We start from the raw sequence: 48,855 nt of genomic DNA, 5'->3' as shown, positions 1-48,855 counted from the left end.
CATGGGGGTGGGCCACCCCGCCCCCCTTGTGTCGAGGGTCGCCAAGAGAGCCCGGCGGGGGGGGTGCACCCGTCGCGTGGTGGGTCCGGCCTCCTCCCCCGCCGCTCGCTGTGCGCGGCTCGTCGCCTCAGCCGGTCCGGCCGCCCTGTGCCGCCCGGGCGCGGGCCTCGCGCAGCGCCCGCAGCCGGGGCGGCCACTTGCGGGTGTCCCGCGGCTCGACGTAGGGCTCCTCGGTGGGCGGCTGCCCGCCGGTGATGGCCCGCTGCCGGGCCAGCTCCGCGTCGAACTCCAGGCCCAGCAGGATCGCCAGATTGGTCAGCCAGAGCCAGACCAGGAAGACGATGGCGCCCGCGAGAGCGCCGTAGGTCTTGTTGTACGAACCGAAGTTGGCGGCGTAGAGGGCGAAACCGGCGGACGCGGCCAGCCAGACGAGCGTGGCGAGGACACTGCCGGGACTCACCCAACGGAAGCCGCGGCCACGGACGTTGGGGGCGGCCCAGTACAGCAGGGCGATCATCAGGATCACCAGCACCAGCAGCACGGGCCACTTCGCGATGGACCAGGCGGTGATCGCCGCGTCGCCCAGGCCGACGGCCGTGCCCGCGCGCTCGGCCAGCGGACCGGTGAACACGACGATCGTCGCGCTCGCCGCGAGCATCACCATCAGGGCGATGGTCAGGATCAGCCGCAGCGGGGTGACCTTCCAGACCGGGCGGCCCTCCGGAAGGTCGTACACCGCGTTCGAGGCGCGGATGAAGGCGGCGACGTACCCCGAGGCGGACCAGAGGGCGAACAGCAGGCCGACGACGGCGAGCACGCTCCCCGTGCCGCCGCTGTCGCCCAGCTGGACCACCGCGTCGTGCAGGATGTCGCGGGCCGGTCCCGGCGCCAGGTCGCCCACGTTGTCGAGGAGTTTGTCCGTGGTGCGCTGTCCGGCCACGCCCAGCAGGGACACCAGTACCAGCAGCGCCGGGAACATCGACAGCACGCCGTAGTACGTCAAGGCGGCCGCGCGGTCGGAGAGTTCGTCGTCCATGAACTCCTTCGCCGTGCGCCGCACCACCGCCCACCAGGAGCCCGCGGGCAACTCGGAAGGACTGTCCTTCGCGGTCAGTCCCTCCGTCTCCGATTCCGGTCGTCTCTCGTCCATGACCTGACGTCTCTCCCGAATCGGCGGGGTGAAGCCGCCGCCCGAAACTGAATCTTGGTCGAGGCCGAGGAGGGGCGGGGTGCGCGAAGGGGCGGGGGAGGCCCGGGGCCTCCCTCCACGACCACCACCGACAAGGCGAGTCGCCTGGACAAATAAATTGTTCGGTGAGACGGTGGGGTCATGTGGGACGTGACCGTGATCGAGGACGCAGAGGCAGCCGCCGTTTCGCTGGACCCCACGCGGGCCCGGCTGCTGGCCGAGCTGGCCGCCGGACCGGCGTCGGCCGCCATGCTCGCGGGCCGGATCGGGCTGCCGCGCCAGAAGGTGAACTACCACCTGAAGGCGCTGGAGCGGCACGGCCTGGTCGAGCTGGCGGGCGAACGCCGCAAGGGCAACGTCACCGAGCGGCTGATGCGTGCGACCGCCGCGTCGTACGTGATCTCGCCGCTCGCGCTGGCCGCCGTGCAGCCCGACCCGGACCGCTTCCGGGACCAGCTGTCCGCCCGCTGGCTGCTCGCGCTCGGCGCCCGGCTCGTCCGGGACGTCGGCTCGCTGATCACCGGCGCGGCGAAGGCCCGCAAGCGGCTGGCCACCTACGCCCTCGACGGCGAGGTCACCTTCGCCTCCGCGGCCGACCGTGCCGCGTTCATCGAGGAGCTGACGCAGGGCGTCGGCGCCCTCATCCGCAAGTACCACGACGCCGACGGGGAGGGCGGACGGGACCACCGGATCGTCCTCGCCGTCCACCCCACGGTCAAACCCGGTCCCGGCGCCGCCGAGCCGCCGCGGATCGAGGGGCCGTCGTGAGCCGCCGGCCACCGGCATCCACTACACCGTCCACGCGCCCGCCCCGGGCCGAACCGCAGGAGTGACCGTCATGTCCAAGGAATTCGAGATCGAGCGGGAGTTCGAGGTCGACGCCACGCCGCAGGAGGTGTGGGAGGCGATCACCACCGGCACGGGCGGCTGGCTGTGGCCGATGGAGTACGAGGCCCGTGAGGGCGGCACGGGACCCTACGGGGCCACCATCACCGCCTGGGATCCGCCGCACCGCCTGACCAGCCGTGTCGAGAACGTGGACGGCATCGACGTCCAGACGCTCAACCAGCTCGACCACACCGTCGAGCCGCGCGACGGCGGCAGCCGCTCCTGGGTCCGCTACGTGCACAGCGGCATCTTCGTCGACGACTGGGACAACCAGTACGACGGCGCCTCGAAGCACACCGACTTCTACCTGCACACCCTGCGCGAGTACGTCACGCACTTCGCGGGCCGCCCGGTCGCCTTCACCACCTTCGACGGGCCCGGCGCGTCCGTGACCCCCGACGCCCTCGCCGCCGTCGGACAGGCGCTCGGCCTCGCCGAGGACACCGCCGAGGGCGCCCGGGTGCGGGCCAGGGGGCCAGAGAACCAGGTCCTGGACGCCGTGGTCGACTTCCGCAACCCGTACTTCATCGGTCTGCGCACGGAGCACGCCCTGTACCGGTTCTTCGGGCGCAACCACTGGGGCGCACCGGTCGGTGTCAGCGTCCACGACTTCGCACCGGGCGCCGACGCCAAGGGCACCGAAACCGCCTGGCGGGCCTGGCTCGACGGGGTGTTCGCCGCCTAGAAGCCGACCCGGACGGCACTCCCTTCCCTTGGCACCTCCGGCTCGCGCGACGGGCCCGGCGTGCCCGCGAGGGGCCCGACATGCGCGAGGAGCCCGGCCCCCTGACGTGGGGCCGGGCTCCGGCGCGGGACGACCGCGGCGGCGACGGGAACCGCCGCCGCTCGCCGATGCTACGGCTCGAACCGCAGCACCTGCGGGTCGTGGTCGCTGATCTGGTCCGAGAACTCCGAGTTGATGTGCACGCTGTCGTACTCGAGGTCGCAGTTCTTGCGGATCGACGGGCTGACCAGGATCTGGTCGAGGACCTGGCTGTTGCCCTGGTAGTCGTACGTGTAACGCTCGCTCCTGGGCAGCGACTTGATCGCCGACCAGAGCTCGCCGTCGCCCTCCAGCAGCTCGGCGGTCCGCGAGAACTCGAAGTCGTTGATGTCGCCCAGTGCCACCACGTCGGCGTTCTTCTGCGTGGCGAGGATGTCCTTGACGAAGGAGTTGACCGCTGTCGCCTGGAGGTGACGCTGGGTCTCCGAGCTGCGCACCGGCGGCTGGAACTGCCCGTGCAGCGACTGGTCCCCGCCCTTCGAGGCGAAGTGGTTGGCGATCACGAAGACCGTCCTGCCACGGAACACGAACTCGCCCGCGAGCGGCTTGCGGCTGTTCTTCCAGGCCTCGGCGGCCGGGTCGATGCGGCCGGGGGAGACCGTCAGCGCCGCCTTGCCGCGCTGCTTGACGACACCGACGGCGGTCGTCGCGTCGCCGCCGGCACGGTCGGTGAACGAGACCCGCTCCGGGTTGAAGAGGAACGCCTGACGGATGTTGCCGCCCGGCTCGCCGCCGTCCGCGAGGTCGACCGGGTCGATGGAGCGCCACTCGTAGGCCGGTCCGCCGGCCGCCACGACGGCGTCGGCCAGCTTCTGCAGCGTCACCTCGGCCGAGACCGTGCCGTCGTTCGTCGCGCCGTTGTTGTCCTGGATCTCCTCCAGCGACACGATGTCGGGCGACTGGAGGTTGTTCACGATCGCGGACGCGTGCTCCGCGAAGGTCGCGTCGCCCGGGTCCAGGTTCTCGACGTTGTACGTGGCGACGGCCAGTTCCTTGCGGCCCTGCGCATCGGTGGTCTCGCGCTCCAGGCCGCCCTTCTCCAGGGTGCCCAGCCGGCCGGCGACGAGGGTGTAGCCGCCGTACTGGTTGTAGTCGAGCGGGCCGGCGGTGGTGCCCGTCAGCTCGTCGCCCACGTTCGCGACGGGGAAGTCGGCTGCGGCGCCGAGGGACTGTATCTGCAGGCGCCCGGTGTTCTGCGAGTCGTACGAGCCGTACACCGTGCCGCCGCGGCGGTTGGCGTGCTCGCGCGGCTTCACCGTGACCCAGAGCTCGGCGTACGGGTCGCTGGCGGTGACCACCCGGGTGTCGGAGACCTGGATGCTCATGCCCTCCAGTGACTCGTAGTAGTCCAGGGCGTACTTCGCGGGCTGGAGCGCCAGGCCGTTGACGGAGCCGCCCGCCGCGGTGTCACCGGCGGCGGTGTACGCGTCCGGGACGGAGTGGGCGTCGACGACCGTGGCGGCCGGAACCGCGTTGCCGGCGGACACCACGGTCACCGTCGGCTTGGTGATCTCCGTCAGCGACTGGTTGCCGGTGGAGGCGCCGCCCGGCACGTACTCGGAGACGGTGCCGGTGACCGTGACCGCGTCGCCGACGGCGACCTTCGGGGCGGAGCTGGTGAAGACGAACACGCCCTCACTGGTGGCCGGGTTGTCGTCCGCGTCCGGATCCTGGATCCAGAAGCCCTTCGACGAACCGTAGGTCCGTACGCCCGTGACGATGCCGGTCACGTCCGTGACCTTCTGGCCCGCGAACGGGGACACGCGGGTGGTGCCCTGGATGTCGTGGATGTGGACGGTGTCCGCGTGGGCGGGTGCGGTGAGCACCACGGCGGAGACGGTGGAACAGACCGCGGCGACGGTCAGCGCGGCGATGCGCGCGGTTCTCCTGCTCGGCAAGGAAATCCCTCCGGGGACGTACGTGAGCGCCGGGACGAGGGCGGAAAGGTGACGGGAGCGCGACCTGCGTACGGGCCGGTGACGCGCGTAGAGGCGGGTGGGCGGACGCCCGTTCAACTTCTACGCGCGTCAATCTCGTGTGTGGCCGGGGGAGTTGTCAAGGTTTCAGGGGTGTACGACTCCTGACAGGGACATGAACCGGGCGGCATGGGGCGAAATCCGTCTAGGCTGAGCCGCGGTGGCTGTGCGGTGCGGACGGCGCGGGATCACGCGCCCGTTCGCGTGTACCGGCGCACCGCCGTGTCCGCCCCGTCCGCCCGCTCTGCCCGTCCCATCCGTCCCGTCCCGTGTGCCAGTCCGTCCCGTCCCGAGGGCCCGTCCCGCGGTGCCCGCCGGTGCCGCCGGTCGTCCGTCCTGCCGACCCGCTCACCGCACCCCCCCGCCTGTCCTGCCTGTCCGGAGGAGAACCAGCCGATGTCAGACAGCTCCCCCCTGCCGCCCGTGCGGCTGATGTCCGAAGCGGAGCTGGCGCGGGACGCGCTCGCCACCCCGCTGCTCTCCCGCGCCGCGCGGCTCGCCCGCTGGGCCGGGCCGGACACGCGCGTGGGCGCGGGCGGCGAACTCGTCGAGGAGCAGCTCCCGCAGGCGGCCGGCGAACTCGGTCTCACCGGGGACGAGGCGGTGGCCTTCGCCAGCGAGGCCTGGCGGGTCGCCGTGGACGCCGGTCTGGTCGAGATCGTGGACGAGGAGGAGGGCACCGTCGCCGCGGGGGCCGACCTCGGTCAGCTCACCGCCGGAGCGCCGCACGACGTGCTCGGGGTCTGGCTCGCCGCCCTGGAGACGGTGCTGGCCGACGCGAGCGTGCCGGATCTCGACGACCTCGTCGGCGCGATGGACGAGGGCGGCACGATCGACTTCTCCCAGCTCGACTGGGACCCCGAGGCCGAGGCCGAGTTCCTCGACGGGGTGCTCGGCAACCTGTACCTGCTCACCGTCAGCGAGGACGGTCCCGGCGAGGGGCCGGTGCCGCTGCCGGCCCTCGCCGCGTCGATGATCGTCCCCGCCGACATGGGGGAGCCCACCAACGACGTGCTGGAGCAGGTGTCGGACGCGATGATGCGGCTCGACGACCAGTTCCGGCTCCTCGAACCGATCGGGCTCGTGGAGTTCCAGCCCGTCGACGAGGCGCTGATGGCGGACGCCGACGAGGAACCCGCCGCCGTCGACGAGACGGACGTCTCGCGCTACGGGATGGTGCGGCTGACCCCGCTCGGCCTGTACGGGCTCCGCGCGCGGCTGCTGGAGTCCGGTGTCGAGGCGCCGGCGGTGGGCGACCTGTCGGACAAGGGCGCCGACGCGCTGCTGGACGGCACGTCCTCGTTCCCGCCGGCTGCCGCCCAGGCCGAGACCGAGCAGTGGCTGGCCCGGCGGGAGGCCCTCCCGGCGGCCAGGGAACTGCTGGCCGCGGCACGGGGCACCGACACGGGCGCGCCACTGCGCCGGCTGCGCTGTCAGCAGGCGCTGTCGCTCGTCGGGCCCGAGGCGGAGCCCGCCCTGCGGGACGTGCTCGACGACGCGGAGCTGGGCGGGCTCGCGCGGGTCTGGCTCACGGAGCGGGGTGCCGCCGACGTGCCCGCGCCGTCGGAGTCGATGGTCTTCTGGCTGACCATCGACACGCTGGCCGCGCAGCTCGCGGCCGAGGGCAACTCCGACGAGCTGCAGGGCCTCGTGGAGGGGCTGGCCCAGCAGCACGGCGGCTTCTTCGCGACGGCCTGGCGGGTCGATCACCCGGCCACGCCGGACGTCCTGGAGGCGATGGGCCGGCTGCACCCGGACCGCAAGGTGGCCAAGGAGGCGCGCAAGGCCGCGTTCAAGGCGCGCTCGCAGCAGGGGAGTTGAGTTCGCACCCGCGCCGGTGGCCCGCGGGATGGACGGTGCTGTCCGTCGGAGGTTGATTCCGGGTGCGGGTGCGGGTGCGGGTGCGGGGCCGAGGGCGGGTTCTGGGTTCGGGTTCGGATCGCCGGGGCGGGCTGGAGGGCGGTGGGGGCGGGGTTCGGTTCGGGTGAGCCGGAGTGAGGTGGGCCGCCAGGGTTGATGCGCGCGCGGGAGCCGTGATCGCCGGATTTGACGCCGAGGCGCCGGGGCGGGGGCCGCCGGTGGCGGTCGTGGCGGCGCTGCGGGAGGCCGCGGGAAGGGCCTCGCTCCGCTCGGCGGGGCGGGGCCCCCTTCGTGGGCCGGTGTCGCTCTCGACGACGGGCCGCGTGGCCGGGGGCCGGGGACCGTGACGCCCGGCGAGCCCCGGGGGCCCTCAGCCGGTGGATTCACGCAAGGGGGACCCCTGACGTCGGGCCGTGTTCAACTCCCGTTCAGGCGCGGGCGGGACGGTGACGCCGCAAAGAGGTCCGCCACCCCCCCCTCACGACAGTCCCACTCCACCGTCACAGGAGACCGCATGTCGCTCACCCGCAGGGACTTCGCCAGACGATCCGCGCTCACCGGCGCCGGAGTCGCCCTGGCCGGCAGCGTCGGCGCCCTCGCCACCGCGCCGAACGCCCTCGCGTCCACCGACACCGAGAACACGGGTGACGAGTCGGCGGACCGGCACGGGGGTGTCGGCTACGGTCCGCTGATCCCCGACCCCGACGGTCTGCTCGCGCTGCCCGCCGGCTTCAAGTACCGCGTCATCACCTACAGCGGCCGGACCAAGCTGGAATCCGGCGAGTTCACCCCCTCCAACCACGACGGCACGGCCACCTTCGACGGACCGCGTGGCGCCACCCTCCTGGTCAACAACCACGAGCTGGGCGGCCCCCGGTCCAAGTGGAAGTACCCCGTCCCGCTCACCGAGGGCCTCGTCTACGACCCGGCGGCGTCCGGCGGCTGCACGGTCGTCGAGGTCCGCCACGACCGCGTCGCCGAGTGGGTCGGCATCGCGGGCACCGCGACCAACTGCGCCGGCGGCAGCACTCCTTGGGGCACCTGGCTCACCTGTGAGGAGACCGAGGACAAGGCCGGCCAGAACGGCATGACGAAGGACCACGGGTACGTCTTCGAGGTCGACCCCGAGGACCGCCGCCGCAACCGGAACCCCAAGCCCGTCAAGGCGCTCGGCCGGTACGCCCACGAAGCCGTCGTCGTCGACCCCCGGCGCGGACGGCTCTACCTCACCGAGGACGCCTCGGGCCCCAACGGCCTCCTGTACCGCTGGACCCCGCCGCAGGGCTTCGAGCACGGCCACGGCCGGCTGGCCACCCTCGCCGACGACGCGGGCGTGCTCCAGGCGTTCAAGTGCTTCGACTCCGGCGGCCAGTTCGTCGACGACCTCTCCCGCGCCACCAGGATCGGCACCGTGTACGGCGTCGACTGGGTGGACGTCCCGGACCGGGACGCCAAGACGGTGTCCGTGCGCAAGCAGTTCGGCGCCGGCCAGGTCACCCGGGCCCGCAAGCTCGAAGGCATGTGGTGGAGCGACGGCGGCGCCTACATCGTGTCCTCCTTCGCCCGCGCCGAGAGCCCCGTCCAGCACGACGGCCAGGTCTGGTTCTACGACCCCAAGCGCCGAACGCTGACCCTGAAGGTCCTCCTCGGCGTGAACCCCGACCCCGCCCGGGACGGAGCCTTCGACGGTCCCGACAACATCACCGTCTCCCCGTACGGCGGACTCGTCATCGCCGAGGACGGCGAGGGCGTCCAGCACCTCTTCGGCGCCACCGACAGCGGCCGTACGTACCCGATCGCGCGCAACGAGCTGAACATCGGCACCGAAGAGGAGCCCGCCTACAGCGAATTCACCGGCGTCACCTTCTCCCCCGACGGCCGGACCCTGTTCGCCAACATCCAGGACCCCGGCATCATGCTGGCCGTCACCGGACCCTGGAAGCGCCAGAAGCGCGGATGAAATCCCGCCCGTGGACGGGAATTTAATTCACTGGCTCCGCCCGCGGCCGCCCTCCTAGAGTGATGCCTGTCCAGGTGCGAAGGCAGGACCTACTTCCACTCATAATGGGGCGGCCACGGGTTCGAGTCCCGTCACCGGTACCACGCGCCGGTGTAGCTCAGGGGCAGAGCACCTACGTCGGTTCCGCCGACCTGAACTCTGGACACCACAACTTCATGCACCTCCCGGTGCGCAGGCTGCGGCTACTTCTTTGCAACAGAATCCCCGCCGCCGCCGACTTGATCTCGGGAGGCGCAGCTCATGGTGGGTGCCCGGTGCGCAGGCAACGGTTACTTCATTCGGATCGGAGTGTTGCGGGTTCGATTCCCGTCATCGGCCCGGGGTCGATGTAGCTCAATGGGTAGAGCATTCGGTAAAGTCCGTCGCCGACCCCTGATCTCGGGCACCCTCCATTTGCTGCGCCTCCCACCGAAAACGCGACGTCACCGTCGCCGACGAATTCGGGGGAATTCATCATGGCGCGATTCAACATCAAGACCGCGAAGCCCAAGAGCACTTCGCGGGTGACTTCCACCGGCCGCGTCCTGCGTACCTTCGAGGGCGGCCGGGGCCGCGAGCGCGACGCGCGCTCCGAGCTCTTCCTGCTCGCGATCGCCAACTTCGTCTCGCAGGACACCTTCTACGAGACCGGCGCCGACCGCGACGACCGGTTCGCGGCGCTCGTGCGGCGGCTCGCCGTCGAGGACCCGTCCTGGACGGCGGGGCTGCTCGGCTGGCTGCGTGGGGAGGGCAACCTGCGGACGGCCTCGATCGTGGGCGCCGCCGAGTACGTGAAGGCGCGTCTCGACGCTGGCGCCACCGACGGTCCCGCCAACCGCGGGGTCGTCGCCTCCGTGCTGCGGCGCCCGGACGAGCCGGGCGAGCTGCTCGCGTACTGGACCTCGCGCTACGGCCGCAACGTGCCCAAGCCCGTCAAGCGCGGTGTCGCCGACGCCGTACGGCGGCTGTACCACGGCAAGTCGCTGCTGAAGTACGACACCGCCTCCAAGGGCTACCGCTTCGGCGACATCCTCAACCTGGTGCACGCGGCGCCGGACCCGGACAAGCCGTGGCAGGGCGACCTGTTCCGGTACGCGCTGGACCGGCGCCACAACCCGGACACCGCCGTCCCGCCCGCCTCGAACGGCGTGCTCGTCGCGCACCGCGAGCTGATGGCGATCCCGGTCGGCGAGCGGCGTGCCGTGGTGACGGCTCCCGACGGCCCCGAGCGGCTCGCGGCGGCCGGGCTCACCTGGGAGGCGCTCGCCGGGTGGCTGCAGGGCCCGATGGACCGGGCGGCCTGGGAGGCCGTGATCCCGTCCATGGGCGCGATGGCCCTCGTGCGCAACCTGCGCAACTTCGACGAGGCCGGCCTGAGCGACGAGGTGGCGGCCCGGGTCGCCGCGAAGATCAGTGACCCGGCCGAGGTGGCACGCTCCCGGCAGTTCCCGTTCCGCTACCTCGCCGCGTACCAGCACGCGCCGTCGCTGCGCTGGGCGTACCCGCTGGAGCAGGCGCTCGCCCACTCGCTGGCCAACGTGCCGGCGCTGGGCGGCAGGACGCTCGTGCTCGTCGACCGGTCCGGGTCGATGTTCTACTCGCGTCTCTCGGAGCGGTCCGAGCTCAACCGGGCCGACGCGGCCGCGATCTTCGGTACGGCGCTCGCGCTGCGGGCGGCGGACGCGGACCTGGTCGAGTTCGGCACGAGCAGCAACCGCGTGGGCTTCCGCAAGGGCGAGTCGGTGCTCAAGGTGCTCGAGCGCTTCGGCGACCTCGGCGGCACCGACACGAGCGAGGCGGTGCGGCGGCACTACAGGAAGCACGACCGGGTCCTGATCGTCACCGACGAGCAGGCCATGTACAGCCACCACGGCGACCCGACCGAACAGGTTCCGGCCGACGTCCCGGTGTACACGTGGAACCTGGCGGGATACCGCCCGGGCCACGGTCCGTCGGGGCAGCCGAACCGGCACACCTTCGGCGGACTCTCCGACGCGGCCTTCCGGATGGTCCCGCTCCTGGAGGGGGCGCGGGACGCCGACTGGCCGTGGGTGGCCTGATCGCGGCGTGAGGCCGGTCCGTACCGGTGTGCCTTCGCGTGAGGGCGGCTTGCACCGGTGCGGACCGCCCTTCCGTGCGTCCGGTCTCGTAGGATTCGGAGAGAGTCCCCGGTCGGCGAGGAGTGGCTGGATGGCACGAGTGGGCGCGGGTGCGGCCCGGCCGATGCGGGCCGACGCACGGCGGAACTACGAGCGGCTGCTCAAGGAGGCCGCGTTCGCTTTCGCCGCGCACGGGGAGAACGCGTCACTGGACGACATCGCCAAACGGGCGGGGGTGGGGTCCGGCACGCTGTACCGGCATTTCCCCACGCGACAGGCGCTGTTGGAGGCCGTGTACATCGACAGCGTCGAAGCGCTGGCGGTGCGGGCGGACCAGATCGCGAGGGAGCTGCCTCCTGGCGAGGCCCTGGTGGAGTGGCTGAACGAACTCGGCGCGGGGATGGTCCAGGTCCGGGGGCTGCGGGCGCTGCTCGGGTCGGCTGTCGCGGACGGCGGCCCGGCGGCTCCGAGCGGCTGCGGGGACTCCGTCAAGGGCGCCGCCGCACGGCTGGTCGAGGCGGCTCAGCGGGAGGGATCGGTACGGGGGGATCTGGACTCGATGGAAGTACTGCGGCTGACGCACGGAGTGGTGGTGGCGTCGGAGCTGACGGGGGGCGGAGGGCAGTGCATCCGGCGGTATCTGGGGTTGCTGACGGAGGGGTTGCGTACTTAGGACGGCAGTTCGCCCCAGAGATCCGTGGCACTGTCGGTGGCCGCTTCCGGAGCGGCCGCGGGCGAGCTGAGCGGTTCCTGCAGCACCCGTACGGAAGGGGGTAGCGTCTCCCTTCTCCCCGGGTGCTCCAGACTCTCCCGAAGCTCGAAGAAGATGGTGCTGAGGTGGGGAAAGGCACCCAGCCACTCCCAGGTGCAGTCGAGGTCGACCTCCACCCAGAGGTCGCGGAGGCTGTCTCGGTCGCACGCGTTCCGGAACTCCTCGGGCGTGATCGCCCCCGAGATCTTGATCTGGGCCCGGCCGCCGAAACGGCGCAATGCCCGGAGTTCCGCGGGGCTGGAAACCGGGAAGTACAAATACTCGTCGGCCAGGTGCGCGATGACCTCGTCGCCGAAGCGGTCGCAGTCGAACCGGCTCCAGACCCGCGCGAGTTCGGCCCGTACCCGGATGTCCTGAAGATCCCGGTACTTGGCCAGAACGGGAATCGCCGCATCGGTGGCGATGCGGGTTGCTGTCAGCACCGTGAAGTAGGCCTCGTCCTTGGTGAGCTCCTGGGGTCCGGGAAGCAGATCCAGGACGACCGGGCCGACGTCGGCCAGCGCGCGGGCCTGTTCCGTCGACTGGGGCGGGATCAGGGCTGCGGCGCGCAGCTGCACCTCGGCTCTCACTTCGGGGTCCAGCTCGGTGGCGTGCTCCAGGCAGGCGGCCGCCAGGAGATGGAGGCGCCGGCTCTCCTTGTCGGAGCGGTCTCCCCGCTCGATGAGGCCGGTGAGCAGCCGGGTGCGTTCCGTCGTTCTGGCGTGGGCGACCGACATCCGGATGACGTCTTCCCACTGGTCGAGATGGGCGTGCGCGATGAGGAAGTCGAAGTCGAGGCCCTCCACCGCCGCCTTGGCGCCGAGATAGTCCTGGAACGTGCGGTGGATGAAATCCATCGAGCCCGCGGTCGGCTCCCGCAGAAGGCCGCTGCGGACCAGCAGATGCTGGTAGATCTGGTCGGCGCCACCCTGCTCGGCGACCTGGGGCATGGTGGGCAGGGCGCTCGCCAGGAGGCCGACGGCATCGGCCCGGTCCATCTCCGAACGGCCGTTCCGGATCATCCAGTACGCGAGTTTCTGGATCAGCTGCACATGATGGGCCTCGCCGATGCGAATCGTGCCCGGCTTGTAGATGCCCCGTTCGCGGTCGCGCCGGGACAGGAGCATGGAGAGCGCAGCGTCGTAGATCTCCTTGCGGCCGTCGGGCAGGTAGCCGCGCCGGTCCTGGTGCAACGCGCAGATCAGGGCGCACATGAGGGGATTGGTGGCCAGCCGCCCAAGATCCTGTTTCGTCCGGATCGCCCGCAGGAGATCCCCTGCGTACTGGTCTCCGACACCGGCGGCCTTGTGCCAGCGCTTGACGAACTCGGTCACGTTGTCCCGGCTCATGGGGGCCAGGTCGAGCTCCGCGAAGTCGTCATCGACCAGCCAGTCCTCCCGGACTGCCGACGGGCGTGACGTGACCAGCCACCGGTTGTGGGGATAGGACGCGACCAGGTCCTGAAGCCAGGTGCGCGCTTGCTGGCGTTCGCTCTCCGGGATCTCGTCGATGCCATCCACCAGGAGGAGCCCGCGCCCCGACCGCAGTACTCGGTCGAACCAGCCCGTCGGTTGCAGAACCGCGATCGGGCAGCCCACCTCGGACAGGAACTCGTCGGGTGTGGGCAGCTTCGCGCCGCCCCGCGTCAGCGTACGCAAGGGAAGAACGAACGGCACGAGACCGTAGAGATACAGCAGACGTTCGTCCAGAGCCTTCTGCGCGGTGGACACCGCCAGCCACTGCACCAGCGTCGTCTTCCCGGAACCGGCTACACCGCGCAGCAGTACCCGCTTGCGTCCCGCCAGTACCTGATCTGCCGGAAACAGCAGCGGATTCGCCGTGTCACCCACCGCGTCCAGGCTCAGGTAGGCCGCGTCGAGCGGCCAGGCGCCCGGCGACTCGGACAGGTCGAGTCTTCTTCGACAGTTCTTCGATCCGGCGACTCTGTTCGACCAGCGTGCGCGCGACGAACGACGACCTCTGGGTGAAGAAGTGCACGACATGCAGGCACGCGGTGTCCAGCACGCTGACGTAGAGGTGTACCGCGTCGTTCGACAGACCGAGCGTCGCCGACCGGCTCTGTGCCCGCAGATGCTGCGCCAGCCCCATGTGACCGAGCTGGACGGCCTGTACGTCGTCCATGTCGATGCTGTCCATGGCACGCAGGGAATCGGCAACCGCATGGGCCACCGCTCGCAGTTCGTACGACGGCAGCTGTTCCGCCATGCCCATCGACTGCGCCGCACGACTGACCAGTTCCCCGGCGATCTTGTGCAGGTCGAGCTCGGACAGGAAGCGCTTCTCACCGGTAAACGACAGGAGACTCGAGACGCGTACCGGCTTGTCGACCAGACCCGCTCCCGGGCCGTCGATGACGAAGAGTTTCTTCACCAACGGCGCGACCACGCTGGACGCGAGCCGGGCGCCAATGGCAGCGGGTTCCATCTGCCCCCTGTCGAGTGGGGCGCGGACAGCGGTCACGTCGGTGTGAGCCGTGGCCGGCGCCCGGACTGAAGCAGAGTACGGCAGGCGAGCTCGATGTGCCGGGGAATGCTGCGCGATACGAAGCACGCGGTGGTGGCGTCCTCAACACGCCACCACCGCACTTCTCTTGTGCTCCTTCGCGCGCTCCCCTGCGCCCTCGGCACGAGCTTCTAGAGGATCTGAGCCGCCGGCTTGACCATGCCGCGGACCGTGCGGGACTTGACGAAGTCGCCCAGCGCCGTCATCTCCCACTCGCCGGAGAACTGCTTGATCAGCTTGGCCATCATCACGCCGGTCTGGGCCTCGGCGCTGGTCAGGTCGAAGCGGACCAGCTCCTCGCCGGTGGCGGCGTCGAGGAGGCGGCAGTAGGCCTTGGCGACCTCGGTGAACTTCTGGCCCGAGAAGGAGTTGACCGTGAAGACCAGGCCGGTGACCTCCTGGGGGAGACGCCCGAGGTCGACGACGATCACCTCGTCGTCGCCGCCGCCCTCGCCCGTGAGGTTGTCGCCGGAGTGCTTGATCGCGCCGTTCACGATCGAGAGCTTGCCGAAGTAGCAGCTGTCGATGTGGTTGCGCTGCGGCCCGTACGCGATGACCGACGCGTCCAGGTCGATGTCCTTGCCGCGGAACGCGGGCTCCCAGCCGAGACCCATCTTGACCTGGGAGAGCAGCGGACGGCCGCCCTTGACCAGGGACACCGTCTGGTTCTTCTGCAGGCTCACCCGGCCCTTGTCGAGGTTGATCTTTCCGGAGGCCGGGGCGGGGGGCGCGGCGGCGGGCGGCGCGGGCGGGGCCGGCGGCGCGGACAGACGCGGGTCCTGCGCCGGGGCGGCCGGGGGCTGCGCCGGAGCTGCGGCCGGGGCTGCCGGGGCGGCGGCGGGGGCGGGCTCCTCGACCGTCACGCCGAAGTCCGTGGCGATGCCGGCGAGGCCGTTCGCATAGCCCTGGCCGACCGCGCGGGCCTTCCAGGCGCCGTTGCGCAGGTAGATCTCGACGATCACCAGGGCCGTCTCCGCGCCCAGCCGGGGCGGGGTGAAGGAGGCGAGCACGGAGTTGTCGTCCGCGTTGCGGATGGTGGCCGTGGGTTCGATGCCCTGGAAGCTCTGGCCCGCGGCGTCGGGGCTCGCGGTGACGACGATCTTCTCGATGCCCGGGGGGACCGCGGCCGTGTCGACGGTGATCGCGTCCGGTGCCGAACCACCGCCGGAGCGGTAGGTCACGCCCGGGCCCGCGGGCTGGTTGTAGAAGATGAAGTCGTCGTCGGAGCGCACCTTGCCGTCGGCGGTGAGCAGCAGGCCCGACACGTCGAGCCGCACGGGAGCGGCGACGTCCACCGTCACGCGGGTGACGGGGAGAGGGATGTTCGAGCCTGGGGTCATAGCTGTCATGCCGGGTGAACGACCGGGACCGCTTTACCGTTCCCTTACCCGGCGGCCAATCGGGTCATCGTCGGTTGCGCGGGTGGTCGCGGGCGGTGCGTTCGTTGCCGTGCTTGTAGTTCCCGGTCCAGCGGGCCATCACGAGCTGCGGGTCGCCGGCCGCGGTCTCGGCCAGGAACTGCTCGGCCCGGCCGCCCCGCAGCGTGCCCGCGGGGCGGCCGCGATGGGTGATCACGACCGTGCCGTCCGCGTGCTCCTCGTACCGGAATCCCTGGGGTGAAGGCATGGCCGGATGCTAAGCGCCCGGCCGTGCCCGGCGACAGCGGATTACGGGGTCACCACGATCTTGCGGCCCACGCCCGCCGCGAACTGCTCCAGCGCCTGCGGGTAGCTCGTCAGGGGCAGCCGGTCGCTGATGAACACGTCCGGGTCGAGGACACCGTTCGCGAACAGTTCGGCCGCGCGTTCGAAGCTGTGCAGGACCGCCATCGATCCGGTGATGGTGATCTCCTGGTTGTAGATGCGGTACGGGTCGATGGTGACGCGGGTCGCGTAGTCGGCGACGCCGAACTGCAGGAAGGTGCCGGCCTTCGCTACCCGGTCGAGGCCGTCCTGGATCGCCGCGCCGTTGCCCGTCGCGTCGACGACCACGTCCCAGCCCTGGGGTCGGTCCAGCTCGTCGGCGTTCGTGGCCGACGCGGAGACGCCGAGCAGCTGGGCGGTGGACAGCCGCTGCTGGTTGAGGTCCACCACGTCCACGCTCGCCGCGCCCGTGCGCTTGGCCAGCTCCAGCATCATCAGGCCCATGGTGCCCGAGCCGTAGATGAGGACGTGTGCGCCGAGGCGGGAGTTGAGGACGTCGTAGCCGCGGACGGCGCAGGAGAGCGGTTCGACGAGGGCGGCGTCCTGGGTGCGGACGTGGTCGGGGAGCTTGACGCAGTTGGCCACCGGGGCGACCGCGTACTGGGCGGCGCCGCCCGCGGTGGTGACGCCGATGGCGGCCCAGCGTTCGCAGAGGTTGTTGTGGCCGTTGCGGCACTGGCGGCACTCGTAGCAGTACAGGGACGGGTCGACGGCGACCCGGTCGCCGACCGAGACCTCGGTGACGGCGGTGCCGGTCGCGACCACCTCGCCCGCGAACTCGTGCCCGGGCACGATCGGCAGCTTCGGGGCGAACTCGCCCTGGAGGATGTGCAGATCGGTGCCGCACAGACCGCAGGCCGCCACCTCGACCACGACCTCGCGGGCCCCCGGCGTCGGGTCCGGGACCTCGCTGACGACGGCCCTGCCCACGGACTCGATGACGGCGGCCTTCATTTCACGGCTCCCAACGACAGGCCCTGGACCAGTTTGTCCTGGGCGGCGAACCCCGCGGCGAGCACCGGCAGGGAGATCACGAGCGACGCGGCGCACACCTTCGCCAGGAACAGCCCCTGGCTGGTGATGAAACCGGTCAGGAAGACAGGCGCCGTTCCGGCCACCACCCCGGTGAGCACCCGGGCGAACAGCAGCTCGTTCCAGCTGAAGATGAAGCAGATCAGGGCGGTGGCCGCGATGCCGGGGGCGGAGATCGGGGCCACGATGCGGGCGAGGACGGTGGGCAGGCGCGCGCCGTCGATCTGCGCGGCCTCGATGACCGCGACCGGGACCTCGGCGAGGAAGGACTGCATCATCCACACCGCGATCGGCAGGTTCATGGAGGTGTAGAGGACGACCAGGAGCCAGATGTTGTCGAGCAGTCCCGTGTTCTTCGCGAACAGGTAGATCGGCAGGAGGCCCGCGACGACCGGCAGCATCTTGGTGGAGAGGAAGAAGAACAGGACGTCCGTCCACTTCTTCACCGGCCGGATCGACAGCGCGTACGCCGCGGGCAGGGCCAGCAGCAGCACGCAGAGGGTGGAGACCACGGACGCCACAGCGGAGTTGATCAGGGACGGCCAGGGGCTGGCGCCGCCGCCGGAGCCGAAGAACTCGCGGTAGCCGTCGAGGGTCAGGGAGGCCGCGAAGGACGGCGGGTTGGTCGCCGCGTCCGACTCGGAGTGGAAGGAGGTCAGGGCCATCCAGGCGATGGGCAGGAAGAAGACGAGTCCGGCCAGCCAGGCGATCAGGCCGAGGCCCGTTCCGCGGGCACGGCGGCTGCGTACGGGTGCGGCGGTGGCGCTCATGCGCGGGACGCCTCCTCGCTGAACAGGGACGACACCACGCGCAGGGCGAAGGTCGCGATGATGATCGAGCCGATGACGACCAGGACGCCGGCGGCGGACGCCAGCCCGTTCTCGTGGGCCTGGTAGAAGCTCTGGTAGACGGTGTAGGGAAGGTTCGCGGTGCCGAGGCCGCCCGAGGTGATGGTGAAGACGGCGTCGAAGTTCTGCACGATGTAGATCGAGCCCAGCAGAGCGCCGAGCTCCAGGTAGCGGCGCAGGTGGGGCAGGGTCAGATGGCGGAAGACCTGCCAGTCGCTCGCCCCGTCGACGCGGGCCGCCTCGATCTGCTCGGGTGAGCGGCTCTGGAGCCCGGCCAGCAGGATCAGCATCATGAACGGCGTCCACTGCCAGATCAGCGAGGCCTCGACCGCCAGCAGCGGGGTACTGGAGATCCAGTCGGGCTGGGGTCCGCCCACCGCGTGCAGCAGCCCGTTGAAGAGGCCGTACTCCGGGTTGTAGAGCACATGTTTCCAGAGGAGCGCGGCCGCCACCGGGACCACCAGGAACGGTGCGATCAGCAGCGTGCGGACCAGGCCCCGGCCCCGGAACCTGCGGTCCATGAGCAGGGCGAGGCCGAGGCCCACGAGCAGGCTGACCAGGACCACGGCGGCGGTCAGCAGGATGGTCGTGAGCACCGACTTGCGCAGGTCCGGATCGGTGAGCACGTCCGCGTAGTTGGCGAAACCGGTGAAGTGGCGGGCCTTCGGATAGAGGGAGTTCCAGTCGAAGAAGGAGATCACCAGCGTCGCCACGAAGGGGAGTTGAGTCACGGCGATCATGAAGATCAGGGCGGGGAGCAGCGGGGCGCGGGTGGTCCAGGCGCGCAGTCGGCCGGAGGGCCTGGGCGCGGTGCTCGCGGGAGCGGTGGCGATCGGGGCTGTCGTCGTGGCGGTCATCGTCCCTCGTACTCCTCGGAGATCTGCTCGGCCAGCCGCTGGGACTTCTTCAGGGCCGACTCGACGGACTGGCGTCCGGCGACGGCCGCGCTGATCTCCTGGGAGACCTTGGTGCCGAGGTCGGTGAACTCGGGGATGCCGACGAACTGGATGCCGGGTGCGGGGCGCGGCTGCACTCCCGGGTCGTTCGGCCGGGCGCCCTCGATGGCGGCCCGGGTCATGTCCTGGAAGGCCGAGGCCTCCTCGCGGTACGCGGGATTGGTGTACGTCGAGGCCCGCTTGCCGGCCGGGACGTCGGACCAGCCGACCTTGTCCCCGACGAGCTGCTCGTACTCCTTGCCGGAGGCCCAGGACACGAACTTCCAGGCCTTGTCCGGGTTGTGGGAGGCCTTCTGCATGCCCCAGGCCCAGGTGTAGAGCCAGCCGGAGCTCTTCGTCCGTTCCACCGGCGCCGGCGCGTAGCCGATCTTTCCCCTGACCGGGGACTTGGCCGACTCCAGCGAGCCGGCGGCGGAGGTGGCGTCGTACCACATGGCCGTCTTGCCCTGGGTGAGGTTGTTCAGGCACTCGGCGAAACCGGACTGGGCGGCGCCGGACTCGCCGTGGGCGCGGACCAGGTCGACATAGAACTTCGTCGCCTCGACGAACTCGGGGGAGTCCAGGCGTGCCGTCCAGTCCTTGTCGAACCAGGTGCCGCCGAAGGTGTTCACGACCGTCGTGAGCGGTGCCATGATCTCGCCCCAGCCGGGCAGTCCGCGCAGGCAGATGCCGCGCATGCCGGACTCGGCGCCGTCCACCTGCGCGGCGAGGTCCGCCACCTGCCGCCAGGTGGGACGCGCGGGCATCTTCAGGCCCTTCGCGGCGAACACGTCCTTGCGGTACATCAGGAAGGAGGACTCGCCGTAGAAGGGCTGCCCGTAGAGCTTGCCGTCGTCGGCGGTCAGGGACTGCCGCATCGGCTTCAGGACGTCCTGCTCGTCGTACGCGGGGTCCTCGGCGACGTACGAGTCCATCTCGTGCAGCCAGCCGTTCCTGGCGTAGATCGGTATCTCGTAGTTGCTCAGGGTGGCGACGTCGTACTGCCCGGCCTGGTTGGCGAAGTCCTGGCTGATCTTGTCGCGGACGTCGTTCTCCGGCAGGACGGTGAAGTTCACCTTGATGCCGGTCTCCTTGGTGAAGTGCGCGGCGGTGAGCTTCTGCAGTTCGACCATCTGCGGGTTGTTGACCATCAGGACGTTGATGGAGTTGCCGCCGGAACCGGCTCCGCCCGCCCCGGCCCAGCAGCCGGAGAGCAGCGGGGCGAGCAGCGTCCCTGCGGCGACCGCGGCAAGCGTGCGCGGCCTCCGTCGGCTCTGGGTTCGCATGGATCGCTCCTGGACGTATGGGGAGATAAGGGATGGAAAAGGGTGGGGGATGCCCGGGGGAGGGCGGGGCCGCGCCGGCGCGCCGAGCGGTCGGCGGGTGGTCAGACGCGGATGACCTGCGGGCCCTGGAGCGAGTAGCGCTGGGCCTCGGAGGAGGGGAGCAGCGTGCTGGTGACGATCGCCTCCAGCGCGCTGATGTCGGCGAACCGGCAGAAGCTGACCGCTCCGAACTTGGTGTGCACGCCGGCGAAGACGGTGCGCCGGGCGGCCCGGATGGCCTGTGCCTTGACCTCGCTGACCGCCGGGTCGGGGGTGGTGAGGCCGTGTTCGCGGGAGATGCCGTTGGCCCCGATGAAGGCGAGGTCGATGACGAAGCCGGCGAGCATCTTCGTCGTCCAGTGGTCGACGGTGGCGAGGGTGCCGGGCCGGACCCTGCCGCCGAGCAGCAGGACGCCGGTGTTGTCGGCCTCGGCCAGGGCGCCGGCCGTGGCCAGTGAGGCGGTGACCACGGTCAGCGGCCGGTCCTTGGGCAGTGCCTCGGCGATGAGCTGCGGGGTGAATCCCTCGTCGATGAAGACCGTCTCGGCGTCCCCGAGCAACCCGGCCGCGGCCGAGGCGATCCGGCGCTTCTCGGGGACGTGGCTGGTGGTGCGGAAGGCGAGCGTCGTCTCGAAGCCGGCGCTCTCCACCGGATAGGCGCCGCCGTGGGTGCGCCGCACCAGACCGTGATCCTCCAGGGTCCGCAGGTCGCGCCGGACGGTTTCCTTGGCGACGCCCAGTTCGGCGGCGAGTACGGTGACGTCCACCGCGCCGGCGCGGCGCGCTGCCCGGACGATCTCGCGCTGCCGTTCCTCCGCGGTCATCACCGTCACCTGCTCCCTGTGCGCCCTGCTGCACTGCCCGTTCGGGCCCCGTTCGGCCCACGTGGGAAGTTCTACAGCGGGTTCCGGTCACTGACCAGGCCTGTTGCCTGCCCGATGCTGCCCGGCTGTGCCCGTTTCGCAGGCCGGTTGACCGTGCCGGACCTGCGGCGGAGCCCGGGAGGGAGTGTGATCGGGCAGTCCCCGTGCCCGGACAGCGCGGCGGGCGGGCCCGTTCGGTGCCCGCCCGCCCCTCGGTGCGCTTCCGCCCGCCGTGTCAGTGCGGCCAGATCGGCGGGTTCGTGACGAAGTGGCCGCCGAGGCGCGCGTGGTCCGGGTTGTCCGGGTCGAGCTCGCCCTGTTCGGCGACGAGCTTCGCGGCGTACGGCTCGGAGTCGTCCTGCGGCTCGTAGCCCAGCGCCCGGGCGGTCGTGAGGTCCCACCACAGACGGGTGTTGGCGGACGAGCCGTAGACGACGGTGTGCCCGACGTCCCCGGCGGTCAGGGCGGCGTGGAAGAGCCGGGCGCCGTCCTCGGGGCTCATCCAGACGGACAGCATGCGGACGCTGGTGGGCTCGGTGAAGCAGGAGCCGATGCGCACGGAGACCGTCTCCAGGCCGTGCTTGTCCCAGTAGAACTGGGCGAGGTCCTCGCCGAAGGACTTGGACAGGCCGTAGAAGGTGTCCGGGCGGCGCGGGGTGTCGACGGGGATCAGCGCCTCGGGTGCGAAGGGGGCGTCGCCCCGGGGTCGCGGTGTGAAGCCGACGGCGTGGTTGGAGGAGGCGAAGACGATCCGGCCGACGCCTTCCTCCAGGGCCGCCTCGTAGAGGTTGTACGTGCCCTCGATGTTCGCCTTGAGGATCTTGTCGAAGGAGGCTTCCAGGGAGATGCCCGCCAGGTGGATGATCGCGTCGACGCCCCGGACCGCCTCGCGCAGGGCCACCCGGTCGGAGAGGTCCGCGGTGATCGCGTCGGGCTCGCCGGCCACGGGGAGCAGGTCGAGGAGGCGCAGTTCGTACCCGTACCGCGGAAGCAGCCCGCGCATCAGGGTGCCGAGTCCGCCGGCGGCGCCGGTGAGCAGAACGGTGCGGGGAGCGGGCATCCTCGGGTCTCCTTGCATCGGCAGCCGCAGGGCATGCGTATGCGTGTACGGCATTCACATTCGTGGACACGCTAGGGATCTCCGGCGCCCCGCGTCAAGTGTCGCGCGGAGGCGCGCAATCCGCCTCTGTGTTGCGGGTTTGCGTGCTTGACCGGCCCCGAGGTCGCGCTTTAGCGTGGGTGTGTTCAGAAATATAGACGTGGATCAGAGACGTGCACTGTGTGGTGTGTGCCTGAGCGCCGGAGACGGCGCGGCGCGCCGGGCGCCGTGCCTGTTCAGGGAGAGCCCGTGACGCCAGCCCCGCTCGCCGCCCGACTGCGTGCCCCCAGCGGCCCGTTGTTCTTCCCCGTCACCGCGTACGGCCCCGACGGCTCCGTCGACCTAGGGGTCTACCGCGAGCACGTGCGCCACGGTGTCCAGGCGGGTGCCGCGGCGGTCTTCGCGTGCTGCGGCACGGGGGAGTTCCACGCGCTCGCGCCCGAGGAGTTCGAGCAGTGCGTGCGGGCGGCCGTGGAGGCGGCGGAAGGGCGGGTGCCGGTGATCGCGGGCGCCGGGTACGGCACCGCCCTCGCCGTCCGCTTCGCGCGGCTCGCCGAGGAGGCCGGCGCGGACGGACTGCTCGCCATGCCGCCGTACCTCGTCGTCGCGGGACAGGAGGGCCTGCTGCGGCACTACCGCGAACTCGCCGCCGCGACCCCGCTCGGCATCGTCGTCTACCAGCGCGACAACGCCGTGTTCACCCCCGAGACGGTCGTCGAGCTGGCCCGCACCGACGGGATCATCGGCTTCAAGGACGGCCTGGGCGATCTGGACCTGATGCAGCGCATCGTGAGCGCGGTGCGCAGCGAGATCCCGGACGACTTCCTGTACTTCAACGGGCTGCCGACCGCCGAACTCACCGGCCTCGCCTACCGCGGGATCGGCATCACCCTCTACTCCTCCGCCGTCTTCTGCTTCGCCCCGGAGATCGCGCTCGCGTTCCACACCGCGCTGAACACCGGCGACGACGTCACCGCGAACCGCCTGGTCGACGGCTTCTACCGGCCGTTCGTCGATCTCCGTGCCCTGGGCCGCGGGTACGCCGTCTCCCTGGTCAAGGCGGGGGTACGGCTGCGCGGGCTCGACGTGGGCGAGGTGCGGCCGCCGCTGCACGAGCCGGCCGAGGAGCACGTCAAGCAGCTCGCCCGGCTGATCGAACGCGGTCACGCCCTGATCGAGGAGGGCTCGTGACCGCGCCGGGCGGCCGGACGCGGCTGCGGGCGTCGGCGTTCGTCTACCCGTGGGACGTCAACGGGGACCCCGAGGCCCCGGCCCGCATCGCGGGCCTCGGAGTGCAGCAGGCGACGCTCGCCTCCGCCTACCACTCCACCCGCGCCCTGACCCCGCGGCACCCCCGCCACCGCATCGTCACCGCCTCGCACGCCGCCGTGCTGTACCCGCCGGACGCCGCGCGGTGGGAGGGGCGTCGGCTGCGGCCGTACCCGGCCGGGGACTGGGCGCCCGGGGATGCCTGGGGGGAGGCCGCGGGGACCCTGGCCGGGGCAGGGCTCGACGTGCACACCTGGGTCGTCCTCGCGCACAACTCCCGTCTGGGCGAGGAGTTCCCGGACACCTCCGTGGTCAACGCCTACGGGGACCGCTATCCGTGGGCCCCCTGCGTCGCCCGGGCCGACGTCCGCGAACACCTCACCGACCTCGCCGTGGAGGCGGCGGTGCGGCCGGGCGCCGCCGGCACCGAGCTGGAGTCCCTCGGCTGGTACGGGCTCGCCCACCTCCACGCCCACGACAAGACGGCGGGAGTGGGTCTCGGCGAGGCCGGGCAGTACCTGATGTCGCTGTGCTTCTGCCCCACGTGCCGTGCGGGGTACGCGGAGCAGGGGCTGGACCCGGACGGAACCGCCGCCGCGGTACGGCGCGCCCTGGAGCCGGTGTGGCGGGGCGAGGCACCCGGCGGGGGCTGGGAAGCGGTGGAGAAGCTCCTCGGCGGCGAACCTGCCGCGGCGACGCGGTCGTGGCGGGACTCCGTCGCACGGTCGCTCCAGTCCGGGACCGTCGCGGCCGTGCGCGCCGCCGCCCCCGCGGGCTTCCGGATCCTGCTCCACGCGGATCCGGTGCCGTACCACTGCGGAGCGAACGCGGGAGTGGACCCGGGGCACATCCTGTCGGTCGCCGACGGCGTGGTCGTCCCCTGCACCGGAGGGCCCGGGCTGCTGACCCCGTTCGCCGAGCGGCGCGTCGCGGACCGCGTCCTGGCGGCCAACCTCACCGTGGTGAGCGGCATGGGGGGAAGTCCCGCCACGCTCGGCGCGGACGTGGAACGGGCGGCCGGGCTCGGGGCCACCGAAGTGCGCCTGTACCACGCGGGGCTGGCGTCCGACGAGGACCTGGGGCTCGTGCGGGAGGCGCTCGCCCGGCCCGCGTGAGCCCGCGGCGGGACCCGGGGGTCCGCCGGGGCGCCCGGGGCGGACGACGGCCCTACGCGGCCGGCGGGACGGTGACGACGAGCTTGCCCCGGGGATGACCGTCCGTCAGATGGCGTACGGCGTCGGCGGCTTCCGGCAGGGGGTACGTGCGGTCGACGGCCGGAGTGATCCGGCCGCTCTCGGCCAGTTCCCTCAGGACGAGCAGGTCCTCGCGTCGGGAGACCGACATCAGGTTGCGGAGGTTCTGGCGGACGAAGGGCGACAGCAGGACGGCGCGCAGCTGGCGGTCGAGCCCGCCGAGCCACGGGCCACCGCCCTCGCCGCCGGCGATCACCAGGGTGCCGCGCGGGGCCAGGATGCGGCGCAGGTGCGGCAGCGGGCGGTTGCCGGCCACGTCGAGGATGACGTCGTAGCGTGTGCGGCGCTCGGTGACGTCCTCGCGGGTGTAGTCGACGACCTCGGTGGCCCCCAGCGAGCGGACGAGGTCGGCGCCTCTGGGGCCGCAGACCCCGGTGACCTCGGCCCCGTACACCCCCGCGGCGAGCTGCACGGCGAAACTCCCCACCCCGCCGGAGGCGCCGATGACGAGCACCTTCGCACCCGGCTGCGGGCGGGCCGTGCCGCGCAGCGCCTGCAGGGCGGTCTGGCCCGAGACGGGCAGCGCGGCGGCCTGCTCGAAGGTGAGGTTCGGCGGCTTGAGGACCAGCCGGTCGGCTCTGGCGCGGGTGTATTCGGCGAAGGCGCCCTCGCAGGTGCCGAAGACCTCGTCGCCCGGTTTCAGGCCGGTCACCTGCGCGCCGACCGACGCGACGCGCCCTGCGCCGTCCCAGCCCCGGACCGGGTTCTTCGGCCGGCGCAGCCCGAGGGCGACACGGGCCACGTAGGGGCGGCCCGTCATCAGGTGCCACACGCTCGGGTCGACTCCGGCGGCCCGCACCTCGACCAGTACCTCGTCGTCGCCGGGTACGGGACGGTCGATGTCCCGCAGTTCCAGGACGTCGACGGGGCCGTAGACATCCTGAACGATCGCTTTCATGGGGATCCCCTCTCGCGGGCCGGTGCACGGAGCACCCCGGCGGCGATGACTTTCGCAGCCGCCGCCGGTCTACCTCAGGAGTGGAGACGCCTTCGGAGGAGATGTGGATGACCGACACCATGTTCGACCTGGGACCGCAGGCCGGGATCGTGGCCCGTCTGGCGGCGGAGGTGCGCGACGAGCAGCTCGCCGGCGGCACACCCTGTCCGGAGTACGCGGTGCACCATCTCCTGGGCCATCTGCTCGGGCTGTCCGTCGCCTTCCGGGACGCCGCGCGCAAGGACTTCGGGGCCACCACGGACACCAGCCCGGACTCCGCCGTGCCCGACATCGGGCCCGACTGGCGCGAGGCGCTGCCGAAGGCCCTGGACGAACTCGCCGAGGCCTGGCGCGACCCGGCCGCCTGGACCGGCGCCACCCGGGCGGGCGGGGTGGACCTGTCCGGCCCGGTCGCCGCCGCCGTCCTGGCCGACGAACTCGTCGTGCACGGCTGGGACCTGGCGCGGGCCACCGGACAGGAGTACGAGCCCGACGGGGCGGCCCTGCGAGCGGCGCACGGATTCGTCGCCGCGGCGGCGGACCCGGAAGGCGGGGACGGCATCTTCGGGCCCGTCGTGGCCGTACCGGACGACGCGCCGCTGCTCGCCCGGACGCTCGGCCTGACCGGCCGCGACCCCGCCTGGAAGCCGTAGGAACCCCGCCCACCGGCCGGTGGGCCTCCCTCCGCGGCGGGGAGTCCGGCGACCTGCCCGTCCCAGGCGCCTGTGCCCGCAACGCCCCTTCACGGGCACGGCGCTGCAGACGTGGGCGTCCCGTCGGAAGTGCCGCTGCCGGGGCCCGGCGCTCGCCCTCGCACGCCTCCGACACGGTGTTCCGTACGCTCGCCGTATGGCGCTCACCCTCACCGTCCTCGGCACCGCCTCCCCGCATCCGGGGCCCGGGCGACCCTGCTCCGGGTATCTGCTTCGCGGCGGCGGCGCCGAGGTGTGGGTGGACGCGGGACCCGGCACGTTCGCGGAGTTGCAGAGGCACACCGATCCGGCGCGGCTGAGCGCGATCTGGATCTCGCACCTGCACGCGGACCACTGCGCCGACCTGCTCTCCGCCGTGTACGGCCTCGCCCACGGCGGGCTCACCCCGCGGCGGCCCGTTCCCGTCCTCGCGCCCGAGCCGTGCGCGCGGCGGCTCGCCGGACTCCTCGGGCGGCCCGACACCGGCTTCCTGGACGGGATCCTCGACTTCGGAGTGCTCACGGACGGGCACGAGGCGCGTTTCGGGGGGCTCCGGCTGACCAGTCGCGCGGTCGTGCACGACACCGAGGCGTACGGGCTGCGCGCGGAGTGCGGGGGAAGCGTCCTCGCGTACTCGGGGGACAGCGGCCCCTGCGCGGCGCTCGCCCGACTCGCCGACGGAGCCGACGTGTTCCTCTGCGAGGCCGACCTCGACCGGCATCGCGAAGGCGAACAGGGGCCGCGGGTCCACCTCACGCCGGAGGACGCCGGAGCGGCCGCCCGGCACGCGGGTGCGGGCGAGCTGCTGATCACCCACGTCGGCCCCGCCCTCACCCGCGAGCGCGCCACCGAGCGGGCCGCGGCCGCGTTCGGGGGCCGCACCGGCACGGCTCGCGAAGGCGACGTCCGGACCCTGTGAGAGAGCCGGGCGGCACCGGGGCAATCCCAACTTCTTTTGCCGGAAGCGTTGACGAAACAGGGGCGCGCTTCTAGCTTCAACGCGTCGTACTTCGTACGTCATATATGAGACGCGATACGCGAGATCAGATGTACGCGATCCGCATGTGAGATCCGAGAGGCGCGCATGACCTCTGTGCCCATACCGATCCCGTCCCGCACGCAGTACGTGCTGGAGGGGATCAAACACCGCATCCTGACCGGGCAGTTGACCCCGGGCCAGGCTCTGGTCGAGACCGAACTCGCCGCACGGTTCGGGGTGTCGAAGACCCCCGTGCGCGAGGCGCTCAAGACCCTGGCCGGCACCGGGCTCGTCGTGATGAACCAGTACAAGGGCGTCACGGTGCGCATGGTGGACGCGGACATGGCGCGCGAGGTGTACGACGTGCGGCTGCTGCTGGAGCCGGAGGCGCTGCGGCGGGCGGTGCGGCGCGGGGCCTCCCTGGACGCGGCCCGCGACGCCCTCGGCCGCTCCGACGACGCCTCCGACACCGCCGAACGCTCCCTGGCCAACCGGGAGTTCCACCGCGCCCTGTACGTCTCCTGCGGCAACCCGCTGCTCGGCCGGATGCTGGACGAGGTCCGGGACCAGGCCGCCCTGGTCTCCGCCGTGGCCTGGGCCGCCGACCCGTCCTGGGAGCGCGAGGCGCACGAGCACCGCGAGATCCTGCGGCTCGCCCTCGACGGTGACGCCGACGGCGCGGCGAGCGCCCTCCACGCGCACATCGCGTCGTTCGTGCAACGGGCCTTTCCCGGGGCCCAGGGAGAGGACGGTCAGGAATGACGGCGACGTACGAGACCCAGCGGGCGGCCCTCGCCGAGGTCGTGGCGATCCCGGTGACCCCGTTCGCCGAGGACGGCACGATCGACCGCGACACCCACCGGGTCCTGCTGCGCCGGCTGCTCGACGGCGGCGTCCGCACCTTGACCCCGAACGGCAACACCGGCGAGTTCTACGCCCTCACTCCCGAAGAACGGGCGCTGGTGACAGAGTTGACGGTCGAGGAGGCGGGGGAGCGCGCCGCCGTCCTGGTGGGCGTCGGCCACGACGTGCCGACCGCCGTCGCCTCTGCACGGCACGCCCGCGACCTGGGCGCACAGCTGGTGATGGTCCATCAGCCCGTGCACCCGTACGTGTCCGACGGGGGCTGGGTCGACTACCACCGGGCCATCGCCGAGGCGGTACCCGAACTGGGCGTCGTTCCGTACCTGCGCAATCCGCTGCTCCCGGGTGCGCGGCTCGCCGAACTCGCGGATGCCTGCCCGAACGTCGTCGGTGTGAAGTACGCCGTCCCGGACGCGGCGCGCTTCGCGGCGTTCGCCCGGGACGCCGGCCTCGAACGCTTCGTGTGGGTGGCGGGGCTGGCCGAGCCGTACGCGCCCTCGTACTTCTCGGCGGGCGCCACCGGGTTCACCTCCGGCCTGGTGAACGTGGCCCCGGCCGTGTCGCTGAACATGATCGAGGCGCTTCGGTCCGGTGACTACCCGGCCGCCATGAAGGTGTGGGAGCAGATCCGCCGCTTCGAGGAGCTGCGGGCCGCCGACGGCTCCGCGAACAACGTGACCGTGGTCAAGGAGGCCCTCGCCTCGCTCGGCCTGTGCCGCCGCGAGGTCCGGGCGCCGAGCAAGCCGCTGCCCGAGTCCGAGCGGTCCGAGGTCGCCGCCATCGCCGCGGGGTGGTCCATATGAAACGCCCGGAGGATCTCAGAAGCCACCAGTGGTACGGCACCGAGGGCCTGCGCTCGTTCAGCCACCGGGCCCGCACGCGCCAGCTCGGCTACCTGCCCGAGGAGCACCTGGGCAAGCCGGTCGTCGCGATCCTCAACACCTGGTCCGACATCAACCCCTGTCATGTGCACCTGCGGGACCGGGCGCAGGCCGTGAAGCGGGGAGTGTGGCAGGCCGGGGGCTTCCCGCTGGAGTTCCCGGTCTCCACCCTGAGCGAGACCTTCCAGAAGCCGACCCCGATGCTCTACCGCAACCTGCTCGCGCTGGAGACCGAGGAACTGCTCCGTTCCTACCCGGTGGACGGCGCGGTGCTGATGGGCGGGTGCGACAAGTCCACCCCCGCCCTGCTGATGGGCGCCGCCTCCGTCGACCTGCCGGCCGTCTTCGTGCCCGCCGGACCGATGCTGCCGGGCCACTGGCGCAACGAGGTCCTCGGCTCCGGCACCGACATGTGGAAGTACTGGGACGACAAGCGCGCCGGCCTCATCGGGGACTGCGAGATGGCCGAACTGGAGAGCGGGCTCGCCCGTTCGCCCGGCCACTGCATGACCATGGGCACGGCGTCCACGCTCACCGCCGCCGCCGAGGTGCTCGGCGTCACCGTCCCCGGGGCGTCCAGCATCCCCGCCGTCGACTCCGGCCACGACCGCATGGCCGCGGCCTCGGGCCTCCGGATCGTCGAACTCGTCCGCAGGGACCGCAAGTTGTCCGACATCCTCACCGCGGACGCCTTCGCGGACGCCGTGACGACCGTGCTCGGCCTCGGCGGCTCCACCAACGCCGTCATCCACCTCATCGCCATGGCCGGACGGGCCGGCGTCACGCTCACCCTCGACGACTTCGACCGGATCGCCCGGACCGTGCCGGTGCTCGCCAACGTCCGCCCCGGCGGCGGCCCGCACCTCATGGAGGACTTCCACTTCGCCGGCGGACTGCCCGGCTTCCTGTCCCGGATCACCGATCTGCTGCACCTGGACCGGCCGACCGTGTCGCACGACAGCCTGCGCGAGCAGCTCGCGACCGCCTCGGTGCACGACGACGACGTCATCCGCACCCGGCGGAACCCGGTCGCGGCGGAGGGCGGGGTCGCCGTCCTGCGCGGCAACCTCTGCCCCGACGGAGCCGTCATCAAGCACATCGCCGCCGAGCCGCAGCTGCTCAAGCACACCGGTCCCGCCGTCGTCTTCGACGACTACCGGACCATGCAGCGGACCATCAACGACCCCGGCCTCGGCATCACCGCCGACAGCGTGCTGGTGCTGCGCAACGCCGGCCCCAAGGGCGGCCCCGGCATGCCCGAGTACGGCATGCTGCCGATCCCCGACCATCTGCTGAAGCAGGGGGTCCGGGACATGGTGCGGATCTCCGACGCCCGCATGAGCGGCACGAGTTACGGCACCTGCGTCCTGCACGTGGCACCCGAGTCGTACGTCGGCGGACCGCTCGCCCTGGTGCGCACCGGCGACACGATCACGCTCGACGTCGAGGCGCGATCCCTGCAACTCAACGTCGGGGAAGCCGAGTTGTCGCGACGGCGGGCCGAGTGGTCGCCACCGCCCGAGCGGTACGAGCGCGGCTACGGAGCGCTCTACAGCGAGCAGATCACGCAGGCCGACACCGGCTGCGACTTCGCCTTCCTGGCCAGGCCGGGCAAGGTGCCGGACCCGTACGCGGGCTGAACCACCCACGCACACGCTCCCATCGGCCCCGTTCCTCCCGGCCGGTACCCCGAACGCCGTACGCGACGCGCCCGCCTCTGCCCATCGAGCAAGCGCTTCCTACGGACCAGGCACGTGCTCCACGGCACCCGCGAGAACGGAGAACAGTCATGGCCCAAGCCGCAGCCGTGGCGAAACAGCCCGCGCCGCCCCGGCGGCGCCGCGGCTCGGCGACGCCGCGCAAACTGCCGTACCTGCTGATCGCGCCGGCGGGCCTGCTGATGCTGGGCTTCATCGCCTATCCGGTCATCAGCGTCTTCTACTACAGCCTGCAGAACTACAACCCCACCAAACCGTGGCGCAACGGGTACGCGGGCCTCGACAACTTCGTGCACGCCTTCACCGAGGACCCTCAGTTCTGGGACACGCTGACCTTCAGCGCCCAGTGGGTCGTCGTCGAGGTCGGACTGCAGCTGCTGTTCGGCCTCGCCCTCGCGCTGATCGTCAACCAGACCTTCGTGGGCCGGGCCATCGGCCGGGCGCTGGTGTTCTCGCCGTGGGCCGTCTCCGGTGTGCTCACCTCCGCCATCTGGGTCCTGCTCTACAACTCCCAGACGGGGATCACCCGTTACCTCGCCGATCTGGGCATCGGCGAGTACGGCACCAGCTGGCTCTCGGACACGGCCACCGTGTTCCCGGCCGCCGTCGTCGCCGATCTCTGGCGCGGAGTCCCCTTCTTCGCGATCCTCATCCTCGCCGACCTCCAGTCCGTCTCGAAGGACCTGTACGAGGCCGCCGAGGTCGACGGCGCCAGCCGCTTCAAGCAGTTCCTGCACATCACACTGCCCCACATCAAGGACGCCATCGTCCTGTCCACGCTGCTGCGCGCGGTGTGGGAGTTCAACAACGTCGACCTCCTCTACACCCTGACCGGCGGCGGGCCCGCGGGCGAGACGACCACGCTCCCGCTCTACATCGCCAACACCAGCGTCGACGCCCACAACTTCGGTTACGCGTCGGCCCTGACCACGGTCGCGTTCGTGATTCTGCTGTTCTGCTCGATCGTCTACCTGCGGCTGAGCAAGTTCGGAGGCGGAGACAAGTGATCACCAAGGACGTCGAGACCCTCGTCCCGGCCGCGCCCGCCCCACCCGCCGACGACCCGCCGCCCCGCCCGCGCAGCACCCGCCGCGCCTGGGACGAAGTCCCGCGCCGGCACATCTACGTGCCGCTCGGCGTCTACCTGCTCTTCACCCTGATCCCCTTCTACTGGATCCTGCTCTTCGCGCTGCGGCCGGCCGGCTCGACCTCGCTCGTGCCGTGGCCCATGACCTTCGAGCACTTCGACAAGGTCTGGACCGAGCGCAGCTTCGGTGTGTACTTCCAGAACAGCGTCCTGATCGCCGTCACCACGCTGGTGATGACCACGGTGATCGCGCTGGCCGGCGGCTACGCGCTCGCCCGCTTCGACTTCAAGGTCAAGCGCGCCTTCATGCTGGCGCTGCTCTGCTCCCAGTTCGTGCCGGGCGCCCTGCTGCTGGTGCCGCTGTTCCAGATCTTCGCCAAGCTCCAGATGATCAACTCGATCGGCAGTGTCGTCATCGCCGAGACGGTCTTCCAGCTTCCGCTGTCGATGATCCTCATCAGCGGCTTCATCAGGAACGTGCCGTACTCGCTGGAGGAGGCCGCCTGGGTCGACGGCTGCAACCGCTTCCACGCCTTCCGGATCGTGGTCCTCCCGCTGCTGCGGCCGGGGCTCATCGCCGTCGGCTCCTTCGCCTTCGTGCACGCCTGGAACCACTTCCTGTTCGCCCTGATGTTCCTCAGCAACCAGGACAAGCAGACTCTCCCGGTGGGCCTCAACACCCTGATGAGCTCCGACAGCGTCGACCTCGGCGCGCTCGCCGCGGGCGGCATCATCGCCGCCGTTCCCGTGGTCATCGTCTTCGCGTTCATCCAGAAGTGGCTGATCACCGGCTTCAGCGCGGGGGCGGTGAAGGGATGAGCCGCCCGCTGCCACCGAGCACACGCGGAGACGCGGGGCCGCTGCCCGTCGTCCTCGCCGGAGCGCGCGGCCACGGCCGCTGGCACCTGCGGAACATCCGCCGCCTCCAGGACGCCGGACTGGTCCGGCTGGCGGGCGTCTGCGAGCTGACCCCGCTCACCCGCGAGGAGCTGGACGGCTTCACCGGCGAGGGGCGACTCCCGGCCCAGTCGGCCGACTTCGGCGCCCTGCTCGACTCCACGAGTGCCGCCGTCGCCGTGATCTGCACCCCCATCCCCACCCACGCCGACCTGGCGCTGACCGCCGCGCGACGGGGCGTGCACCTGCTCCTGGAGAAGCCGCCCGCACCGTCGTACGCCGAGTTCCGCCGGATGGCCGACGGCATCGCGGCGGCCGGCGTGGCCTGCCAGATCGGCTTCCAGTCACTCGGCTCGCACGCCCTGCCCGCCGTCCGCGCGCTCATCGCGGAGGGCGCACTCGGCGCGGTGACCGGGATCGGCGCCGCCGGGGCCTGGGCACGCGACGAGGCCTACTACCGGCGGGCGCCCTGGGCGGGCCGCCGCCGCCTGCACGGTGCCGACGTGGTCGACGGTGTGCTGACGAACCCGCTCGCACACGCGGTCGCCACCGCACTCGCGCTCGACGGCGGCACGCGGGCCGAGGACGTCGCCGGGATCGAGACCGAGCTGCTGCGGGCCAACGACATCGAGGCCGACGACACCTCCTGCGTCCGGCTGACGACCAGGTCCGGCGGCCGGATCACCGTCGCCGTCACGCTGTGCGCCGAACACCCCGACGAGCCGTACGTCGTGGTGCACGGCAGCAGCGGCCGCATCACCTTCTGGTACAAGCAGGACCGCGTGCTCGTGCAGCGGTCCGGCCGCGGTCCCGAGGAGATCCGCTACGGCAGGACGGACCTGCTGGAGAACCTCGTCGCGCATCTGACCGACGGCACCGAACTGCTGGTCGCACCCGAGTCGACCGGTGCGTTCATGAAGGTCGTGGAAGCGGTGCGGCGGGCCCCCGATCCGGTCGCACTGCCGCAGGACGCCTGGCACACGGTGCCCGGGGAGAACCGCCGGGCCGTCCGCGGCATCGACGCCCTCGTCGCGGCCGCGGCCGACACCCTCGCCCTCTACTCCGAGCTGGGCGCCCCCTGGACGCTCCCGAAAGAGGTGAGCAGCCGATGAACCACGACTCGCTGGTGCTGCGCGTGGCGGGCCGCCCGGTCGGCCGGTACGTCACCCGGCCCGAGCTGCCGCCCCGGCTCTCGCCGCGCCCGTACCTGCACCCCGTCACCACCCTGGCGGGCACGGCCGTCACCGAGCTGAGCCCGCCCGACCACACACACCACCTCGGCGTCGGTGTCGCCGTTCCCGACGTCGAGGGGTACAACTTCTGGGGCGGACGCACCTATGTGCGCGACCGGGGGCCCACCGAACTCGACAACCACGGCGCCCAGCGGCACGGCGGCTTCCAGCTGCGCGACCCCGACGGCTTCGTCGAGGAACTGCGGTGGGTCGCCGCGGCCGGTGAGCTCCTGCGCGAACGCCGTACGGTCGCCGCCACCGAACTGACCGACGCAGCCTGGGCGCTGGACTTCACGTTCTCCCTCACCAACACGACCGAGCGGGCGCTGTCCATCGGCAGCCCCGCCACGAACGGAAGGCCCGGCGCGGCGTACGGCGGCTTCTTCTGGCGGGCCCGGAAGGAGGCGCGGGCGCCGCGCGTGTTCACCGCGGGCACCGAGGGCGAGGAGGCGGTCCACGGCTCCCGCGCCGACTGGCTCGCCCTGGCCGGCAGCACCTTCACGCTCGTCTTCGCCGGAGCCACCCGGGACACCCGCCGCGACCCCTGGTTCGTGCGCACCGCCGAGTATCCGGGCGTCGGCTCCTCGCTCGCCCACGACGAGCGGCTGCCGCTCGCCGCCGGGCAGACGGCCGTCCGCCGGATCGTCACCGTGGTGGCCGACGGGTGCCTGGACCGGGACGCGGCCGCCGCCCTCGTACGCAAGGCGGTGAGCCCGTGAACAGCGCCTTCAGCGCCGACCTCGGGGACGGGACCTACCGCAACCCCGTCCTCGACGCGGACTGGTCGGATCCCGACGTCCTGCGCGTCGGCGACGACTTCTATCTGACCGCGTCCAGCTTCGGCCGCGCCCCGGGGCTGCCCCTGCTGCACTCGCGCGACCTGGTCAACTGGACCCTCGTCGGCCACGCCCTGCAACGCCTGGAACCCGCCGCGGAGTTCGCGAGGCCCCGGCACGACTGCGGGGTGTGGGCCCCCTCCCTGCGCCATCACGACGACCGCTTCTGGATCTTCTGGGGCGATCCCGACCACGGCGTGTTCCAGGTCAACGCCCCCCGGATCCGCGGGCCCTGGACCCGTCCGCACCTGGTCAAGGAGGGCAAGGGGCTCATCGACGCCTGCCCGCTGTGGGACGAGGAGACCGGTGAGGCCTACCTCGTCCACGCCTGGGCCCGCTCGCGTTCCGGCATCAAGAACCGGCTCACGGGCCACCGGATGCGGCCCGACGGCACGGGGCTGCTCGACGAGGGCAAGGTGATCGTCGACGCCGACCGCATCCCCGGCTGGTTCACCCTCGAAGGACCCAAGCTGTACCGGCACGACGGCTGGTTCTGGATCTTCGCGCCCGCCGGGGGAGTGGAGAGCGGCTGGCAGGGCGTCTTCCGCTCCCGCGGCTTCTTCGGTCCGTACGAGGAGCGGGTGGCGCTGGAGCAGGGGGACACGCGGATCAACGGCCCCCACCAGGGCGGCTGGGTGCGCACCGCCTCGGGTGAGGACTGGTTCCTGCACTTCCAGGCGCGCGGCCCGTACGGGCGGGTGGTCCACCTCCAGCCGATGCGCTGGACGGAGGGGACCGCGTCCGGCTCCGGGACCTCTTGCCGGGAGCCGGGTCCGGCCGGGGCGCGGGACGCGGGTGCCGACGCGGAGCCGGCGGGGGAGGTCACCGGGCCGGGACCGGGGCTCCGGCCGGGCACCGGGACCGATCCGGGGTCCGGACCGGCTGTGCGCTCCGCGGCGGGCTGGCCGGTAGTCGGTGACGCGGGAAGTCCCGTGGCCGTGCACCGCAAGCCGGACCTGCCGCGCCAGCCGCCGTCCGCGCCGGCCACCGACGACGACTTCCCCGGCGGCCGGTTCGGCCGGCAGTGGCAGTGGACCGCCAACCCGCAGGACGGCTGGGCCACCCAGCATTCCGCGGACGGGCTGAGGCTGACCTGTGTACGGACGGCGGACGCGCACGACCTGCGCAGACTCCCGAACGTGCTCACCCAGCGGCTGCCGGGCACCGCCGCCACGGCCGAGGTCGAACTCGCCCTGACGAGCGAGGAGGCGGGCGCACGGGCCGGGCTCGCCGTCCTCGGGGACGCGTTCTGCTGGATCGGGCTGCAGCGGGGGGCCGACGGGTCGGTGCACCTCGTGCACCGGTTCGCCGAGCCCGTCGCCGAGCGCGAGCGGGACGCCGCGCACCCCCGGCTCGCCCCCGAGGGGCGCGCGCGGCTGACGGTCCGCATCGGCGCGGGAGCGCGGTGCCGCTTCTCCTACGACGTCGGGGACGGCCCGCAGCCCTCCGGCCAGGTCTTCGCCGCCACCCCCTGGCGCTGGGTCGGCGCCCTGCTCGGCCTCTTCGCACTCGCGCCCGCCGGCCCGGGACACGCCGGCACGGCCACGTTCACGCAGTTCCGCCTCACCCCGACCCCCTGAGGGTCGACTCCTCGTCTCCGTACGCCCGTTGGGAGCCGCCATGACGCACCTGCCCGGCAAGCGCTTACCGGTACCGCCCGGCACTCCCGGTCGTACCGGCGACGGAGTCCGCCCGACGGGCGGACCCCCCCGCACCGAACGCAGTCCCCACCACACCGCTGGATCCAGAAGAAGAGAGCCGACCATGAAGATCAGCATGCGGAGAAACAACCGAGGCGACCGACGCGCAGCCGCGGCCGTCGCCCTGAGCGCCGTGCTCGCCCTGACCGCCACCGCGTGCGGTGACGACGGCAGCGGTGCCGGCGGAGACAAGGGCGACGAGGGCTCGGGCAAGGGCGAGATCACCTTCTGGGACAACAACACGGCCGTCCGCCGTGACATCTGGATGGAGATCATCAAGGACTTCGAGAAGAAGTACCCGAACATCGACGTCAACTACGTCGGGATCCCCGCCGAGAGCGTCCAGTCCAAGTACGACACCGCGATCCAGGGCGGCGGCCTGCCGGACGTCGGCGGGGTCGGCGCCGCGATGCTCGCCGGGATCGCCGCGCAGAACGCCCTCGAACCGCTCGACTCCCGCCTGGAGAAGAGCCCGCTCGACGGCAAGCTGAACGGCGGCATGCTCACCTCCGTGAAGGTCGCCGGCGGCCAGGACAAGCTGTTCACCGTGCCCACCTCCGCCAGCAACGGCGTGCTGTACTACCGCACCGACCTGTTCAAGTCGGCCGGTCTCGAGGCACCCACCACCTGGTCCAAGTTCTACGAGGCCGCCGACAAGCTCACGAAGAAGGGCAGCAACGAGTTCGGCTACACCATCCGCGGCGGCGCCGGCTCCATCGCGCAGGCGCTGGACGCCATGTACGGCCAGACCGGGATCACCGAGTTCTGGGACGGCGAAAAGACGACGGTCAACGCCCCCGAGAACGTCGCCGCGTTGAAGAAGTACGTCGCGCTGTACAAGAAGAACACACCGTCCGCCGACGTCAACAACGACTTCACCAAGATGGTCGCCCAGTGGGACAGTGGCAAGATCGGCATGCTGAGCCACAACCTGGGCTCCTACCAGGACCACGTGAAGGCGCTCGGTGACGGCAAGTTCCGCGGACTGCCCAACCCCACCACGGACGACGGCACGCGCGTCCAGGTGTCCAACCCGGTCGACGGCCTGGCCCTGTTCAAGTCCGGCAAGAACAAGTCGGCCGCCTGGCGGTTCATCGAGTTCGCCGCCTCCCACGAGGCGAACAGCAAGTGGAACGAGTCGGCGGGCGCCATTCCCTCCAACACCGAGGCCGCCGGGGACGCGTGGATCCAGAAGGCCGAGCCGACCAAGCTCGCGGCCGAGGCACTGAACAGCGGCAGCACCAAGATCGTGCAGCTGCCGTACTACCTGCCGGACTGGAACACCATCTCCAAGACCGACAACGAGCCGAACTTCCAGAAGGTCCTCCTCGGCAAGATGTCGGCCCAGGACTTCCTCGACACCCTGGCCGACCAGCTCAACGAGGCCCAGGCGGAGTGGGAGCAGCAGCAGAAGTAGCACAGCGGCTCCCCGGCGCGGGAGCCGGCGGCGGCCCGCACGCGGGCGCCGCCGCCGGCCCCGCCCGCTCCTTCCGCCCACTCGTCGTTCCGGTCCGAAAGCGAGGCACCCCGACGTGCACCTCACCCGCAGACAGGTCACCGCGGCGGCCCTCGCCGCCGTCCCGCTCGCCGTCGCCGCGACGGCCCCCGCCTCCGCGTCGACCTCGGCACAGGGAGCCCGGCGCCGGCGCACCCTCTTCATCGCCGGTGACTCCACCGCGGCCCAGAAGTACGCCGACGCCGAACCCGAGACCGGCTGGGGCATGGCCCTGCCGTTCTTCCTCCACGACGACCTCGACGTCGCCAACCACGCGGTGAACGGACGCAGTTCGAAGAGCTTCGTCGACGAGGGGCGCCTCGACGTCGTGCTCGCCGCGATCCGGCCCGGCGACCTGCTGCTCGTCCAGTTCGGGCACAACGACGAGAAGAGCGCCGACCCCACCCGCTACACCGAGCCCCGGACGACGTACCAGGACTACCTCCGTCAGTACGTGGACGGGGCGCGGGCCCGCGGCGCCCGACCGGTGCTCGCCACCTCCGTCGAACGCAGGAAGTTCGACGCGGACGGCAACGCCCTGCCGACCCACGGCGACTACCCGGCGGCGATGCGCTCGCTCGCCCGTGCGGAGGACGTCGCACTGCTGGACATCCAGGCCCGGTCGATCGCCCTGTGGCAGGAGCTCGGCGTCGAGGAGACGAAGAGGTACTTCAACTGGAACGGGACGGAGCAGGACAACACCCACTTCAACCCGCCCGGCGCGGTCGCCGTGGCTCGCCTGGTCACGGACGAGCTGCTGCGCCGCCGGGCCGTCGCACCCCGGGACGTGCGCCGGCTCGACGACGAGATCCCCGAGTCCTGGATCACCTGGCCCACCGCCTGACCGAGAAGAGAGCCGCACGATGAGCACATGTAAGTGTCATGCACGTGTCATGGGGGGCCTGCGGGCCGGCCGTGTCGCTGGCCGGCTGCACCGCCCTGGTGCTGGCCGCCACCGGCACCACCGCCCAGGCCCAGGCCCACGGCCGCGACCTCGGCCGCGAGACCCTCGCCGCCGGTGACGGCTGGGGGTCGGCGGGTACGGGTACCACCGGCGGGTCGGCCGCGGACGCCGCGCACGTCAGGACCGTCACCACCTGGGAGCAGTTCAGGGCCGCGCTCGCGGAGTCCGGCACCGCTCCGAGGATCATCAGGATCAAGGGCACGATCGACGCCAACGCCGCGGGCTGTTCCTCCTTCGCGGCCGACGGCTACGACTTCGACGCCTACCTGGAGCGGTACGCGCCGGAGAACTGGGGCCTGGACAGGAACCTGGACGCCGAGCCCGCCGACAGCCCCGAGGGGCTGCGCCGGGTCTCCGCCGACAACCAGGCCGGGGCCATCAAGGTCGCCGTCCCGGCCAACACCACCATCGTCGGCGTCGGGAGGAACGCGGGCCTGAAGGGCGCCAGCCTCCAGATCACGGGCGTCGACAACGTCATCGTCCGCAACCTCGCCTTCGAGAGCCCCCTCGACTGCTTCCCGCAGTGGGACCCGACCGACGGCGACACCGGCAACTGGAACTCCGAGTACGACAGCGCGGTGGTGTACGGCTCCACGCACGTCTGGCTCGACCACAACACGTTCACCGACGGCGCCCACCCCGACAGCTCGCTGCCGAGGTACTTCGGCATGGTCTACCAGCAGCACGACGGCGAGCTCGACATCGTGAAGGGCGCCGACCACGTCACCGTCTCCTGGAACGTCTTCACCGAGCACGACAAGACCCTGATGATCGGCAACAGCGACAGCGCGGCCACCGCCGCGGTCGACCGGGGACACCTCAAGGTCACGCTGCACCACAACCTGTTCTCCGGCCTCGTCGAACGCGCCCCCCGGGTCCGCTTCGGGCAGGTCGACGCGTACAACAACCACTACGTCGCCGACTCCTCGTACGCCTACAGCTTCGGGATCGGCATGGAGTCCCGACTCGTCGCCGAGAAGAACGCGTTCACGCTGCCCGCCGGAGTCAGTGCCGCCAAGATCCTCAAGAAGTGGAAGGAAGCGCCGGTCACGGCCGTCGGCAACCACGTCAACGGCGCGCCCGTCGACCTGATCGCCGTGCACAACGCGGAGATCCCCGCGGAGACCCTCCAGTCGGGTGCCGGATGGACGCCGACCCTGCGCACGAGGGTCGACCCGCCGAAGGCGGTCCCGGGCCTCGTCGACCACCGGGCGGGCTCCGGCAGGATCTGCTGACCCGCACGCGTCCGTCGGCCGGAGGGGCTGCCGAGGCCGTCCCGCATCCGACGGCGCCCGCCCCGCGTCCAGGACTCCGCCCGGCACCCGGGGCGGGCCGCTCCGGCCCCCTTCCACTCGTCAGGACCTCCGACGCCCCGGAGGCATCCGATCCGCACAGCGAAGGAGCATCGCCATGCTCGGGCACCACCGACGCACCGCCCCCGGCCGCAGGACCTTCCTCCTGGCCGGAGCCGGAGCCGCTCTCGCCCTCGGCGCCCCCGCCCCCGCCCGCGCGGTCACGCGGCCCCCCTTCGGGCGGTACGGCTCACCCGCCGCCCGCCTGACCGAGCGGACCCTCTACGTGGACGCGTCCGGCGCCGGGGACTTCACCACCGTCCAGGCCGCGGTGACCGCCGCCACCACCAGCGGCACGACGCTGGTCATCGCCCCCGGCACCTACCGCGAGACGGTCGCCGTCGGAGCCGCCCGTACCGGGATGACCTGGATCGGCGCCTCCGAGGACCCCCGGGACGTCGTCGTCGTGTACGACAACGCGGCCGGCACCCCGAAACCCGGCGGGGGCACCTACGGCACGACCGGGTCGGCCACCACCACCGTGCAGGCCGACGGCTTCACCGCCCGCTGGATCACCTTCGCCAACGACTGGCTGCGCGCGGACCACCCGGGGGTCACCGGCACCCAGGCCGTCGCCGTCAAGGTGCAGGGCGACCGCTCCGCCTTCCACCACTGCCGGTTCCTGGGCCACCAGGACACCCTGTACGCCGACTCGACGGCCCTCGGCGCCTTCGCCCGCCAGTACTACGGGCACTGCTACGTCGAGGGCGACGTGGACTTCGTCTTCGGCCGGGCGACGGCGGTGTACGAGCACTGCCACTTCCACACCCTGGACCGCACGGACCTGACCGCGGCCCCCTACGGCTTCGTCTTCGCCCCGTCCACCGCGGTCGCCAACCCGCGCGGGTATCTCGTCACCCGAGGCCGCGTCACCGGCGAGGCGCCCCGCGCGTACTACAAGCTGGCCCGCCCCTGGGTGCCCGGCTCGGACCCCACCGCCCGGCCCATGCTGACCGTCCGCGACACCCACCTCGGCGCCGGCATCGACGCGGCCGCGCCCTACGCCAACATGTCGGACACCTACCCGTGGCAGCAGCAGCGTTTCGCCGAGTACCGCAACACCGGCCCCGGCGCCGCCGTGCCGGTCCCGGAGAACCGGCCCCGACTCACCCGGGCGGAGGCGGCGTCGGCGACCCGCGAGACGTATCTGGGCGACTGGGCCCCCTGGAAGGAGTGCTGAGAGGCGCGGCTCCCACGCAGCGCTCCGCCGCGGTCGAGAACCTGAAGAAGGTCGGCGCCGACGTCGACCTCGACGCCTCGCACGTCTTCCTCGAAGGACCGGCCAACCCGCCCGCGTACCCGAGCTCCTGCGCCGCGCCCGGCACCTGGAACTGCACGACCGTGCAGTACAAGTCCGGCACCCGCAAGCACATCGAGTCCCTCGGGTACGAGATCGTCGCCAACTTCGGCGACCAGTACTCCGACCTCGAAGGCGGCCACGCCGACAAGACCTTCACGCTCCCGAACCCGACGTACCACTACGGTCGGGCACCCGCCGTGCGCCCGCCCCCGGCCGTCGTCGGCGGGGGGCGCCGCTCGGGCCGGCCCAGGGGCGGCCGGCTCCTGCGACACCCCTGGGGGCGGCCGGTGTCCCGGCGCGCGAAGTCGCCCGCCACGCGCAGCTTCCGGTCCGCCGTCCGCGCGGTCGCCGTGCAGCGGTCGTCCTTCGCGTCCCGGCCGCCGCGGGCATGGTCGTACGGGCCGCGAACACCCACCCGCCCGCCGGGACGCCGCGCCCGTCGAAGAAGGCGTGGAACTCCCCGGAGGCGGCGGCGTCGACGAAAGTGCCCACGGGCGACCTCTCCTCGCTGCGGCGTCCGTGTGGTGCGGGTGAAGACGTATACGACCCCCGTGGCGGCCCGGGTTCCGACCGGCGGTCCGCCGGACCGGAATCCGAGAGCGTCAGCGTCCGTACGGGTCTTCGAACGCCGTATGGCGGGCCGAACTCGATTCCGTAACACGGGGAAAACCTGCAAGCGGTTCAACACGGGAACAATCCAGCCAGCATCCGCACACCAGGCACGCAGGCAACGAGGAGCATCGCGATGTCCGACCCGCAGAAAGTGGCCGACCGGCCCAACTCCGCGCCACCCGCGACGAACGGCGTGGACCGCTTCTTCAAGATATCGGCGCGCGGTTCCACCTTCGGCAGGGAGATACGCGGCGGCTTCGCCACGTTCTTCACCATGGCCTACATCCTCGTCCTGAACCCCATCATCCTCGGCAGCGCCAAGGACAAGTTCGGCCACCAGCTCGACGCCGTCCAACTCACCACCGCCACCGCCCTGGTGGCCGCGGTGATGACGATCGTCATGGGCATCGGCGGCAACCTTCCGCTCGCCCTGGCCGCGGGCCTCGGGCTCAACGCGGTCGTCGCCTTCCAGATCGCCCCGCTGATGAGCTGGGACGACGCGATGGGCCTCATCGTCCTCGAAGGGCTGCTCATCTGCGTGCTGGTCGTGACCGGCCTGCGGGAAGCCGTCATGCACGCCATCCCGCAGCCCCTGAAGCAGGCGATCAGTGTCGGCATCGGCCTGTTCATCGCGTTCATCGGCTTCGTGGACGCCGGCTTCGTCAGCCGCATCCCGGACGCGGCCAACACCACCGTCCCGGTGCAGCTCGGCGCCACCGGAGCGCTGGCCGGCTGGCCGATCCTCGTCTTCTGCCTCGGCGTGCTGCTGACCATCGGACTGCTCGCCCGCAAGGTCAAGGGCGCCATCCTGATCAGCATCGTCGCCATGACGGTCGTGGCGATCGTCATCAACTCCCTGGCCGACATCGAGAGCTGGGGACTGACCACACCGAAGGTGCCCGACGACCTCGTCGCCGCACCGGACTTCGGGCTGCTCGGCGACTTCAGCCTGTTCGGAGCCTTCGGCCGGACCAGTGCCGTCACCGTGGTCCTGCTGATCTTCACGCTGATCCTGTCCGACTTCTTCGACACCATGGGCACGGTCGTCGGCATCAGCGCCGAGGCGGGCCTGCTCGACGAGAACGGCAAGGTGCCGGGCCTCGGCCGGGTGCTGCTCATCGACGGTGCGGCGGCGGTCGCCGGAGGAGCGGCCTCGGCGTCCTCGGCCACCTCGTACATCGAGTCGGCGGCGGGCGTCGGCGAGGGCTCGCGCACCGGCTTCTCGAACCTGGTCACGGGCGGCCTCTTCGCCCTGGCGCTCTTCCTGACGCCGCTGCTGACCATCGTCCCGCTGCAGGCCGCGGCCCCCGCGCTGGTCGCCGTCGGCTTCCTGATGATGACCCAGGTCAAGCACATCGACTGGGACCGCTACGAGATCGCCATCCCCGCGTTCCTCACCATCGCCGTGATGCCCTTCACGTACTCGATCACCAACGGTATCGGCGCGGGCTTCGTCGCCTACGTCCTGATCAAGACGGTCCTCGGCCGGGCGAGGGAGATCCACTGGCTGCTGTGGGGGGCGTCGGCGCTGTTCCTGGTCTACTTCGCCATCGATCCGATCGAGCAGATCCTGGGCGTGAAGTAGGGCGCCCCACCGCCGGGAGGGCCGCCCCGGGGAGCCCGGCGCGGCCCTCATGGCAAGGTGCGCGGGAGCGGCCGCCCCGAGCGGCCGCTCCCGGCGGGGCACTCAGTCCCGGAGAGCCGCCCGCATCGCGGCCTTGGCGACCGGTGCCGCCAGGCCGTTGCCGCTGACCTCCGAGCGGGCGGCGTCGGACTGCTCGACCAGGACCGCCACGGCGACCTCCTTGCCGGTGGAGTCCGACTTCGCGTACGAGGTGAACCAGGCGTACGGCGTCTTGCTGTTGTTCTCGCCGTGCTGGGCGGTGCCGGTCTTGCCGCCCACGGTGGCGCCGGCGATCCGCGCGTTGGTGCCCGTGCCGTCCTCGACGACCGTCTGCATCGCGGACTGCAGCTGCTCGGCCGTGGACGAGCTGACGATCTCCTCGGTCTCCGTGCTGTCGTCGTAGTCCCTCAGCACGTTGCCGTCGGCGTCGCTGGTCTGCGACACCATGTGCGGCGAGACCAGCTTGCCGCCGTTGGCGATGGCCGCCGAGACCATGGCCATCTGCAGCGGGGTCGCCGTCACGTCGAACTGGCCGATGCCCGTCAGCGCCGTCTGCGCCCGGTCCATGTCCTCGGGGTACACGCTCGGGTACGCGCGCACCGGCACGTCCTGCGTCTCGTCGTTGAAGCCGAACTTCTCCGCCATCGCCCGGACCTTGTCCTGGCCCAGGCTGACGGCCATCTTCGCGAAGACGTTGTTGCAGGAGTACTGCAGCGCCACCCGGATCGAGGCGTCCTCACAGGGCGCGGAGGCACTCTCGTTCGCCAGGACGCGGGTCGTGCCCGGCAGGGTGTACGGGTTCGGGCTGTCCGTCCGCGCGTCGACGTCGTCGTACAGCCCGTCCTCCAGCGCGGCCGCCGCGACGACCAGCTTGAACGTCGAACCGGGCGGCAGCGGCTGGCGCAGCGCGCGGTTCGTCATCGGCTTGTCCGGGGACTTCGTGAGCTTCTTCCACGCGTCCCCCTCCCCGGTGCTGAGCCGCCCCGGGTCGTACGAGGGGGTGGAGACGGCGGCGAGGATCCGGCCGGTCTTCGGGTCGATCGCGACCGCCGCCCCCTTCTTGTCGCCGAGAGCGTCGTAGGCGGCCTTCTGCACGGCCGGGTCGATCGTCGTGACGACGTCGCCCGGGTCGGCGCGCTTGTTCGTGACCGTGTCCAGGGGGTTCTTCAGCTGCTGGTCCGTGCCGTCGAGCAGGCTCTGGTAGATGCCCTCCAGCTGCGTCGCCCCGTAGACCTGGGAGCTGTAGCCCGTCACCGCCGCGTACAGGCTGCCGTCCGTGTACGTGCGCTTGTACTTGAGGTCGCTGCCCTTCGTCCGCGCGGAACCGGTGATCGCGTCTCCGGCCACGATGATATTCCCGAGCGGGTTCGCGTACTGCTCCATCGCGTTCCGTCGGTTGTGCTTGTCGTCCGCGAGTGCCTTTCCGTCGTAGAACTGCACCCAGGTCGCCCGGACCAGCAGGGCGACCACGAGCAGCAGGGTGAAGACGGCGGCACGCCTGATCGTCTTGTTCATTCCGCCCAGGAGGACGAACGGGCGGGCGGGAATCGTTCCCTTCCGTCCGGATTTCTCATCCGCCGTTCATGAAGCCGGCCGGCGCCCGGGGCCGGGCCCCGGCCCGTGCCGCCCGGTTCCCGGCCCGCGGGCGGGCGGGCGGCGGCTCCTCACGCCGGCAGGGTGAGGACGACCTCCTCCACCTCCTCGGCGCGCGCGTTGGCGTAGCCGCGGTCGCGGGCCGTCTCGTGGAAACCGCACTTCTCCAGGACCCGGCGGGACGCCCTGTTGTCCGCGGCGGCGCGGGCGTGCAGGGGCCGCTCGGGGACGGTGGCGAGCAGGGCCCGCAGAGCCGCCGTCGCGATGCCGCGCCCCCAGTGGGCGCGGTCGATCCAGTACGTCACCTCGAGCTCGCCCGGCTCGCCGTACACCGCGGTGGTGCCGACCACGTCGCCGTCCACCAGGACCGTGCGCAGCACGGCGGACGAGGACCGGACGCGGCGCCAGTGGGCGTCGAAGCGCTCACGGTCGGCCGGGTCCTCGGCCGTGAACGCGGCCATGCGGTTGGACTCGGGGTCGTTCATCAGCCGGAAGAACACCGGCAGGTCGCTGTCGTGCACCGGGCGCAGGGCCACGTCCATCTCAAAGCCTCCGGGTCGCCAGGGTCAGCCGGTCGCGCGCGTCGAACAGGGCGTCCTTGACCATCTGCTCGTGGGCGGGCGTGAGGCGGGCCACCGGCACCGAGCAGCTGATCGCGTCCCGGGCGGGCGTCCGATAGGGGATCGCCACACCGAAGCACCGCAGCCCCAGCGTGTTCTCCTCGCGGTCCACCGCGAACCCCTGCTCCCGCACCTGGTGCAGCTCCTCGATGAGCTTCTCCCGGTCGGTGATGGTGTGCTCGGTGAGCGCCGGCAGCGTCTCCGGGAGCATCTTGCGGACCTGCTCGTCGGTGTGGGTGGCGAGCAGCGCCTTGCCGAGGGAGGTCGAGTGCGCGGGGAGCCGTCGCCCCACCCGGGTGAAGGGGCGCAGGTAGTGCTGCGACTGACGGGTGGCGAGATAGACGACGTTCGTGCCGTCCAGCCGGGCCAGGTGGATGGTCTCCGTCGTGTCGTCCGACAGCCGGTCGAGGGTGGGCCGCGCCGAGGCCACCACCTCGTCGCCGTCGATGTACGAGGTGCCGACCAGGAGTGCGCGGACGCCGATGCCGTACCGGGTGCCGGTCGCGTCCGTCTCCACCCAGCCGAGCTCCACCAGCGTGCGCAGCAGCATGTACAGGCTCGACTTGGGGTACCCGACCGCCTCCTGTACGGCGGCCAAGGAGTGCATTCCGGGCCGGCCGGCGAAGTACTCGAGCAATTCCACGGTCCGTACCGCGGACTTGACCTGCGCCCCGCCGCCTGTCTCGACTGCCGACATCGCCCTTGACCCCTTCGTTGGACGGGAAATAGTCTCCAACAGCATATTCACCATCAGAGACAGCGTTCAGTATATCGAACGCCCCTGGTGAGTGACACAGAATGCGGCATCACATCTGGAGGAACCCGCGGTGGCAGCAGCACCAGTCTGGAGTGTCGACCCCCGTACCGGGAAGCAGCGTGAACAGGTTGCGGTGGAGGCCACAGCCCAGGAAGTGGACGAGGCCGTCCGCGCCGCGCACGCCGCCAGAGGGACGCTCGCCGACCGCACCGTGCGCGCCGCCTTCCTGCGCACGGCCGCGGACCTGCTCGAAGACGCCAGGGACCGGCTCGTCGAGGCGGCGGACGCCGAGACCGCGCTCGGCCCGGTCCGGCTCACCGGTGAACTCGCCCGCACCTGCTACCAGCTGCGCGCGTTCGCGGACATCGTCGACGAGGGCGCCTTCCTCGACGTGGTGATCAACCACCCCGACGACACCGCCACCCCGCCGATCCCCGACCTGCGCCGCTACAAGGTGCCGCTGGGCGTCGTCGCCGTCTACTCGGCCTCGAACTTCCCCTTCGCCTTCTCGGTCGCCGGCGGCGACACCGCCAGCGCCCTCGCCGCGGGCTGCCCGGTCGTCGTCAAAGCCCACCCCGACCACCCGGGCCTGTCCGAACTGGTCGCGTCCACCCTGCGCAGGGCCGCCGCCCGGCACGACATCCCCGCGGGCGTCGTCGGCCTGGTCCACGGCTTCGAGGCCGGGGTCGAGCTGGTGCGGCACCCGCTGGTCTCCGCGGCCGGATTCACCGGCTCGGTCCGCGGCGGACGTGCCCTCTTCGACGCGGCGGCGGCGCGCCCCGTGCCGATCCCCTTCCACGGCGAACTCGGCTCCCTGAACCCGGTCGTCGTCACCGAGGCCGCCGCCGCCGAGCGCGGCGAGGCCATCGGCACCGGACTCGCCGGCTCGATGACGCTCGGAGTCGGCCAGTTCTGCGTGAAGCCGGGACTGGTGCTGGCCCCCGCGGGAGCCGCGGGCGACCGGCTGCTGAAGTCCCTGACCGACGCCGTCAGCGACACCGCGGCCGGGGTCCTGCTCGACCACCGCATGCGGGACAACTTCCTCGCGGGCGTGGCCGAGCGCACCGGACTGCCCGGCGTGGAGTCCCCGGTCACCCCCGGCGCGGGCAGCGAGCACACGGTGAGCCCCGGCTTCCTGACCGTGCCCGCGGAAAAGCTCGCGGCCGAGGGCGAGCACGACCTGCTCCTGGAGGAGTGCTTCGGCCCGCTCACCGTCGTCGCCCGCTACGAGGACGACGCCGAGGCGGGCGCGGTCCTCTCCCGCCTCCCCGGCAACCTCACCGCCACCGTGCACCTGTCGACGGAGGAGGCGGCGGGCGAGGGGCGCGGCGCCGAGATCCTCGCCGAGCTGACACCGCTCGCCGGCCGCGTCCTGGTCAACGCCTGGCCGACCGGTGTCGCCGTCGCCCCGGCGCAGCACCACGGCGGCCCCTACCCGGCGACCACTTCCACCTCGACCTCGGTGGGCGGTACGGCGATCGAGCGCTGGCTGCGCCCGGTGGCGTACCAGAACACCCCGGAGGCGCTGCTGCCCCCGGAGCTGCGCGACGACAACCCGCTCGGGCTGCCGCGTCGTTACGACGGGCGGCTCGAACGCTGAACACACCGGCCTGGGACACTCGGCGGATGGACGTCGAACTTCCCGAACTCCCCTTCCCCCTCCGCACGTACGGGCCGGACGGCCACTGGTCGTACGAGGACGGAGTGCTCACCGGATGGGCGGGCGCGCGGCAGGACCGCTTCGTGCCGCCCACCGGTGAGGCACTGGACCCCGCCTCCGACGCGCCGCGGCTGCTCGGCGCGCCCGAGGGCGACTTCCGGCTGTCGGCGCGCGTCACGGTCGGCTTCGCCGGCTCCTTCGACGCCGGAGTGCTCTACGTCCAGGTGGCGGAGCGCGCCTGGGCGAAGCTCTGCCTGGAGTACTCGCCGGACGTGCCGACCGTCTGCACGGTGGTCACCCGGGGTCACTCCGACGACGCCAACTCCTTCACCGTCGACGGCAGTTCCGTCTGGCTCCGGGTCAGCCGCACGGGCCGCGCCTTCGCCTTCCACGCCTCCCGCGACGGCGTGCGCTGGACCTTCGTCCGGCTCTTCACCCTCGCCGACGAGGAGCCCTCCGGGGCCGCCCTCGTCGGCTTCATGACCCAGTCCCCCCTCGGTGAGGGCTGCGTGGTGACGTACGACGCGATCGAGTACCACCCCAGCTGGCCCGAGGACCTGCGGGACGGCAGCTGACACCCGGCGGGGGGGGGGGGGGGGGGGGGGGGGGGGGAGGGGGGGGGGGGAGGGGGGGGGGAGGGGGGGGTGCGAGCGTGCGGC

General features: G+C 71.8%; 41 protein-coding genes, 1 tRNA gene and 1 pseudogene. 27 read left to right on the top strand and 16 right to left on the bottom strand.

The features are described 5' to 3' along the window. Positions 1 to 127: 127 nt before the first annotated feature. Entirely contained in the window at positions 128 to 1,150 is a 1,023-nt protein-coding gene (locus tag ACZ4NT_RS23690; protein WP_121403725.1) for a YihY/virulence factor BrkB family protein, read from the bottom strand. A gap of 180 nt (positions 1,151 to 1,330) precedes the next feature. Between ACZ4NT_RS23690 and ACZ4NT_RS23685 the strand changes: the two genes are divergently transcribed. Further along, entirely contained in the window at positions 1,331 to 1,957 is a 627-nt protein-coding gene (locus ACZ4NT_RS23685; RefSeq protein ID WP_121403726.1) for a winged helix-turn-helix domain-containing protein, read from the top strand. Between the two features lie 70 nt (positions 1,958 to 2,027). Then, positions 2,028 to 2,762: an SRPBCC family protein gene (locus tag ACZ4NT_RS23680; protein ID WP_467727440.1), complete on the top strand. Its 735-nt coding sequence runs from the start codon at positions 2,028 to 2,030 to the stop codon at positions 2,760 to 2,762. Positions 2,763 to 2,932: 170 nt separating this feature from the next. Here ACZ4NT_RS23680 and ACZ4NT_RS23675 read toward each other — a convergent pair whose 3' ends face one another. Next, positions 2,933 to 4,759 (bottom strand): endonuclease/exonuclease/phosphatase family protein, encoded by a 1,827-nt coding sequence (locus ACZ4NT_RS23675; protein WP_121403728.1) that lies wholly within the window; start codon positions 4,757 to 4,759, stop codon positions 2,933 to 2,935. A 474-nt stretch (positions 4,760 to 5,233) separates the two neighbouring features. On the opposite strand from ACZ4NT_RS23675, the gene ACZ4NT_RS23670 reads away from it, so the two are divergent. From ACZ4NT_RS23670 to ACZ4NT_RS23650, 5 genes are all read left to right on the top strand, one after another. Continuing rightward, on the top strand, positions 5,234 to 6,658 hold the full coding sequence (locus ACZ4NT_RS23670) for a hypothetical protein (RefSeq protein ID WP_121403729.1): 1,425 nt from the start codon (positions 5,234 to 5,236) through the stop codon (positions 6,656 to 6,658). A gap of 553 nt (positions 6,659 to 7,211) precedes the next feature. Continuing rightward, positions 7,212 to 8,657 (top strand): alkaline phosphatase PhoX, encoded by a 1,446-nt coding sequence (locus tag ACZ4NT_RS23665; RefSeq protein WP_121403731.1) that lies wholly within the window; start codon positions 7,212 to 7,214, stop codon positions 8,655 to 8,657. A 64-nt stretch (positions 8,658 to 8,721) separates the two neighbouring features. Continuing rightward, a tRNA-Met gene (locus tag ACZ4NT_RS23660) sits at positions 8,722 to 8,800 on the top strand. A gap of 372 nt (positions 8,801 to 9,172) precedes the next feature. Beyond that, positions 9,173 to 10,756, top strand: a complete 1,584-nt coding sequence (locus tag ACZ4NT_RS23655) for a TROVE domain-containing protein (RefSeq protein WP_467727433.1) — start codon at positions 9,173 to 9,175, stop codon at positions 10,754 to 10,756. Positions 10,757 to 10,886: 130 nt separating this feature from the next. After that, positions 10,887 to 11,468: a TetR/AcrR family transcriptional regulator gene (locus ACZ4NT_RS23650; RefSeq protein WP_467727431.1), complete on the top strand. Its 582-nt coding sequence runs from the start codon at positions 10,887 to 10,889 to the stop codon at positions 11,466 to 11,468. On the opposite strand, the gene ACZ4NT_RS23645 is transcribed toward ACZ4NT_RS23650, so the two are convergent. The 10 genes from ACZ4NT_RS23645 to ACZ4NT_RS23600 form a co-directional block, all read right to left on the bottom strand. Then, entirely contained in the window at positions 11,465 to 13,396 is a 1,932-nt protein-coding gene (locus ACZ4NT_RS23645) for an NACHT domain-containing protein (protein WP_467727429.1), read from the bottom strand. The genes ACZ4NT_RS23650 and ACZ4NT_RS23645 overlap by 4 nt on opposite strands. Then, positions 13,389 to 13,991 carry an NACHT N-terminal Helical domain 1-containing protein gene (locus tag ACZ4NT_RS23640; protein ID WP_467727427.1) on the bottom strand — a complete coding sequence of 201 codons (603 nt, stop codon included), beginning with the start codon at positions 13,989 to 13,991 and terminating at the stop codon, positions 13,389 to 13,391. The genes ACZ4NT_RS23645 and ACZ4NT_RS23640 overlap by 8 nt, the downstream gene beginning before the upstream one ends. 209 nt (positions 13,992 to 14,200) lie before the next feature. Further along, the gene (locus ACZ4NT_RS23635) at positions 14,201 to 15,409 is read right to left on the bottom strand and encodes a TerD family protein (protein WP_121403734.1); all 1,209 of its coding nucleotides are present in this window, start codon (positions 15,407 to 15,409) and stop codon (positions 14,201 to 14,203) included. A gap of 64 nt (positions 15,410 to 15,473) precedes the next feature. Beyond that, entirely contained in the window at positions 15,474 to 15,695 is a 222-nt protein-coding gene (locus ACZ4NT_RS23630; protein ID WP_121403735.1) for a hypothetical protein, read from the bottom strand. A 41-nt stretch (positions 15,696 to 15,736) separates the two neighbouring features. Further along, complete coding sequence (locus ACZ4NT_RS23625) at positions 15,737 to 16,726, bottom strand: zinc-dependent alcohol dehydrogenase family protein (RefSeq protein ID WP_467727424.1); 990 nt, start codon at positions 16,724 to 16,726, stop codon at positions 15,737 to 15,739. Next, positions 16,723 to 17,574, bottom strand: a complete 852-nt coding sequence (locus ACZ4NT_RS23620; RefSeq protein ID WP_467727422.1) for a carbohydrate ABC transporter permease — start codon at positions 17,572 to 17,574, stop codon at positions 16,723 to 16,725. The genes ACZ4NT_RS23625 and ACZ4NT_RS23620 overlap by 4 nt, the downstream gene beginning before the upstream one ends. Beyond that, positions 17,571 to 18,509, bottom strand: coding sequence for a carbohydrate ABC transporter permease (locus ACZ4NT_RS23615; protein WP_467727420.1), 939 nt, complete (start codon positions 18,507 to 18,509; stop codon positions 17,571 to 17,573). The genes ACZ4NT_RS23620 and ACZ4NT_RS23615 overlap by 4 nt, the downstream gene beginning before the upstream one ends. Next, positions 18,506 to 19,873: an ABC transporter substrate-binding protein gene (locus ACZ4NT_RS23610; protein ID WP_467727418.1), complete on the bottom strand. Its 1,368-nt coding sequence runs from the start codon at positions 19,871 to 19,873 to the stop codon at positions 18,506 to 18,508. The genes ACZ4NT_RS23615 and ACZ4NT_RS23610 overlap by 4 nt, the downstream gene beginning before the upstream one ends. Before the next feature lie 101 nt (positions 19,874 to 19,974). Next, complete coding sequence (locus ACZ4NT_RS23605; protein ID WP_467727416.1) at positions 19,975 to 20,736, bottom strand: DeoR/GlpR family DNA-binding transcription regulator; 762 nt, start codon at positions 20,734 to 20,736, stop codon at positions 19,975 to 19,977. Between the two features lie 274 nt (positions 20,737 to 21,010). After that, positions 21,011 to 21,835, bottom strand: a complete 825-nt coding sequence (locus ACZ4NT_RS23600) for an NAD-dependent epimerase/dehydratase family protein (RefSeq protein WP_121403741.1) — start codon at positions 21,833 to 21,835, stop codon at positions 21,011 to 21,013. A 288-nt stretch (positions 21,836 to 22,123) separates the two neighbouring features. Between ACZ4NT_RS23600 and ACZ4NT_RS23595 the strand changes: the two genes are divergently transcribed. Then, on the top strand, positions 22,124 to 23,065 hold the full coding sequence (locus ACZ4NT_RS23595; RefSeq protein WP_121403742.1) for a 5-dehydro-4-deoxyglucarate dehydratase: 942 nt from the start codon (positions 22,124 to 22,126) through the stop codon (positions 23,063 to 23,065). 23 nt (positions 23,066 to 23,088) lie between these two features. Continuing rightward, positions 23,089 to 24,258 (top strand): hypothetical protein, encoded by a 1,170-nt coding sequence (locus tag ACZ4NT_RS23590; protein WP_467727517.1) that lies wholly within the window; start codon positions 23,089 to 23,091, stop codon positions 24,256 to 24,258. 52 nt (positions 24,259 to 24,310) lie between these two features. On the opposite strand, the gene ACZ4NT_RS23585 is transcribed toward ACZ4NT_RS23590, so the two are convergent. Continuing rightward, on the bottom strand, positions 24,311 to 25,294 hold the full coding sequence (locus tag ACZ4NT_RS23585) for an NAD(P)-dependent alcohol dehydrogenase (protein ID WP_467727413.1): 984 nt from the start codon (positions 25,292 to 25,294) through the stop codon (positions 24,311 to 24,313). Between the two features lie 107 nt (positions 25,295 to 25,401). On the opposite strand from ACZ4NT_RS23585, the gene ACZ4NT_RS23580 reads away from it, so the two are divergent. The 16 genes and pseudogenes from ACZ4NT_RS23580 to ACZ4NT_RS23505 all read left to right on the top strand — a co-directional run bounded on the left by ACZ4NT_RS23580 (position 25,402) and on the right by ACZ4NT_RS23505 (position 43,527). Continuing rightward, a complete protein-coding gene (locus ACZ4NT_RS23580) occupies positions 25,402 to 25,986 on the top strand; it encodes a TIGR03086 family metal-binding protein (RefSeq protein ID WP_467727411.1) in 585 nt (194 codons plus the stop codon). A gap of 196 nt (positions 25,987 to 26,182) precedes the next feature. Beyond that, positions 26,183 to 26,944, top strand: coding sequence for an MBL fold metallo-hydrolase (locus ACZ4NT_RS23575; RefSeq protein WP_467727409.1), 762 nt, complete (start codon positions 26,183 to 26,185; stop codon positions 26,942 to 26,944). 165 nt (positions 26,945 to 27,109) lie between these two features. Further along, the gene (locus tag ACZ4NT_RS23570) at positions 27,110 to 27,766 is read left to right on the top strand and encodes a GntR family transcriptional regulator (protein WP_121403745.1); all 657 of its coding nucleotides are present in this window, start codon (positions 27,110 to 27,112) and stop codon (positions 27,764 to 27,766) included. Further along, a complete protein-coding gene (locus ACZ4NT_RS23565; protein ID WP_121403746.1) occupies positions 27,763 to 28,671 on the top strand; it encodes a dihydrodipicolinate synthase family protein in 909 nt (302 codons plus the stop codon). The genes ACZ4NT_RS23570 and ACZ4NT_RS23565 overlap by 4 nt, the downstream gene beginning before the upstream one ends. Next, positions 28,668 to 30,389, top strand: coding sequence for an L-arabinonate dehydratase (araD, locus tag ACZ4NT_RS23560; RefSeq protein WP_467727406.1), 1,722 nt, complete (start codon positions 28,668 to 28,670; stop codon positions 30,387 to 30,389). Before ACZ4NT_RS23565 ends, araD begins: the two co-directional genes overlap by 4 nt. Positions 30,390 to 30,538: 149 nt before the next feature. Further along, positions 30,539 to 31,474, top strand: a complete 936-nt coding sequence (locus tag ACZ4NT_RS23555; RefSeq protein ID WP_121403748.1) for a carbohydrate ABC transporter permease — start codon at positions 30,539 to 30,541, stop codon at positions 31,472 to 31,474. Next, a complete protein-coding gene (locus ACZ4NT_RS23550; RefSeq protein WP_121403749.1) occupies positions 31,471 to 32,373 on the top strand; it encodes a carbohydrate ABC transporter permease in 903 nt (300 codons plus the stop codon). Before ACZ4NT_RS23555 ends, ACZ4NT_RS23550 begins: the two co-directional genes overlap by 4 nt. Then, positions 32,370 to 33,563 carry a Gfo/Idh/MocA family protein gene (locus tag ACZ4NT_RS23545; protein WP_121403750.1) on the top strand — a complete coding sequence of 398 codons (1,194 nt, stop codon included), beginning with the start codon at positions 32,370 to 32,372 and terminating at the stop codon, positions 33,561 to 33,563. The genes ACZ4NT_RS23550 and ACZ4NT_RS23545 overlap by 4 nt, the downstream gene beginning before the upstream one ends. Continuing rightward, a complete protein-coding gene (locus ACZ4NT_RS23540; protein WP_467727402.1) occupies positions 33,560 to 34,402 on the top strand; it encodes a DUF6807 domain-containing protein in 843 nt (280 codons plus the stop codon). The genes ACZ4NT_RS23545 and ACZ4NT_RS23540 overlap by 4 nt, the downstream gene beginning before the upstream one ends. Next, positions 34,399 to 36,099, top strand: coding sequence for a glycoside hydrolase family 43 protein (locus ACZ4NT_RS23535; protein ID WP_467727400.1), 1,701 nt, complete (start codon positions 34,399 to 34,401; stop codon positions 36,097 to 36,099). The genes ACZ4NT_RS23540 and ACZ4NT_RS23535 overlap by 4 nt, the downstream gene beginning before the upstream one ends. A 184-nt stretch (positions 36,100 to 36,283) precedes the next feature. Beyond that, on the top strand, positions 36,284 to 37,636 hold the full coding sequence (locus ACZ4NT_RS23530) for an ABC transporter substrate-binding protein (RefSeq protein WP_467727398.1): 1,353 nt from the start codon (positions 36,284 to 36,286) through the stop codon (positions 37,634 to 37,636). A 115-nt stretch (positions 37,637 to 37,751) separates the two neighbouring features. Beyond that, complete coding sequence (locus ACZ4NT_RS23525) at positions 37,752 to 38,558, top strand: rhamnogalacturonan acetylesterase (RefSeq protein ID WP_467727396.1); 807 nt, start codon at positions 37,752 to 37,754, stop codon at positions 38,556 to 38,558. Positions 38,559 to 38,596: 38 nt separating this feature from the next. Further along, on the top strand, positions 38,597 to 39,913 hold the full coding sequence (locus ACZ4NT_RS23520; RefSeq protein ID WP_467727394.1) for a pectate lyase family protein: 1,317 nt from the start codon (positions 38,597 to 38,599) through the stop codon (positions 39,911 to 39,913). A gap of 175 nt (positions 39,914 to 40,088) precedes the next feature. Continuing rightward, positions 40,089 to 41,210, top strand: a complete 1,122-nt coding sequence (locus tag ACZ4NT_RS23515) for a pectinesterase family protein (protein WP_467727392.1) — start codon at positions 40,089 to 40,091, stop codon at positions 41,208 to 41,210. Between the two features lie 2 nt (positions 41,211 to 41,212). Continuing rightward, a pseudogene (locus ACZ4NT_RS23510) lies at positions 41,213 to 41,506 on the top strand (HAD family acid phosphatase); the annotation flags it as partial. A 569-nt stretch (positions 41,507 to 42,075) separates the two neighbouring features. Next, positions 42,076 to 43,527 (top strand): NCS2 family permease, encoded by a 1,452-nt coding sequence (locus ACZ4NT_RS23505; RefSeq protein ID WP_467727390.1) that lies wholly within the window; start codon positions 42,076 to 42,078, stop codon positions 43,525 to 43,527. A gap of 102 nt (positions 43,528 to 43,629) precedes the next feature. On the opposite strand, the gene ACZ4NT_RS23500 is transcribed toward ACZ4NT_RS23505, so the two are convergent. The 3 genes from ACZ4NT_RS23500 to ACZ4NT_RS23490 form a co-directional block, all read right to left on the bottom strand. Next, positions 43,630 to 45,081: a peptidoglycan D,D-transpeptidase FtsI family protein gene (locus tag ACZ4NT_RS23500; protein WP_467727388.1), complete on the bottom strand. Its 1,452-nt coding sequence runs from the start codon at positions 45,079 to 45,081 to the stop codon at positions 43,630 to 43,632. A gap of 149 nt (positions 45,082 to 45,230) precedes the next feature. Beyond that, positions 45,231 to 45,701 carry a GNAT family N-acetyltransferase gene (locus ACZ4NT_RS23495; RefSeq protein ID WP_467727386.1) on the bottom strand — a complete coding sequence of 157 codons (471 nt, stop codon included), beginning with the start codon at positions 45,699 to 45,701 and terminating at the stop codon, positions 45,231 to 45,233. A 1-nt stretch (position 45,702) separates the two neighbouring features. Beyond that, on the bottom strand, positions 45,703 to 46,476 hold the full coding sequence (locus tag ACZ4NT_RS23490) for an IclR family transcriptional regulator (protein WP_121403760.1): 774 nt from the start codon (positions 46,474 to 46,476) through the stop codon (positions 45,703 to 45,705). Positions 46,477 to 46,606: 130 nt separating this feature from the next. Between ACZ4NT_RS23490 and ACZ4NT_RS23485 the strand changes: the two genes are divergently transcribed. Together ACZ4NT_RS23485 and ACZ4NT_RS23480 are read left to right on the top strand one after the other, a co-directional pair. Continuing rightward, entirely contained in the window at positions 46,607 to 48,136 is a 1,530-nt protein-coding gene (locus tag ACZ4NT_RS23485) for an aldehyde dehydrogenase (NADP(+)) (protein WP_467727384.1), read from the top strand. A gap of 26 nt (positions 48,137 to 48,162) precedes the next feature. Continuing rightward, positions 48,163 to 48,771 carry a DUF1349 domain-containing protein gene (locus ACZ4NT_RS23480; protein ID WP_121403762.1) on the top strand — a complete coding sequence of 203 codons (609 nt, stop codon included), beginning with the start codon at positions 48,163 to 48,165 and terminating at the stop codon, positions 48,769 to 48,771. Positions 48,772 to 48,855 lie beyond the last annotated feature (84 nt).

It is taken from the genome of Streptomyces sp. NPDC026417, from assembly GCF_055567695.1.
This window is presented reverse-complemented; position numbering and strand designations above follow the sequence as displayed.

Bases quoted from the DNA above. Each gene is read 5' to 3' on its own strand.
- ACZ4NT_RS23540 (WP_467727402.1), top strand. From the start codon at position 33,560: ATGAACCACGACTCGCTGGTGCTGCGCGTGGCGGGCCGCCCGGTCGGC.
- ACZ4NT_RS23480 (WP_121403762.1), top strand. From the start codon at position 48,163: ATGGACGTCGAACTTCCCGAACTCCCCTTCCCCCTCCGCACGTACGGG.
- ACZ4NT_RS23625 (WP_467727424.1), bottom strand. From the start codon at position 16,726: ATGAAGGCCGCCGTCATCGAGTCCGTGGGCAGGGCCGTCGTCAGCGAG.
- ACZ4NT_RS23490 (WP_121403760.1), bottom strand. From the start codon at position 46,476: ATGTCGGCAGTCGAGACAGGCGGCGGGGCGCAGGTCAAGTCCGCGGTA.
- ACZ4NT_RS23530 (WP_467727398.1), top strand. From the start codon at position 36,284: ATGAAGATCAGCATGCGGAGAAACAACCGAGGCGACCGACGCGCAGCC.
- ACZ4NT_RS23610 (WP_467727418.1), bottom strand. From the start codon at position 19,873: ATGCGAACCCAGAGCCGACGGAGGCCGCGCACGCTTGCCGCGGTCGCC.
- ACZ4NT_RS23500 (WP_467727388.1), bottom strand. From the start codon at position 45,081: ATGAACAAGACGATCAGGCGTGCCGCCGTCTTCACCCTGCTGCTCGTG.
- ACZ4NT_RS23690 (WP_121403725.1), bottom strand. From the start codon at position 1,150: ATGGACGAGAGACGACCGGAATCGGAGACGGAGGGACTGACCGCGAAG.
- ACZ4NT_RS23685 (WP_121403726.1), top strand. From the start codon at position 1,331: ATGTGGGACGTGACCGTGATCGAGGACGCAGAGGCAGCCGCCGTTTCG.
- ACZ4NT_RS23515 (WP_467727392.1), top strand. From the start codon at position 40,089: ATGCTCGGGCACCACCGACGCACCGCCCCCGGCCGCAGGACCTTCCTC.
- ACZ4NT_RS23665 (WP_121403731.1), top strand. From the start codon at position 7,212: ATGTCGCTCACCCGCAGGGACTTCGCCAGACGATCCGCGCTCACCGGC.
- ACZ4NT_RS23620 (WP_467727422.1), bottom strand. From the start codon at position 17,574: ATGAGCGCCACCGCCGCACCCGTACGCAGCCGCCGTGCCCGCGGAACG.
- ACZ4NT_RS23670 (WP_121403729.1), top strand. From the start codon at position 5,234: ATGTCAGACAGCTCCCCCCTGCCGCCCGTGCGGCTGATGTCCGAAGCG.
- ACZ4NT_RS23580 (WP_467727411.1), top strand. From the start codon at position 25,402: ATGACCGACACCATGTTCGACCTGGGACCGCAGGCCGGGATCGTGGCC.
- ACZ4NT_RS23555 (WP_121403748.1), top strand. From the start codon at position 30,539: ATGGCCCAAGCCGCAGCCGTGGCGAAACAGCCCGCGCCGCCCCGGCGG.
- ACZ4NT_RS23615 (WP_467727420.1), bottom strand. From the start codon at position 18,509: ATGACCGCCACGACGACAGCCCCGATCGCCACCGCTCCCGCGAGCACC.
- ACZ4NT_RS23635 (WP_121403734.1), bottom strand. From the start codon at position 15,409: ATGACCCCAGGCTCGAACATCCCTCTCCCCGTCACCCGCGTGACGGTG.
- ACZ4NT_RS23495 (WP_467727386.1), bottom strand. From the start codon at position 45,701: ATGGACGTGGCCCTGCGCCCGGTGCACGACAGCGACCTGCCGGTGTTC.
- ACZ4NT_RS23605 (WP_467727416.1), bottom strand. From the start codon at position 20,736: ATGACCGCGGAGGAACGGCAGCGCGAGATCGTCCGGGCAGCGCGCCGC.
- ACZ4NT_RS23505 (WP_467727390.1), top strand. From the start codon at position 42,076: ATGTCCGACCCGCAGAAAGTGGCCGACCGGCCCAACTCCGCGCCACCC.
- ACZ4NT_RS23575 (WP_467727409.1), top strand. From the start codon at position 26,183: ATGGCGCTCACCCTCACCGTCCTCGGCACCGCCTCCCCGCATCCGGGG.
- ACZ4NT_RS23600 (WP_121403741.1), bottom strand. From the start codon at position 21,835: ATGCCCGCTCCCCGCACCGTTCTGCTCACCGGCGCCGCCGGCGGACTC.
- ACZ4NT_RS23640 (WP_467727427.1), bottom strand. From the start codon at position 13,991: ATGGAACCCGCTGCCATTGGCGCCCGGCTCGCGTCCAGCGTGGTCGCG.
- ACZ4NT_RS23520 (WP_467727394.1), top strand. From the start codon at position 38,597: ATGCACGTGTCATGGGGGGCCTGCGGGCCGGCCGTGTCGCTGGCCGGC.
- ACZ4NT_RS23630 (WP_121403735.1), bottom strand. From the start codon at position 15,695: ATGCCTTCACCCCAGGGATTCCGGTACGAGGAGCACGCGGACGGCACG.
- ACZ4NT_RS23655 (WP_467727433.1), top strand. From the start codon at position 9,173: ATGGCGCGATTCAACATCAAGACCGCGAAGCCCAAGAGCACTTCGCGG.
- ACZ4NT_RS23565 (WP_121403746.1), top strand. From the start codon at position 27,763: ATGACGGCGACGTACGAGACCCAGCGGGCGGCCCTCGCCGAGGTCGTG.
- ACZ4NT_RS23585 (WP_467727413.1), bottom strand. From the start codon at position 25,294: ATGAAAGCGATCGTTCAGGATGTCTACGGCCCCGTCGACGTCCTGGAA.
- araD (WP_467727406.1), top strand. From the start codon at position 28,668: ATGAAACGCCCGGAGGATCTCAGAAGCCACCAGTGGTACGGCACCGAG.
- ACZ4NT_RS23570 (WP_121403745.1), top strand. From the start codon at position 27,110: ATGACCTCTGTGCCCATACCGATCCCGTCCCGCACGCAGTACGTGCTG.
- ACZ4NT_RS23545 (WP_121403750.1), top strand. From the start codon at position 32,370: ATGAGCCGCCCGCTGCCACCGAGCACACGCGGAGACGCGGGGCCGCTG.
- ACZ4NT_RS23680 (WP_467727440.1), top strand. From the start codon at position 2,028: ATGTCCAAGGAATTCGAGATCGAGCGGGAGTTCGAGGTCGACGCCACG.
- ACZ4NT_RS23650 (WP_467727431.1), top strand. From the start codon at position 10,887: ATGGCACGAGTGGGCGCGGGTGCGGCCCGGCCGATGCGGGCCGACGCA.